Below are 42,139 nucleotides of genomic sequence, written 5' to 3'. Positions count from 1 at the left end.
CACGTGGGTTCGAATCCCACCCTCTCCGCCAAAACGAAAAGCGTTCACGCAAGTGAGCGCCTTTTTGTTTAATAAGATTCAATCGAAGTGGTCATAACGGGTGGCAGGCGCAGCCTGACGGGTAAAGCGCGCAAAGCGCGCGGTGCTGACAATCGAAATCAGTTTGGGGGCAACTCCACGTGGGTTCGAATCCCACCCTCTCCGCCAAAACGAAAAGCGTTCACGCAAGTGGACGCCTTTTTGTTTTGTATTCTTCTTTTTTCGCTCTTCTCTCTTCATTTTTCACTTAGCGCCTTTTTAAATTGAAAAGATAAGAATGAAAAGTGAAATTTTCCCTTAGCTACTTTTTCCGCACGGCATCGGTTATCGCAAGACCGGTGCTGTAATCCAGCTGGCGGGGTTCGTACTCCTCGTTTTCTCGCTGTCTCGTCATACCGGCAAAATCCCATGTGGCCGGATGGGCATCGGTCCGCCACGGCCTGCGCTCCCAATAGTAACCGCGGAAGGGGTCGCGGGTATCATTCATCCACGCCAGTAACCGGTCGTGCAACCGGTCTCGAATTACTTGATATGCGGGATCCTCGATCCGGTTTTTCATCTCGTAGGGGTCTTGTTCTAAATCGTAAAGTTCGTCGGTAGTGAGTAAATTCACGACAAATTTATAATGCCCGTCGCAGACGGCACGGATCAATTGGAATCCGCCGAAACCGTCATGGTCAATCTCATAGCGTCCGAACTCCATAAACGCGTCCCGCGCTTTTTCCGCTTCCGGATGGCTCAACAGTTCCAAAATGCTCTCGCCCTCCAACAGATTCGGTTCCGGCAGCCCCATGACTTCCAGAATGGTCGGCGTCAAGTCAATGTGGGAAACCGTGTTAGTGCAAACCGAACCGCATGGAATAACACCGGGATACCGAACCAAGAGCGGGATGTTTGTGATCTCCTGATACATGACGGGGCCTTTATTGCTGATGGAGTGAGAACAGAGCATGTCGCCGTGGTCGGAGGTGTAGATCACCAGCGCGTCCGGGGCGTATTCGTCCACTGCGTCCAACACCCGTCCGATCTCGTAATCCGCAAAAGAATTGCATCCGAAATAATATGGGTTTTTAATTTTCAGCGCGTCTTTATCTTCTTTAACGGAATCGCCCGCCCACACGCGATGGTGCTCCGGCTTGTCCTCCAGCGTGTCCCAGACGTTGGGGCGTTTGGGTAACTCATAATCCTTGTACATCGAGGCATAGGGTTCCGGGCAGAGGAACGGGTGGTGCGGTTCGTCGTAGGAAACGACCAGGAAAAAATCTTCGCCGCTGCTCTTCGAGAGGAAATCAAGCGCCCGGTCGGAACATCGGTGGGCATAGGTGAATTCTTCCGTGATATTCTGTTTGGCCATCGTCTCAGGCTGCCGGGACGCATAGCGCTCCTCCGGCGTAAGCTCCTCCAGATAACAGCGCATATCGTACCAATACCGCTCATCCCAACCATCGGGACAGCGGCCCAGACCGAAATAGTCGCCGCCGTCCAAGTGCCACTTGCCGATATAAGCGGTGTGAACGCCGTTGTCCCGCAGGCGTTGTCCGACGGTCTTCACGTTATCGCCCAAAGGCATGCTGTTGCCCCACATCCCGTTGGAGTGGGGGTATGTTCCGGTAAAAATCGCTGACCGTGCCGGACCGCACACAGGCTGACAGGTATAAGCCCTGTCGAAGCGGACGCCTCCGGCGGCGAGCCGATCAAGATTCGGCGTTTTCATATCGGGGTTTCCGTAGCACCCGAGCATATCTTTTCTCTGTGTGTCGGTCATGATAAACACGACCCGTCTTTTTTCTGCCAAAACCAACAACTCCTTTGCCTCATTCCTTTTCAGTATATCACCGTAAAGTTCAATTTGGCAAGGAGGAGAGATCGGATTGACCTTTATTATCTTCTCAAGCAAAAAAGTTGTATAATGTTTTAAAATCACTTATCTTTTCACTTTTTGATTTTACTATATTGACGTAAGCGCTTACAAAACGAGCGAGGAGGAAACGCAATGACAAGGGAAGAGCAACTACGAAAAATCACAGAGCAATACCTTTCTGCGTTTCTCGGATTCGCCGTCAACAAGATCGGTAATATTTCCGAAGCCGAGGAACTGGCTCAAGAGATCACGTTTCAAGCCGTTGCCGCTGTCAATCGCGGTAATATCAATGAAAACTTTGACTCGTATATTTGGAGTATTGCGCACAATACGTTCAAGAGATGGTGTAAAAGAAAAACGCCGCTTCCGCTTGATGATGATATGGATACTTTCACAAATATCATGAGCGATACTGTTCCCGCCGTTGAACAAATAATCAGCGATGAAGAAACAAATGAAATACGCCTTGCGCTGTCCCGGCTGACAAAGGATTACCGTCAAACGCTTGTATGCTTTTATTACGACGAACTGTCCATCCGCGAAACCGCAAAGCGGCTTTTGCTTAGCGAAGAGATGGTCAAGTTCTATCTGCGTGCGGGCAAGCAAAAATTGAAGGAGGCATTTGACATGAACCAAATAGGTGAAAAGAGTTATAATCCGTTGGAATTTTCGGTATACAAATCCGGGCTTGACCTTTCGAAAGTAAACATATGGGAAGTTTTTAAACGCAAACTGCCGTGTCAGATCGCAATCATCTGCCATGATAGCGCTAAAACCGTGGGCGAAATTTCAATTGGAACAGGTACGCCGTCCGTCTACATTGAAGATGAGATCGGATTACTTCTGGACGCCGGTGTTATGACCAATCCCGTTAAAGGTAAATATCGTACAAACTTTCATATCCTGAAAGAAAATGCGGTGTATCAAATCAGAAAACAATTCGAACGTTTGTACGAATCGTATGTTTCGCTCGTGCTCAAAGCATATGAGAAATACAAGTCGGAACTTTTGAAATGCGGTGTTTTTAAATTTGACGCAACACCGAATCAATGGGCATGGTATTTTATCAGAAATATCCCTGCGTTCGCCTATGAAGGGTATGAACTCACGGCAGATGATTATCCTCGGATACTGTCCTGCGGCTCGAAAAGCATCATCTTCGCCGAAGCTGCAAAAGGATCCGTCTGGGCAATGGGAGAAACACCGACATTCCTCGAAAAATGTGACGTTCATCCATGCGACGTGCTTGCGTTCGGCAAATTTCATCGCCAAAACGAACTGCGGGATAAGCGTAAGGCGCAGGCTCTTTACGATGTTTTCTGCGGAGATGTCAAAGAAACGGATAAAGAAATTTACGCGGAACTGATCGAACAGGGTTATGTCATTAAACGCGGCGAAAAGCTGTTTTGCAATGTAGCCGTCACAACGAAAGCAAGCCGCGAATTGTTTCATCGGATTAACGTGGAACTTTCAAGCGAATTAAAAAAATTGTGCGGTGACATCCGTGCAAACATTTCGAGAATCGTTTCCGCAACGCTTCCGGAACAGCTCAAAGCATATGAAAACGGCTACACCGAAACATGGATCGCGTTTTACGCCGGGATATATTTCAACGAAACATTATATCAAAGAGGTTTCATTCAAATACCCGAGAGGAACGATCTGACGCCGATTGCCTGCTTGATTTATGAGAAGTGATTATTTATAATATTAGACAGAATAGACCACGCACAGTCTTTGAAATTATTCTGCTTCTCAAAGCGTTCCGTTTGCGGAACGCTTTTTTGTTCTCTTTGGTTTCCCATTGGTTGATTTTATCAACCAAAATCAACTACAAATCCCTTGCATTCCCCTTTCGAATGGTTGATAATGTTTCTCGTGAGGTGATTCTTCTTGAAAGAGATTAACATTTCCACGGTGATCGCCGCAAAGCGGCGCGAAAAAGGTGTGACCCAGGATGAGCTCGCCGACTACATGGGTGTCTCGAAGGCCTCGGTCTCCAAATGGGAAACAGGCCAAAGTTATCCCGACATCACATTTCTGCCGCGTCTTGCGGCCTACTTCAATATCAGCATCGACGAGTTGGTCGGCTATCTCCCCCAAATGACCGCGGAGGACATTAAAAAAAACTATAACCGGCTGGCGCATGAGTTCAGCCGCAGGCCCTTTTGGGAGGTCTACGCCGAATGCGAAGAGCTCGTCAAAAAATATTACTCCTGCTTTCCGCTGATCTTCGAAATCGCGGCGCTGCTGTTTAACCACTATCCGCTGGCCAAGGAACCCGAAAAGCAGCAGGAAGTTTTGAACAAGATCATCGCCCTGTGCGAACACATTAAGAGCGACGGCGAGGACATCTGGCTTTCCAAGCAGGCCAACTCGATGCAGGCGCTTTGTTACCTCGGTCTGCAAAAACCGCTGGAGGTGCTGGAACTTTTGGACGGCTCCTTCAAACCCGTGATGAGCACCGAGGTCGTGCTCTCCAGCGCCTATCAGATGAAGGGCGATTTTAAAAAGGCGACCATGGTCATGCAGGTTGGAGTCTATCAGTATCTCGGGATTATCTTGGGCATCGCCCCGTCCTATCTCTCGCTGTACATGAACGACGAACGGTTTGAACCTCTGCTGAACCGGTTCTTGAAACTCGCCGAGGCGTTCGGTTTCGACGCACTCCGGCCCGATCTTTTAGCGCCGATTTACTACATCGCCGCGCTGACTTATTCGGGAAAGCAGGACACGGAGAAGACCTTGGAAATGCTGTGCGGTTACGAAAAGGTGTGCACATCAGACAGTTTTGCGGTGACGCTGCACGGTGACAAGTTCTTCGATCAGCTCGACGACTGGCTGGAGGAATTCGTGCTCAACAAAAGCGTCCCCCGCGACATCAAAGTAATCCGCGAAGACGTTGTGAACCTGATTAAAAAAAACCCCGCGTTCGCCTTCTTAGCCGAAAACCCAACCTATCAAAAAATCCTGTCAACGCTTGAAGCCAATTTGGGGTAAATCCCCGCAAATAAAGAAAGGATGCTGTCAACATGGAAAAACTGATCGAGTATCTCCCGTTTTTAATCCCGATTCTCATTGTGGAACTGACGCTCACTGTCGTGGCCCTCGTACATGTCCTCAGACACCCCCACTACCGTTTCGGGAACAAGGTCTTCTGGATCATCATGTGCTTTATCCAGATCATCGGCCCGGTCATCTACTTTATTTTCGGAAAAGGCGAAGAAGAATAAGATTTAAATCTCTTAATTTACAAAAGGATGGCATGATAATGAACATTCTGACGATTGAACATGTCTCAAAGAGCTTCGGCGACCACAAAGTCATCGACGACATTTCGTTTGAAGTACCCGAAAAATCCATCTTCGGCTTTATCGGCCAAAACGGAGCGGGCAAAACCACGACCATGAAGATGATTCTGGGCCTGCTGAAAGCGGACACCGGCACCATCCGGGTCAACGGCGAGCCCGTCCGGTACGGCCAGACCAAGACAAACCGCTTTATCGGCTATCTGCCCGACGTACCCGAGTTCTACGGCTATATGAAGCCGCGGGAATATCTGACGCTGTGCGGAGAAATCACAGGACTTGATAAGAAAACCTTGAAAAGCCGCTGTGATGAGCTGATTCATCTGGTGGGGCTTGAAAAAGCGAATAAAAAGATCGGCGGATTTTCGAGGGGCATGAAGCAGCGGCTCGGCATTGCGCAGGCATTGATCAACGAACCGAAACTGCTGATCTGTGACGAGCCGACATCCGCGCTCGACCCCATCGGCCGCAAAGAACTGCTTGACATTCTCGAGCGGGTCACCGGTAAAACCACCGTGCTGTTTTCCACCCACATTCTCTCGGACGTGGAGCGTATCTGCGACCGCATCGCCCTGCTCAACAACGGCAAGCTGGCACTCTGCGGCACCATCGCCGACATCAAAAAGCAACACCGCGAGGACGGTCTGCTGATCGAATTCAGCTCACCCGACGACATAAAGGTCTTTCTCTCGGCAATCGATACGCCGGACTACTTAAATAAAACCGAGGTAAACGGCCTATCGGTGGTTTTGAGGGCCGCGGACGCTGCCCGCGCGCAAAAAGATACGATTGATATCCTGTCGCAAAAGCAGCTGCGCCCCGTCAAATTTGAGCTGCTTGAACCGAGTATCGAGACCTTGTTTATGGAGGCGGTGAAATAATGTATACTGCATTTTTGAAAAAAGAACTCACGGAGAGTTCCAGAACACACAAGCTGTTAATCTTGGTCATCGTATTTCTGCTGTTCGGCATCATGAGCCCCGTCACGGCCAAAATCCTGCCGGATATCATGAGTTCGGTGATGCCCGAAGATATGATTCTCACGCTGCCGACACCCACAGCGCTCGATTCCTGGGGTCAATTTTTCAAAAACGTCTCCCAAATGGGGCTGATCGTCGTTGTGCTCGTCTTCGGCGGCATCATGGCCGGTGAATTCAGCAAGGGCACTCTGGTCAATATGCTGACGAAAGGGCTCTCCCGACCCGTTGTGATTCTGTCCAAATTCACCTCCGCGGTATTGATCTGGACGGCAATTTATGCCCTTTGCTTCGGGGTTGCCTATGCCTATACGGCCTATTTTTGGAGTATGGATAATGTCTCGAACCTGTTCCTGTCGACAGCCGGTCTCTGGGTTTACGGCGTGCTGCTGATCACAGAATTGATTTTAGGCGGCATATTGTTCAAAGGAAATTACGGCGGCCTGCTGTTCACCTTCGGCCTCGTTGCAGTCACTCTGCTCGTAAGCATCGCGCCGACTTGGAATAAATATAATCCCATCAGCTGCGGCAATTTAAACACAGGTCTGCTCTCCGGACAGGTCGCACCGGCGGACTTTTATCCCGCGATGATCGTCTGTGGCGGTTTGATCGCGTTGTTCCTGACAGCCGCAATTCTTGTGTTCAATAAAAAGCAGGTGTAAATCCTTACACAAAAACGAAGCGGATGCCGCAAAGGCATCCGCTTCGTTTTTCGTGATTTAAATTAGTCGATTCAGATATTGATTAGCCGTTCACCACGCAGGAGTCGTCCTGAAGCTGTGTGCGCAGTCCGTTCTGACCGCCGTTTTGACCGCCGAATTGATTGCCCGTGCCGTCGCTGAGACCATCAGCCGTGCAATCACCGTCGCAGGTGCCGTTGCCTGTACCGTCACCGTTGCCGTTGCCGAAACCGTTACCATTGCCGAGGCCGCTGCCGGTTCCGTCGCCGTTACCGAAGCCGAAACCTACGCCGTAACTCTGTCCCAGCCCTGCGCCGCTGTTATCGCAGCTGCCGTCACAATCGGCCGCCGCAAGGGCCGCCATAATCTCGTCGGCTCTTTCCTGAGTCATTGTTCCCGCGGCAACCCGCGCATCCAGAACATCCTTTTTTATCTCCAGAACAGCCGCTTTGTATTCGTCCAGAACGCCAGCTTCTTCGGCGATGGTACAATAGCTGTCTCCGGTCTCCTGACGCTGGTCAACGACGCTTTCAACCGTCTGGCCGGTCAGCGCGGCAGCGGCTTCTGCAGGATTGTTATATGCGGATGCCGCAAAAGCGGTGATGGACAATGCGCTCAGTGCGAGGACCGCAACTCCTGCTGCAAAAAACTTTTTCATCTTGAAATTAGACATGGTATTTACCTCCTTGAATTTCCACCGTCTCCGGTGTTATGGCTCTATGATAAAATCCAACTGTGGCAGAAATATGCTCACAAAAAATATTTTAAAAAATTTTTTCAAAAAATTTAAGATCCGGCTAAATGGCCTATTTAATGCGGTTATTTTAGCTTTCAACATTCAGAGGTCCTTTACTTATAAATGAAAACTCGGCCTCTTAATAAGTTGAACAGCCCCGCTTCCGATCGGAAGCGGGGCTGTCTCATCCTATATAATGATTTATATCGGTAACGCAATCGTAAACGTGCTGCCCTCGCCCGGCTTTGACTGAACGCCGATTGTGCCGCCCATCTGCTCCAGATTTTCTTTCACGACATAAAGCCCCAGACCGTCTCCGCTGCTCTCGGCGGAGTTATGCCCTCTGTAATAGGCGTCGAACAGGTGCGGAAGATCTTCTTCGGCAATTCCGATTCCGGTATCTTTAATGTGAATCAAGATATTCGCATCTGCCGTCTCATAGGAAATCTCGACTTTGCCGTCCGGCGGCGTAAATTTATAGGCATTCGTAATTAGATTGTAGATGCACTGGCTCAGTTTATATTGATCGGTTTTTATTAAAATTTTCTGACTATTCAATATTCTAAGGTCAATTCGCTTTTTCTCGAATTGGATTTTTAAACCGTCGATGATTTGCCCGAGCAGCGCGTGCAGGTCGATCTCCTCGGAATGAAGCTCCTGCACCGGTCTGTCGGCGTCGATCAGCATGCTCATGTTCGAGACGATGGACGAGATATTGTCAATCTGTGCCCGGAACACTTTGATCTCGTCGTCCGACCAGGTTGTAATTCCGTCCTCAAGACCTTCCAAATGGGCCTGTAAAATCGTCAGCGGCGTTCTGGTTTGATGAACCAATTCGTCCACGGTTCTTTTCCGGCCGATCTGTTTGATTTTCAACCGGTCGTGCAGCGTGTCAAGTCCCGATTGAATCACCCGGATCTCCCGCACTTTTGACGGCTTTTGCGCTTCATAACCCTCCATGTCGATACTCAACGCCTGCGACGCCGTACTTGTTAGATCGCGGCTCAGTCTCCGGCTCACAAACAAACCGATGACAATCAGCACCGCAAACACGACTGCGAACGAGATTAAACTGTTTTGAAGCAGAGACGTTTTAAACATTACCGAGACCTGTGAATCTCTCAGGGAACTGTACCGCGCAACATTCAGGGTGCCTAAAACCGTATCGCCGTCTGTGATCTGATAGGTTTCGGTCTCTTCGGAGTTTTTGCGCATCGCGCTGCCCATCCCGTAACCGTTGCCGGGTTTATTCTCCGCCTCGGCAACCAGCGTTCCGTCAGCGTCATATAATTTGATGCTGACAATCGGGTCGTCCAAATGCGATTCAAGCTGAACCGAGAGCTGCTGCTGCGTAATGCCGCCGTCTTTTAAAGCGCTGGCCGCAAGCTGCTCGATCTGGCTGATATGATTGTTATAATTTTCGGTGCTGTATGTTAAAAAGTACTTATTGATCAACGAAGACAGAATCAGCGAATTGATCAAAACGGCCAACACCGCCGTCATGGTCAGCACCAGAAGCCACTGCCGCCTGATGGTCAAGTTCACACACCTCCCAACACATAGCCCGCGCCGTATTTGGTCAGCAAAATCTTCGGATTCTTGGGGTCGTGTTCGATTTTCTGACGAAGTCGTTTGATCGCACTGTCGATATTCCGGTCATAACCCTCGTATTCGAACCCGTAGGCCGAATTGATCAGCTGTTCGCGGGAAAGAACCTGTCCCCTGTTTTTGAACAACACATGCAGCAGTTCAAATTCCGCGGCCGTGATCGGGATTTCCTCTTCGTTTTTATAGAGTTTCATGCTTTTGACGTGTAAACTCAAATTGTCGAATTTAAACACGATCTCGTCGGTGTTGTGGTAGGTGCGTTTAATCAGCGCGTTGACTCGTTTTACGACCTCTTTGACGCTGAACGGCTTGACGACATAATCATCAGCACCTGTGTCAAAGCCCTTGAGCCGATCGATTTCCTCGGTTCTGGCGGTCAGCATAATCACTGGCGTATCCGACACCTTGCGAATCTCTTTGAGTACGTCAAATCCGTCGATACCGGGCATCATGACATCGAGTAAAGTGAGATGAATTTCATTTTTATTAAAAATCTTCAGCGCCTCAAACCCGTCTTTTGCGACAAAAGTCTTATACCCCTCATTATCAAGGTATTTTGCGACCACGCCGCTGATCTCGGGCTGATCCTCAACAATCAATATGTTGTAAACCATCAAATCACCTGCTTTCGTTAAGTTCACCAAAATATTATCGGTACGAATTATGGCAAAATTATGTCATGCGATTATTGATGAGGCCAAATGAAGATTTTTTTAAATTGTTCTGCCCATCTCCTGTGCCGCTTTCAGCTTGGGATTCCCCTTGATATCGCCTTTCTCCGAAACGCCGCAAACCGTGACTACGCCGCCGTCGGAAAGAGAAAAATAATTGAGTATCGAGCGATACATGGTGACCACCGAATCGAAAACCGATTCCCTGTCGTCCGCGCATACCGCGAGCAGGCCGAGTTTTTTCACTTTGAAGGAGTTGCGGATGGGGTTGTGGAGACGGTCGATCAGACATTTCAGCTGCGAACTGACGCCGTAGAAATAGATCGGAGTGGCGATCACGATGACATCGGCTTCCGATAGACGTTTATAACAGACTTCCATATCATCATGCAGCGCACACCGGTGCTGTGCATCCCGATAACACGCATTGCAGCCGAGACACCCGCCGATCTTTTTACCGATCACCGAAATGGTTTCGACGGTATTTCCGACGCTGCGCGCGCCCTTGATGAACGCGTCCGCCAAGAGTTCCGTGTTTCCGTTTTTTCGCGGGCTGCCGACGATAACGACGATGTGTTTCATCGTTTTATCCATCAGGTTGCCGTCAGGCCAATACTGCGGTACTCTTAATATAATCCAGAACGTTCTGATACAGCACGACCTGCTTCAGATAATTCATGCCGTATTCCGTTTCATATTCGGAATAATCGTCCGTTTCAAAATATTTGACAAAGAACGCGCTGATATCCTCGTCGCTGACCGTGATGCCGGCATCTTCCGCAATGGCCTGCATAATCAGACTGTAGTTTGCATAGTTGGTGTTGGCCTCAAGATTACTCTCTAACAATTCCTCTTTAGAAGCATATCCCACGTAGGTTGAGAGAAAGTCATCCAATTCCATTTGATAATAATCGGCATAATCCTGATAGCTTTTTACCGTTGCGTTTTCCTGGTATTCAAAAATCGAATCGGGAAGCGATTTCACTGTGGTATTATCGACAACATAGTTTTGAATGTACTCTGAAATTGCCGAATCCTGAAGATCGCTTAAGATATCCGCCTTCATTTCTTCCACGGTTGTCCATCCTTTCGAAGCAGACAGGTTTTCAGAAACAAACGCATCGGTCAGTTCGGGAACAGAGGTCTCGGTGATGTAATTGACGGTGATCGCAAAAACCGCATCTTTTCCGTTGAGGTCATCGACGCCGTAATCCTCGGGGAACGTCACTTCAATGTCAAACGATTCGCCGGGTTTATGCCCGATGAGCTGCTGCAGAAAATCATCGATATAGTTTGTCACTCCAATGACGACATCGGTTCCGGCGCCTTCGGTGCTGCCATTTTCGAATTCGACGCCGTCCACGCTTCCGACATAGTCAATGTTGACGGTATCACCGTCTACTATGGCACGATCCGTCACCTGGTCGCTGGTGGTATAATCCGCGAGAATATCATCGATTTCCGTCTGAATGGCATCCTCGGTTATCGTGTAGGTTTCACTTGGGATCGTGATGGCCGAATAGTCACAAAGTGTCACTTTTTTCAGTGCTTTAATTCCTTCCCAAAATCCGTTTTCATCAATGCCGTCGCTGTACGAAAAAGAGCTGATGTCGGTTTCTCCGGCTTTAGTACTGCATCCTGTAAAAAGGATCATTGACAGGGCCAATACGGCAGCGAACCATCTCAGTGTATTCATCTGTTTCATTGCAATCTCTCCTACTTCTTTAAATAATCAACGATTTGAACCCCGCACATTCACTGTTTCGCCGTCATCAAAGCGAGTGCGAGTTCGGCGGCTCTGCATATCTCCTGTTCGCTGGTGTACTCGGTACAGGAGTGGCAGTTGTTCATCGCTGTCGCCAGTACGATGCCCGAAATGCCATGTAAAGCAAGCAAATTATGATCGCTTCCCCCAAAAGTCGGCTGTAAATCCGCTCTTAAATTCATCTGTTTGCAGGCGTCTTGAAATCGCTTCACAACGGGATGCTCAAGATCCGTACGATACGCCGTAATGTGTGTGGTGCTTTCAAATTCGACCGATGCGCCGTTTATTTCGGCTGTTTTTCGGATGATATCAGAAATCTCATCCAACTTCCGATGCGCTTTTTCATCCGAATTGCTTCGAATTTCGCCGGTGACCGCACAGCGATCGGGCACAATATTGGTGGCGCCGCCGCCGGAAATCGCCCCTACGTTCACGGTAACGTCTCCGATCCTGCCGCATACGATCCGCGTGACCGCTTCCGCCGCCGCTTTGACCGCATGAATCCCTTTTTCGGGCGCAAACCCCGCATGGGCCGCGCGTCCGTTAAAAACCGCTTTAAAGGAAATAATGGTCGGAGCCTGATAGGCCGCGCTGCCGACCGGACCCGTGAGGTCGAACACATAGGCCTCCCGAGACTTTAGCTTGGCGATATCAAACTGTTTGAGACCGACGCTGTAAATCTCCTCCGCCGCTGTAAACAGCAGTTCTATCGGACGATGCGGCAGGTCCGATTCTTTGAGCGTGGTCAATGCTTCGAGAATGGCTGCGATACCGGCAAAATCGTCCGCGCCGAGAACAGTCGTCCCGTCCGAGGTAATAGTCCCGTTTTCGTCGATTTTCATCTTTTTGCCGCACGAGGGCTCGACCGTATCCATATGGGCAGAGAATAACAGGGGTGGCATTTTTACTGCGCCGTCGATATAGGCATAAATATTTCCGCAGTTTCCGCCTGTTTTTACGGCTGAATCGTCCTCTTGGGGTGAGATTCCCAAATCAATAAGCTTCGTTTTGATTAAATCGGCAACTTCCCGCTCTCCCAATGAAGGGCTGTCAATGGCAACAAGCCGCCCGAACAGGTCCAGCAAACGTTCTTTTTGAATCATCTTAATGTTCCTCGTATCTCCGGCAGGCAATTACTTGTGAAAAACCCCGCCCGAAACTGATTTTTCGAACCGTTTTCCATAAAAATCATTATAACGGATTTTGCAGATAATTGCAATTACCGTCAACCATCTCAATATGAAATAAAAGCAAAAGATCGCTTGGCTTTACATATAAATGTTCATAATATATAATGATTCATAAATAATACCCGCTGAATAAATCCGTTAAAATCACGGCTTTGGCATTCAGGGGCATTGATATAATGATCAAGGAGAAGAACATTATGTGTCGTATTCAACCGATCGCCCCTGTGCACACCGTGGTATACGAAGTCCCGTATCCGAATGATATGATGGCGGGCAGTCCGGGAATATGCGCGCTTAACAATGGGCGTCTGGTCGTCACCAACGACATAAGCGGAGAAGGCGTGAAACAGATACCGGGGATTAAAACCAATATCCGATATGGTGCACCTGTTTACGGCAAAGTACATGTATCGGATGACCGGAGCGACACTTGGCGATGGGTGACCGATTTCCCGTTTATGCACGCCCGACCTTTTACTGCGGGGAAAAGTTTGTATGTACTGGGTCAGGCAATGGACCTGATGATCATTCGCTCGGACGACGGAGGCGAGACCTGGACGGATGTCTGCCGGCTGACCGAGGGGGAAGATTGGCATCAGGCGCCCTGCAATTATCTGTACGCCAACGGCTGTATTTATATTGTAATGGAACACCGCCCGCCTCACGACTGCAAGGCCTGGGGCGTATCGGTTATTGCGCCGGTTCTAATGCGCGGCAGGCTGGATGCGGATTTGACAAAAAGAGAGAACTGGACGTTCGCAAGCGAAATGGTGTTCCGCGACACGGTGGATCTTTCGCAGACGGATTATTTCGGCATTCCGTTTTACACGGTGCCGCGCAGCGAGGATGCGGATATCGGCGGCGGAAGAAGATGCGCGCCTTTCGGATGGCTGGAAACCAATGTCGTGCAGATCACAGACCCCGCCCATATCTGGTATGATCCCGACGGGCACACGTTTCATATGCTTTCCCGCGCACACACGGGGCGAACCAATTACGGCTGTTTATCGAAAGCGGTTGAAAATCCCGACGGCTCCATCACCACGATGTTGGAGACCGCGCCTTCCGGCAGGCACTGGGTATACCTGCCCATCCCCGGCGGGCAGATGAAGTTTCATATTCTGCATGACGACGTCTCCGGTTATTATTGGCTGTTGAGCACGCAGAGCACCGACAGTATGGTTATTCCCGAAAAAATGCCGAAAGATCGCTACGGGCTTCCGGATAACGAACGCAGGCGGCTGCAGCTGCATTTTTCGAAAAATTGCGTCGACTGGTGCTTCGCCGGTCTGGTAGATATGGGTGATATCGAAAAAGCCAGCAGGCATTATGCCTCGATGTGCATCATGGATAAGGATTTATTCATCGTGAGCCGCTCCGGGGATGAACGCGCCCAGAGTCCCCATAACGGAAACCTGATCACGCTGCATGTTGTAAAGGATTTTCGCAATTTGATTTATTGAAAGTCGAAGAACCCGTAAAACCGATCAGCGTTTATTGCCACATGTCAATTTTCTCTTTCATTTCGCCAAATGGTGCAATTTCTGTGATAATATGATATAATCATTATGGAAATATCAAGGGCTATGCTCTTCGATATGCCGATATCATGAAGAATCCAAACTGTCTGTAAAGGATGGTCGTTGATATGTTTGATTTTATCCGTGCCGCAAGCGCCGTCCCGAACATCGGGGTGGGCGACGTCGATTACAATGTGGCACAAATCCTCTCGAAAGCACAGCAGGCAAAAACGCAAAAGGTCGATTTGCTCGTGTTTCCGGAACTCTGCATCACCGGATACACCTGCGCCGATCTGTTTTTTCAAACTACACTGCTTGAAGAAGCCAAACAGGGGCTTTTAAAAATTCTTCAGGCTTCACTTTCGTGGGATTTCACAGCGGTGGTCGGTATGCCGATCGCCGTTCAAAATCAACTTTATAACTGCGCCGTTGTTATCAATAGAGGCAAGGTCGGCGGTATCGTACCCAAGACCTTTATGCCCAACTACAACGAATTTTACGAGCGCAGATGGTTTTCGACCTCCTGCGACCTCAACGAAAAATCCTTATCCTCTGCCCTGCTGGGTATCGCCGAAAAATACGACATCCCCGCCGGCAGAGACCTTGTATTTAACCTGAACAATCAGCTCCGGTTCGGCGTCGAGATCTGCGAGGATCTCTGGGTACCGCTGCCGCCGAGTACGTTTTTGGCGCTGGGCGGTGCGGAATTGATCGTGAATATCTCGGGCAGCAACGAGACCATTGCCAAGCGGGAATACCGCCGCGACCTCGTCAAGCAACAATCGGGCCGCAACTTCTGCGGCTATATCTACTGCTCCGCAGGCGGCACCGAATCGACGACCGACCTGATTTACTCCGGCCATTCGATGATTGCAGAAAACGGCGCGCTTTTAAAAGAAAACGAACAGTTGATTGACACTGATTACCTGTTAATCTCCGATATCGACCTCGGCAGAATCCGCGCAGACCGCCTGAAAAACAAGAGTTTCAAAGACAGCGTTGCGCTTTATGGCGGCTATGAACCCGTCCGCACGATGGACTGCACTGCCGATCAAAAAGAGTTTTACGGCGACGGCACGCTGTATCCCATCCGCAAGCTGCCGTTTGTCCCGTCCTCGCAGAAAGACCGCCTCGAGCGCTGCATGAACATCTTCCGGATGCAGGTCGCCGGGCTGAAAAAGCGGCTTGACCACACCAAAGGCAAAGCCGTCGTCGGGGTGTCCGGCGGGCTTGATTCCACATTGGCCCTGCTGGTGAGCGCAGAGGCCATTCGGGAATTGAAACGGCCGCTGACCGATGTGATCGGCATCACGATGCCCTGCTTCGGCACCTCCGACCGCACCTATAACAATTCTCTCGCGCTGATGAAATCTCTCGGGGTCGCCAGTGAGGAAATCGACATCAAGCAGGCCTGCACCCTGCACTATCTGGACATCGGCCATGATATGAATACGCACGATCTCACCTTTGAAAACACCCAGGCCCGCGAGCGCACGCAGGTGCTGATGGACTACGCCGGCAAAAACGGCGGTATCGTGGTCGGCACGGGCGATCTCAGCGAACTCGCGCTCGGATGGTGCACCTACAACGCCGACCACATGAGCATGTACGGCGTCAACGCCAGCATCCCCAAGACGCTCGTGCGGTGGATGATCGACGGCATCATGCAATACCGCGTCTTCGAACCGAGCACCGAGGTGCTCAAGGACATCATCGACACCCCGATCAGCCCCGAACTGCTCCCGCCGGATGCGGACGGCAAGATCGCGCAGCAAACCGAAGACATCGTCGGGCCGTATGCCCTGCACGACTTCTTCCTCTATTATGTATTGCGGTTCGGTTTTGCGCCCGAAAAGGTCTTTTATCTGGCGACGCTGGCGTTCAAGGACGATTTCGACAAAAAGACGATTTTGAAATGGCTGCGGGTGTTTTATACGCGGTTCTTTGCGCAGCAGTATAAGCGCAGCTGCCTGCCCGACGGGGTCAAAGTGGGCAGCATCTGCCTGTCCCCGCGCGGCGACTGGAGAATGCCTTCCGACGCCTCCGCGGCCTCCTGGCTCAAGCGGATTGACGCGCTTGAAAAGCAGATTTAATTAATTTCACAATAACCTATTATTGCCCGCAAATTGCGGGCTTTTTTATTTTGTGGAAAACCGCTCTTGTTCTATTTGCCGTTGGAACTCATCACATCAAGGTGTTTATCTTAACATTTCTGCGGGCTATTCGCCCGCTCGGCCGGATGTGGTCATCCGACCCTACATTATCATTATAAAAGCCGGTTTCCGAACGGAAACCGGCTCTCCTTTTTATATTGAACCACATCCCCTTCACAGAGTGGAATTTTTTATTTCTCCCCCAACGAGTCCTCTCTGGCCTTGGTCGAGCGGGCGAAATAGTCATCGAGCAGTTCGATGCCGAATTCGACGACCATGTCGGCGGCGGAACACTCGTCGGTTTCGCTCGTGATCAAAATGCTCCCGAGATACCCCGGGTCGGTGATCTTGACTTTGGCACCGTATTTTTGCTTGAGCGCACGCACCTTGTCCATATTGAAATCCATGTGCGCCAGTTTGTAATCCAGATTGACCGTCGCGGTGACATACTTGGTGTAATTGGTCGAGGCGGCAACCGCAACGCCCTGCGGCGAGATGATTTGGCAGGGCGGGCCCGCGATGGCGCTGACCAGATACGACCGGCAGGAATACGCCCAGACGTTCTGCATCATGCCGCCGTGGTACATCGACGAAAATACCAGCAGATCGGGCGGCGTCTTTTGATAGCGCAGGCGCAGCTCGTCGAAATTCAAATCAAAGCAAATCAAACCGCCTACCGTGCCGAAATCGGTTTTGACGATGGAGGCATCCCGCCCGTATTCCAATTTGCCCTCGGTGTGTTCGGTGACCATCAGATAGTTCTTGTCGTAGATGCCGTCGACGCCGCCTTTGCGATTGATGAACTGGGTGGAATTGCGCATAGTGCCGTCGGGCAGCGTGCGTGCGGCGGAATAGGCGATGTTGCAGTGGTTTTCACGCGCCACCTGCATGAAGTGGTCGCGGACGCGGTCGCCCCGCACGGCATAATATTCTTTATGCTGTTCGCGGTCGTAGTTCGCGGGTCGGTCGCAGGCCTCGGGCAGCACGATCAGATCGGGCTTGTCGGGCAGGACGTTTGACAACTGCCTGTCCCAATAATCGATCATGTCTTTAACGCAGAGATCCAGATCCATATTCGGATCCATCTCGCGGCGGTCGGGTCCCAATGCGCTGATCTTGACGTAATTCGCCATACTGCACCACCTTTACTTTACTAATGTTTCGTAGTGTTCGCTGCGTAAAAAGATGCCGCCGCTGCGGTCGTAAAAATCTTTGTCCAATGTGAATGTGCCGCCTTTGACCTCGGTCCACGGCGCGCCGTAACACGGGTGGAAGGATTTCAACGTTTCCCAGCGGGTATAATTTTGGTGCCCGTTGGTCTCGATCACGCCGATGTTCATACCGGGCAGCGGAGCCAAACGGGAAGCGACGTTTTTGTTCCAGTCGACCATCACGGGACTGACGGTCAGATCGGCGCAGAAACACGGGATATTGCGCTCGTGCGCGATCTTTAAAATCTTAAAACTCATGCTCAGGGTCTTGGCAATCGGTTTCAGCGCGATGGCTTTGTACCCCAGATCAATGCGCTCTTTCGCGTCCACATCGGAATGGGCGCTCTCGTCTGCGGCCAGCCGTACCGGAATGTCGCTCACATCGTCTAAATAATCCTCCGGGAACGGTTCTTCGAGCAGCATAATCCGCTCCAGCGCGCCGATTTTGTCGGCATGGTCGAGCAGCCGCAGCAGCCGGTCTTTGTTGTCATACCGCCCGTTGGCGTCGAGGTAATACGGGATTTTGCCGTCGGCAGTATAGGGCGTCGTGCGGTTTTTAGCCGCTTCGTGGATGGCCGAAAGCCGCTTTTTGTCCCACTCGAGCATCTTGTTCAGGTCGCCGTCCTTCTCGGGGTCGGAGCCGATCTTGACTTTGAGGAAGAAATAGCCCTCGTCGAGCGTCTTGACCACGTCGGGCATCGCAATGCCGTAAGTAATCAGCGGGATGGCGGCGAGTTTTTCATGCCGAGTCGTGAGCGCGGGTTTCACGTCGTCCGGAATCAAGTCATCGAAACTTGAAATCCCCTTTTCGCGGGCATACAGCAGCCAGGCGGCGTTATCGACCGCGACCAGCGCGTTCAGCGCAAAAGTCGGGCGCAGGTTCGGGTTGCCCGTTATTTTCTTGCCGTATTCCAGCGTCAGCGGATAGAGTTTTTCAAGCAAATCCGTCGGGGTCTCGAACGGAATCTCCTTGGATTTTTGCAGTGCGAACGCGGTCATCAGGTACATCAGTGCGTTGCCCGCGGTCGGCAGATTGGCGGCGAACACCGCCGCATCCGACCACAGAATGCTCTGTATCGCAAGCCCGACCCCGCTTTGACCCGATTCGCTCTCGAGCCGTGCCGCCGCCTGCCAGATCTCATTGACATAACCGCCCTTGAATCCGAACGGGGCGACCAACGGTTCCCGTTCGAAATTGCAGTCGGCGCGCTTAATCCGAATCATACTTATAAATAAATCTTGCTCGCGGCCTTGGCATATCCGCGCGCAAATGCGGCGCCGTCAAAACCCGGATCATTGTCGGGAATGTCGGCGATTTTAATCTCTTTTCCGTCCTGTTCGCGGGAGATGCGCCCGGCCAGCATGATGCGGATGGACTCGGTGATTGTCGTGATCGGCGCGAGTGCGTTCTTTCCGGTCTCCATATAGTCGCAGATGCGGTCGAGCAGCTGCCCGTAGACCCTGCCGGTCTGGATGCGGAACTGATAGGTGGATTTGGTGGTCATAATGACGACCTCAAAGGGCTGCCAAACGCCCAAAAACGCGTTGTAAACGCCCGTCGCGCCGTTTGCATATTTGATTAAAAAGGTCTCGCAGGCCTGCCCGTTGACTTCGCCGCGCCCCGCATAACGGGTCGAGACCGCACCGGTGCCGATGAGTCCGCCGATGGCCTCGACGACATGGATGGCATAGTTGAACTCGTCCAGGCCGGAGGTGCCAAACACCGTGACGATCTTGCCGCGCTCTTCTTCGGGAATCTTTAAAAAGTCCTGAATCTCCTCGGCATAGCGCACCGACGAGCTGCCCAAAATCACCGCGCCGTCTTTGACCAGTTGTTCGATCTTGCGGCAGTCGGCGAGATTGCCGACGATGGGTTTATCGATAAAGACCGGCTTTTTACGCGCGATAAAGGGCATCGCGTATCCGAGGTGTTTGTCCCAGTCGCAGCCCTGTATAAACCCGATATCCACGGTATCGGCGAGTTCCTCAACCGATTGGCACCGCTTTTCGAGCCCGTAATTTTTGATAAATCCCTCGACCTCGTCGTCGCCCCGGAAGCCGTCGTTATACACCGCGACATAGCGCGCGCGGTCTCCGGTTTTCAGATATTCCGAAAACGCCTTCGGATGCGAGACGTCGATATTGACAACACCGATTCTGATCATGTTCTATCGATCCTTTCAAGCTGTTATTTCTAAATCTTTTTGAAAAACTTCACAATCCAATTTTCCGCTGCGGACAAACCGCTCGATTTCCTGTGTGATGTGCATTCCGATGCGCTGCCGCCCGTTGTTGACAAGCCCCGCCAGATGCGGCGTGAGAATGCAGTTGGGCAGCTTTCGCAGCGAGTTTTCTGCTTCCGGCGGTTCCGGGTCAAAGACGTCTAAGCAGGCATAACGCAGATTTCCCGCAGCCATATGGTCATACAGCGCTCTCTCGTCGATGATGGTTCCGCGTGCCGTATTGATCAGCACCGCGTCTTTTTTCATCAGTTTGAGCGTATCGGCGTTGAGCATATGGTGCGTCGCCTCAATAGAGGGCGCGTGAACGGAGATGACGTCGCTGTTTTTCAAAACCTCTTCCAAAGAAGCTTTTTCACAGCCCAATGCCGCCGCTTTTTCGTCGCTTAAGTAAGGGTCATAGCACAGCACGCGCACACTAAAGTTTTGCAGCAGTTTGATGTAATGGCCGCCCGCCCGGCCGGAACCCAAAACCCCGACCGTGAGGTTATACAGCTCCCGCACGTCTTCCCTGCCCTCATCCCATCCGCCGTTATGGATATTGGCGTTGAGTGTAAAGATGTTCTTAGCCGTGCAGATGGTAAGTCCGAGCGCGGTCTCGGCTACACCGATTCCCAGAGCCTTTGCCGCATTGGTGACGCGCACACCACGCTCCCACAATTCCTCGGTTACGACGGGTTTGACGCTGCCGGCGGCATGGGCCACGAGCCGTAAATTGGGACAGCGGTCCAAAATCTCTTTGCCGACTGCGGGGCTGCCCCATGAAGTGATGAGGATATCCGCATCCGCCACATCGGCGGAATCCGCGTGGTTTATCACCGTTCCGAGCGCCACAAGCCGAGTGACGGCATCGGGCGAGAAGAGCGTGGAAATCAGATTGGACGGAAAAAGCAGTACAATATTCATTGTCTGTTAAAACAAATAGTCTTTTTCCGACACCGCGACCGGCTTTCCGCTCGCGAGTGATTCGTTGACCATATAGCTCAGCACCGCCGCGCGCGCAGCTTTGACAAGCCCGTTGGGGCTGTCTTTTCCGAGCAAAATTGCATCGGCAAACTGGTCGATCTCGGAAGTATGCCCTTTGTCGACTTTATCAAATGCCAGCGTAGTCTTGGCGTGTCCTTCGAAGCCGTAATACTCCATTGCGGTGAAGTCGTTGACCCAGATGGCCTTGCCGTCGCAGTAAATCTCGGTCGACTCTTTGGGGAAAGCCGAGCAGCCCGCGCTGGCGATCAGGGTCGTACCGACCGAACCATCGGCAAAGGTGATTGTGACGATGGCGCTGTCGGGGATTTTGACCTTTTCGGGGTCGAGGAAGGTTCCGCCCGACGCATAGACGCTCACCGGCGGCTTGCCGACGATCTCACAGAGCAGATCGAAGATATGGCAGCCCTCGCCGATAAAACGCCCGCCGCCGACTTTGGGGTCGTGCGTCCAGACATCTGCGGGAAACGGCGCCTGAATGCGGTGATAGATCATCTTTTTATGGTCGTTGTCTTTGAGCAGATCCCTTGCCGTGACAATCATCGGCGCCATGCCGCGATTATAGCCGACCGTATATTTGACGCCTGCTTTTTTTACGGCCTCAACAACCGCTTGGCATTCCTCACGGCTCAATCCCATCGGCTTTTCGCACAGCACATGCTTGCCGGCGTTGGCCGCCTTGACCGACAGCGCCGCGTGGGTGTCATGACGCGTGCCGATAAAGACCGCGTCAATTTCGCTGTCGGATAAAATCTTATCGATGTCTGTTGTAAAATAGACCGCGCCGACCTCTTTCGCGGTGTCGGCGGCAGCGCTCTCGCTGATGTCCATGGTCGCACGAATCTCGTATTTGGGATTCGCTTTTAAAATCGGGATATGCATGGCGCGGATAAAGCTGCCGCAGCCCACCAAAGCAACTCTGACTTTATTCATGAAAGTAAAACTCCCTTCAACATGGTTAATGTTATTTTAACACTGCCTGAGGTGGTTTTCCATGCACTTTTTTGCGGATTTGTTACACAAAATCACATTATCAAATGTAGGGGCGATTCGCAATCACCCGTACGCCATGTACCATCTTGCGGGCGATTAGGAATCGCCCCTACTACAGGATCCCCTGTTTCGTCTTTGCGAGGAAAGCGCGGAGACAAGCTCCGCGCAGGACGAAGCAATCCAGAGAGCAAGTATATTGATTACGACGGAGGTCTGGATTGCCGCGGGGCTAACGCCCCTCGCAATGACGATTACTTTTCTTTTTCGTCGAGGTAAATATAAAACGAACCACGCGCCTTTTTCAGATATTCGTTGGGTGAGACGTTCTGCCGCTGTTTGAAGAACCGGCTGAAATAATGCACGTCGTTGAACCCGACGCTGTAGGCGATTTGGGTGACGTTCTTGTCCGAATAGCGCATCAGTTCCTTGGCCTTGGCAAACCGCAGATCGCCGAGGTATTGAATCGGCGTGACCCCGTAAGCGCTCTTGAACGCGCGGTTGAATTGGAATCGACCCATACCGCCCACTTTTGCCAGCATATCCAGATTGATCGCTTGGTCTAAATTTTTCTCCATATAGGAGAGCGTCAACCCGATACCGGATTTATCCGAACCATGTATTTCATGTACATATTCGTGTATCAAATCATGGGCGTCGCATACCGAGTTGTTTTGTTCGGCAATACGCAGCAGGTGCATCAAAATCTCGGAAAAACGCAGGTTAACGATGTCGTTCCAGTAGGCGGCCTTATTCACGCCCTCGCTGATCAGGTTTTCCGCCAAGTGGCGCACCTTCCTATCGGGCAGGCGCATTTTCTGTTTTAAATCGGTCAAATGATTTTCCATTTCCCCTGCCGCCGTGAACTTAATCTCGATCATCTTGAGCCCCTTGATTTTATCGGCGGTAAATCCATGCCCAACGCCCGGCGGAATCAGATAAAATTCATCCTCCGATGCCGAAAAAGCATTTTCACCAACCGTCATCTGCGCCGACCCGTCGACGATATAGAGGTAATGGAAAAACGGGTGGCTGTGGACATCGACGCCGTTCGCGGGCAGATAGGTGCACTTGGAGAGCCACAGCACTTTTACATCTGAATTCAGCATCTGATCCGTCCTTTAATTAAAAAACGATTTTAAAAATTCATCCATCGGTCCGTCGTATTCGGCTTCGGCCAAAAACTCCTTGCCCAACTGATTACCCCAACTGTATAGGATCACGGTTTTTCCGTTAAAATCGCACAAATCGATATCGCTGTTGTTGCTGTTTACCGCGTTTTCGATATACGCCAATTGGTCTGCGGAAAACTTCTCCGGGCGCTGAACGATTTTGTCTTCATCGTTAAAAAACATCACCGGGTTTTTGATGCCCATTTCGAAGTTCACGAAATCTTGGGTGCGGACGATATAGGGCACCCATCGATAGCCGGGAATGCCCTCCAGATAAATGATATAATACCAATCTTCGACAAACCGAATCACCGGGCAGGCCGAATACCGCTCTTTGGTATAGATATGGTCTTCGACCGGCATCATGACCCAGTCGATCAAGTTTTTCGACTCGGCAAAAACGATGGTAAAAGGCGCACCGCAGATCTCTTTCGGGCTGCCGATTTCCAGTGCCATCACATAGCCGTCTTTGCCTTTGCAGACGGAAGAGTTGAACAAAGACCAGCTCTCGGGAAATTCAAATACCTTTTTGGTCTCCCAGTTTTTTAAATCCTCCGACCAAAAAACATCGAGCCGGTTTCCGCCGCCTTTTCCCCTGATGCCGTATACATAGGCGGTTTCACCCTCCGGAGTGCGTTCAATAAACGCGCTTCCGAATGAATAATCCACGCCGAAAGTTGGCGTGACTTCCTCGGTTTCCATATCGGTAAAACGGAAGTAGCCGTGATTGGTTTTGTTGTTCCAATAACCGCCGCCCCATTCGTTGTTGCGAATCCACTCAAAGCGGTACAGCCGGTCTTTCCAAACCACCGGAGTGGTCTCGACCACGCCGATGTCCAATGTCCCTTTTTTAATGATCCCCTTACCGGGTTTCTGGTTTCCGTTTCTCAATCCGTCCATCAGATTTTGCATGATTTTCAGACCATCCTTACAGCAAATTTCACATCGCTCGAATCGCCACTATTATATCATATTCATTCCCGATTGTCGACAAAAACCGGCGGCAGGAAAGCCTGCCGCCGGTTTTTGTCATTCTGAGCGAAGTGCACAAACGTCGCACCTGACGTTTTGCGCGCGAAGTCGATGAATCTCGGACAGAATGATTTTAAATAAACAGCTTTATAGATTTGACGGTAAAGAGATCCTTCGGCTTCGCACCGTGAGCGGTGCTCCGCTCAGGATGACATACGTTGAAGAATTTTAGAATGATGTGTGAAAAACTATCATTCCCACTCGATTGATTCAATGTATTCGGAAAACCCTTTTGCCGCTTCGCAGACCTTTTGTTCCATTGGCATATTCGCGCCGCCGAGCGCCACAATCCGGTTGGGGTGCGCCGCTTCTCCCGCATACGGGCTGACGGAGACCTTTTCGCCCACGCAGTCGACCAGTGACAGCTTGCCGTCCAACAGCACAAAACCCTTGACCCGGAAGGTGAATCCGACGAACTGCACCAAAAATGCCTCGAGCTGCGGATAATTCATCGTGTCTTTGATTTTGATCGTCAGCTTTTGCAATCCCACATCTTTCAAGTGGTATGCGGGGCCGCCTGCTTCCTGTTTTTGATGGAGATTCTCCAGCCACTCCGGCTCAATCCGCCCGAACGTCGTTCTGCGAATCTGCACATCTGGCCGCAGTTCGCGAATCATTGCCTCTGTCTCGGCCATGACTTGCTCCGAAACCGTATCGGCTTTGTTGATCAATATCAGATCGGCGGCTTCGAGCTGCTTCTTGCCGACCCGAACGCCCGCCAGCACCTTTTGAATGGTCTTCGGGTCCACCAGACACACGCACCCGAGATAGTCAATTCCGACAAAGCGGTCGGATTTCAAAATCGCCTGCATCGAGGTCGGATCGGAAAGGCCGGAGGCCTCTACCAAAATCAATTCGGGTTGATCGGAAATCGCTTCGCTGAGCGCATCTTCAAACTGATCGATGCGGCAGGAACAGAAGATTGAGCCGTTGCTGATCTCCTCGACCTTCGCGCCGGTCTCGCGGATTAACGCGCCGTCGATACCCTCCCGCCCGAACTCATTGACAATGATTTTGAGGCGGATATCGGGATTGCGCCGGATAAATCCCTTTAAGAATACGGTCTTGCCCGCGCCGAGAAAGCCGGTGATCAGATATAGTCCGATCATATCCCGCACCTCCTTTTTACGCGTAGCGTTTACATCACCGCTTCGATGGCGCCGAAGAGCTCCTCGCGGCTCGGGATGATGGACGAGAACTTAAGCTGCCCGTTGATATAGATCGACGGCAGGTTTTTGACCCCCATCTTGATGCAGCGGGCGATGTTCTCTTTGATCGTGTACTTATATTCAACCATGTCAATTTTATCGTCGAAATGGTCTTTGGCTTTCTGGGCTGCATCGAGCATATAGGTGCAGGCCGCGCAGGTCGCCGAGTCGAGCGTGAACACCTCGACCAGCGGTCTGGGAAGGTTGGCGTAATCGGGCAGAATGATCTCGATGTCGTCCTTGACCGCGACATAGTTCTCGATCATCTTGCGGGTCTCCTCGGTCTGCAAAACGGCCTGCGCCGCGCCGATGGCGTTTTCGACCGGGACATTATAAGGCATATCGCAGCCCGGGGCAATGATCAGGTTCTTTTTATTTTCGATGCTGTCGAGGATATCGACGACGCATTTCATATTGTCCTGCTGAGTGCCGTGCAGCATCACAGTGGTCAGCGGGATATTGCCGCCGATGGTGATGTTATATTTGTCGGTGATCTGCTTGGCCGCCACGATGTTGACGTTTTCGTCGATCGAGATCGAATCGGGGCCGGTTTTGCACATGACCTCGATGTTCTTGGTGGCGTCGCCGCAGACAAAGAATGAAGAAAACACCTTTTTGGCGCGGATATAATCGAACAATTCTTTGAACGGCGCGTCCAAAAATTCCTCGAAATGGGCCGGTGAGACCTGCGAAACCAGCGGGTCGACAACGGCGATCACGTTCATGCCCGCCGCGACATACATATCGATCATCCGTTTGGCGGCGTCGGCGCAGTAGCCGAGCAGGTTTTTGACATATTCCTCGTCGTCGAACATGTCCATGAAGATGTCGTTGCCGCGCAGATGCGAAGCCAATGTGAACGGACCGCAGATCAGACCGTAGAGCGCGGTGGTGTCGCCGACTTCTTTCTTCATGCGGCGCATCACGTCGAGCACCATCGGAATGCGTCCGTCGGTCTCGTCGGGCAATGTACAGCGGCAGGGGATTTGCGTGGTCTCGGAAAGCGGATGAGTCTTAACCGAAGGCGGGCCGTCCTTGGTCCAGACCAGTTCGCAGCCCAAAATCTCGGCTTCGATCTGCAGGTCGAACACCACGGGCTGGCCGTCCGGTTTATACAGGCGGTTGACCTCTGTCAGGGCTTTAAAGAGTTTGTCGCCGTCGGTGAGTACTTCTTCGGCGTCATAACCGACCAGTTTTCCGGCATGCGCGCCCGCAAACGGCACCCAAGGGGTCCGCGGGGTCTCTTTATGCTGCAAAACAGCGAATAATAATTCTTTAGGATTCATCGTCAGTTCCTCCTTATATTTGAATCAAAATCAAATCTAAAAATTCCGACACTTCTTCGGTGTCCGGTAACAGAATAGCACACCGAAAATAAAAACTATATGAAAATTTCAAGATTTTTTGAATTTTGTTAATCGATTTTCCCATAATCCCGATAAAAATTTAATAAAGGGGTAAAATTTTTAATTAATGTATTGACTGAAGCATCCTTTCTGGTCTATACTATATATGCAAATGATTTGCATTTGCAGGAGGAAACAACATGTCATCTCATCCCTTTAAACCTGCGCTTTTCATCGCACTTTTGTTCTCGAGTTTACTTTTATTTTCGGCTTGTTCCGGCACATCTTCGTCTGTGCCCGAACAAGCCGGAAAGCCCATCATCGCCGTCTCCATTGTCCCGGAGGCCACCTTCGTTCAAGCCGTCTGCGGTGAACTGGCCGACGTCGTCACACTCATTCCCCCGGGAGGCAGCCCCGAAAACTATGAACCCACACCGGATATCATGGCCCAGTTTGAAAAGGCGTCGCTGTACTTCTCGATCGGCGTTCCGACCGAATCGGCCAATATCCTTCCGAATGTCGCGGACACCGTCAAAGTGGTTTCACTGGCGGACGAAGTCGCGGCAGCCTATCCCGACCGGACATTTGAAAGCGGAGAACGCGACCCGCATATCTGGCTCTCACCCAAACGCGTCAGGGTGATGGTCTCCGCGATTACCCGTGAGATGAGCACACTGGATCCGGATAACGCGGCGATCTATGCACAAAACGCAAACGCTTACCTTGCACAGCTCGACGAGGTGGATACCCAGATTAAAACAGCACTTGACGGTGTTCAAGTGAAAAAATTCATCGTCTATCACCCCGCTTTCGGCTATCTGGCCGATGACTACGGTCTGACCATGTACGCGCTCGAGGAGGAGGGCAAAGAAGCCACCGCCCAGCACCTTCAGGCAGTGATCGACATGGCAAAGGCGGAGAACATCAAAGTGATTTTTTATCAGAGCGAAATCGACAGCAGCCAGTCCGAATCCTTTGCCGAGGAGATCGGCGGACGCACCATCCAACTCGAACCGCTCTCGGCAGACTATATCAACAATTTAAAGGCAATGGCAAATCTGATGGCGGAGGTTATGCAATAGTGCAACCCGTATCAAAAACCCCCGCGATACACATTAATAATCTTACGGTGTCTTACAACCGGACGCCCGCACTCACAGACGTCTGTTTCGATGTGGCTGACGGCGAATTTTTAGGTATTATCGGCCCGAACGGCGGCGGAAAATCGACGCTTCTCAAGGCGATTCTGGGTCTGATCCCCGTCGAAACGGGCACGGTTCAAATCTATGGAGAAGACGTCAAATCCCGTCAAACGACTATCGGTTATGTGCCGCAGTTTGCCGCGTTAGACCGGCGTTTTCCGATTACGGTACTTGAAGTCGTACTGACCGGGACATTGAAAAATGGGCTTACTCCGTTTCACCGTTATACGGTCGAAGACAGAGACCTCGCCCGAAAAACCCTCTCGGAAGTCGGTATCGAAGCGCTATCCGGGCGCCAAATCTCGGAGCTCTCGGGCGGCGAATTTCAGCGTATGCTGATCGCACGGGCGTTAGCCGTCCGACCGAAGCTGCTGCTGCTTGACGAACCGACCGCCAGCGTCGACGCCGCTTCCAGAGAACAGATTTACGCACTGCTCGCAAATTTAAATCAACATATGACAATTGTTTTAGTCACGCATGATCTGCTGGCCGTATCGTCGCAGATTCAGCGGTTGGCCTGCCTGAACGGGCGGCTCGTCTATCACGGAGAACCCGAACTCACGCAGGACGTCGTCAACCATCTGTACGGCTGCCCGGTCGACTTGATCGCTCACGGCGTACCGCACCGGGTATTAAAAGAGCATAATGGGGAGGAACACGAATGCTGACAGCGCTGTTACAATACGAATACTTACAAAAAGCGGTGCTGGCAAGTGTTTTCGCAAGCATCGTCTGCGGCGTGATCGGCGTGATCATCATCGAGAAAAAGCTCGTGATGATGAGCGGCGGCATCGCCCACACGGCCTACGGCGGTGTGGGACTCGGTTATCTGCTCGGGTTCGAACCGATTCTCGGCGCGTTTTTATTCGCGGTCGGTGCGGCGTTCGGCATCGGCGTGATCAAGCGTAAAGCCGGCGGCAATTCGGACGTCGTGATCGGGCTGTTTTGGTCGCTCGGTATGGCATTGGGCATCCTCTTTATTGCGCTCACCCCCGGTTATCCGCCGGATCTGAGTTCCTATCTGTTCGGCAGCATTTTATCCGTAACGAGAGCCGAACTCTGGCTGACCATCGGCCTCACCGTGATTGTGGTGCTGGTCATCGCTGCTTTCTTTGAGCACTGGAAAGCCTACCTGTTCGATGAGGAATTCGCCGCGATCATCGGTATCAAAACAACTTTTTTGGAATATCTGCTGCTGGTTTTAGTTGCGATGACGGTGGTCGTGCTGATCCGCTTGGTCGGCATTATCTTAGTGCTTGCGCTTCTGACCGCTCCGGCGGCCATGGCCATGATTCTGACCGCCAATTTCAAACGGCGTATGGTTTATTCGGTTTTGCTGGGGCTGGTCTTCTGCCTTGCGGGATTATGGCTGTCTTATACGTTCAATTTTTCATCGGGCGCTATGATCGTGATACTCTCGGTTGTCAGCTGTCTGGTCGCCTACGGGCTGCGGACACTGATTAAGCCGAAGAAAAAGGGCGCCGCTTAAAGGAGAAGCCATGGATGAACATCTGAAAGCGTTGCTTCAAAAAAGCGGATTGAAAAACACCAAACACCGAACGGCCATCCTTGAACTGCTGGAACAAAATGACCAGCCGGTGACCGCAGAACAGCTGTATGCCGAGATGCGTTCCAAAAACATCCCGGTCAACCTCTCAACGGTCTATCGGACATTGGACATCCTATGCGAAAAGGAGCTTATCACAAAGCTGACCATTGAAGGCGGCGCAAAGGCACTGTTTGAATTCAACAACAATCTGCATCGCCACCATCTGATTTGCCTGGGATGTAAAAAAATCCTGACCATCGAGAATTGCCCGCTCGGTGATTACGAACAAAAACTCGCCGGAAAAACCCATTTTTCCATCACCGGACACAAACTCGATCTCTACGGTTTTTGTCCCGACTGCCGACGAAAAAACGAGTTTTAACACCGCTATATAACCACCCGCTTTTGCATTGATTTCAAAAGCGGGTCTTTTTCCATACCGCGGAAAGCGTGATGAAAAAGATGAAAAATGCGGGAGATAATAGTTGACATTTTGAGCATTTGAAGTATTATATATGTATATTAGTGTTACTTTTTCGTATTTTGTTACCTTAAAAGTTTCCCTTTTCCAAAACACTTAAGGAGCCCAAAATGCCCAACAGAAAAAAAGTGAATATTTCCCGTGAGGTCTGCAATCAATGGATGAATGATTTAAACGAGATAACAGACTCTTGCATCGGCAATATCGGGAATAAATTCAAAAATTTTGATATTGATATTTTTAATAAAGAACCGAAAATTCTCTATAATATATATCCCCATATGACCCCCGAAACGCTTGAGATCTTTCACATTATGAGAATAAAACAAACCTGGCTGCTGCGACACTCCGTCAATGTAGCCATTCTCTCTTTTATCATCACCCGATGTCTCAGCTTAGAAGAACACAAAATACAAAATATCATCACCGGTGCACTTCTGCATGACGTCGGAAAAATGGTGATCCCCGGGCATATCCTGCAAAAGCCCGCAGCTTTAGATCAAGAAGAAATGGCTTTGATATACCGACACTCTCTGTCGGGCTATCATATGATTTTCGACAGCGACATTTCCCCCGAAAGCAAGTTCATCGTTCTGCAGCATCATGAGCGCCTTGACGGCAGCGGTTATCCCGAGGGATTAAAGGGAGATGACATTTCTGAAGGTGCAAAAATCGTCATGGTCGCCGATTCTCTGGATGCGATGACCTCTTACCGGCCTTACAAGACTGCGCAGAGCATGCCCAAAGCGCTCGAAAGCATCCGAAAAGACGGCGACAAATACGATCAAACCATCATCGCGGCTTTAAGGCAGCTGTTACCGTAATCCAAATTGTATAATTTGATCGATTTATGCGGAATTCCAATATAAAAGGCAGATTCATTAAATGAATCTGCCTTTTTATTCATGCAATTATTTTTACACCGTATAAGTCGAGGCCGCCGTATCGCCGCCGTGACCCGTCCAATTGGTGTGATAAAATTCCCCGCGCGGCTTGTCGACCCGCTCGTAGGTGTGTGCGCCGAAATAGTCGCGCTGCGCCTGTAAAAGGTTCGCCGGAAGCCGCTCGCAACGATAGCCGTCGTAATAGCTGAGCGCCGCTGCCATAGCCGGAATCGGAATACCCGCCGCAATCGCCGCGCCGCAGACCCTGCGCCAGCCCGCCTGTGCTTTCTCGACCGCCGCTTTAAAGTAATCGTCGAGCAGCAGATTGTCGAGATTGGGGTTCTTTTCGAACGCCTCTTTGATCTTTCCCAAAAACACGCTGCGGATGATACAGCCGCCGCGCCACATCAGCGCGATGCCGCCGTAGTTGAGGTTCCAGCCGTAAGTCGCCGCCGCCGCACGCATTAACGAATACCCCTGCGCATAAGAGACGATCTTGGAGGCAAACAGCGCTTCTTTTAAATCGGCGATAAACTGTTTGCGGTCGCTGTTGATCTTTTTATCCGGGCCGGTCAGCACTTTCGAAGCCGCGACACGTTCTTCTTTGACCGCTGACAAACAGCGCGCGAAGACCGCTTCGGAGATCAGCGTCAGCGCAATGCCCTCGTCGAGCGCCGCAATCGCTGTCCACTTTCCGGTGCCTTTTTGTCCGGCGGTATCGAGGATTTTATCCACAGTCACTTCGCCGTTATCGCGGTAGCCGAAGATGTCGCGGGTGATCTCAATCAGATAGCTGTCGAGTTCGCCTTTATTGTATTCGGAAAAGACTTCGTGCAGTTCGTCTGCCGTCAGTCCGAAGCCGTCTTTCAAGAGTTGGTAGGTCTCGCAGATCAACTGCATATCGCCGTATTCGATGCCGTTATGCACCATCTTGACAAAATGCCCCGCGCCGTTTTCTCCGACCCAGTCGCAGCAGGGTTCGCCGTCGGTGTGGGCGCAGATGCTCTGGAAAATCGGCTTAACCGACGACCACGCCGCTTTGGAGCCGCCGGGCATCATGCTCGGGCCTTTTAATGCGCCCTCTTCGCCGCCCGAGACGCCGGTGCCGATATACAGCAGCCCCTTGCTCTCGACATAGGCGGTTCTGCGGGAGGTGTCGGGAAAGTGGGAGTTGCCGCCGTCGATGATAATGTCGCCCGGCGACAGCAGCGGGATCAATTTCTCGATCATATCGTCGACCGCCTGCCCGGCCTTGATCATCATCATTACCTTGCGCGGAGCGGCGAGATTATCAATCAATTCCTGCAGAGAATAGGTGCCGATGATGTTTTTGCCCTTGGCTCTGCCCTCGACAAAATGGGTCACCTTTTCGGCGGTGCGGTTATAGACCGCCACCGTGAAACCCTTGCTCTCCATGTTCATCACGAGGTTTTCGCCCATGACCGCCAGTCCGATGAGTCCGATATCCGCTTTTTTCATAATTTTATTGTCCTTTCTCTTGCTTAGGAATGTTGATATGCGTTTAATATAACACGCAGAGTAATAAAAATCGCAGCGTTCCCCCCTGTAGGGCGGGACGACCCGGCCCGCCGAGCGGACCGCAGTCCGTGCGGGCTATTCGCCTGCGAAAAGAGTTCGCCACAATAGATATTGGATTTTATCTTTTTACTCTGGCATTGCCCTGCCAGATCGACCAAACCTGCTCTTCGTCCGCCGGCAACGCATAATCGGTCATCAAGGACACGGCCAAAGCGCCGCAAGCCCATCCGAAATGCAAAGCATCCGCCGGGGTTTTGCCCGTTAAAATGCCGTATAACAACCCGCCGACAAATCCGTCGCCGCCGCCGATGCGGTCGAGCACGCCGATTTCACGCGGGGCGACCGTCTCCCAGACGCCGTCGCACAGCATCGTCGCGCCCCACAGATGGGCATTGGCGCTGACGACCTCGCGCAATGTCGTAGCGAACACCGAGGCATTCGGGTAGACCTTGCGAATCTCGTCAATCATGCCTTTAAAGCTATCGAGTTTTCCGGCAAGTCCCTGTCCGCCGGCTTCCGGACCCTTAATATCTAAACAAAGCTGGAAGTCCTCTTCGTTGCCGACGAGGATGTCCGAAATCGAGGCGATCTCGGAAAACGCCTCATGCAGTTCCTTTTCGCGGCCCTTCCAAAACGATGCGCGGTGGTTGAGGTCAAATGAGATCAGGGTGCCGTATTTTTTTGCGGTACGCGCCAATTCGAGGCAGCAGCCGATGGTCTGTTCCGACAGCGCCGCAACCAGTCCCGACAGATGCAGAATCTGAACGCCCTCGTCCCCAAAAATGCGGTCGAGGTCAAAATCGTCGGCAGAAAGCGTCCGACCGACTTCTCCCGCACGGTCGTTGTGAACACGAGGCCCGCGCATGCCGTAACCGGTATCGGCGATGTTGAACTGATGGCGGTAGCCCCACGGCCCGCCCTGCGCAACCTCTCTGCCCTCGTAATCGACGCCGCGACGGCGCAGATCGCTCTTGATGAACGCGGCGATCGGGCTGTCCTTGACAAACGCGGTCAGCACCTTGGTCGGCAGGCCCAATCCCGCCGAAATGCTTAACACGTTGCTCTCTGCGCTGGTCGCCTGCATCTCGTACATGGTCGCGGTATGCACCGGTCCGTGATTGACCGGCGTGATGCGCACGCCCATGCTGGTCGCCGTCATCAGTGCGTATTTGCAGTTTTGTCTCAGTTTCATTTCTTTGACCTCGCTTTTTTGATATTTTCAAGTACGCTGTACGGAATATTCAAATTCCCAAGCCCGACACCGATCGAGATATGCGGTTTCATCGCCGCGTGAAAATCGGTGCCGCCGGAGATCAGCAGTCCCAACCGCTTTGCCATGGTTTGATATTTATCCTGCAGTTCGGGCGTGTATTCGGTGTAATACCCCTCAATCCCGGCCAGTCCGGCTTCTTTGAGTTCAATCACGAACTGTTCCAGCACGTCATCCGGCTTGCGGGTCAGGTGCAGATGTGCCAAAAACGCCATGCCGCCGATCTCATTGATCAATCCCACAGCCTGTGCTGCGGTCAGATATTGCGTATCGTCATAAGCGGGTTTCCCGTTTGCAAGCAGCGTATCGAACGCCAGCTTGACCGAGGGCATGTACCCTTTATCGACCAGCAACCGCGCAAAATGCGCCCTGCATACCAGTGCGCCTCCGGCGACCTGTTTGGCCTCCTCCATGCTCACGTCATAACCGAGCGCCCGCAGCTTTTCGCAGTTGCGCTGACTGCGGATCGAACGTGTCTCCTTGATTTTCACGAGCGCCTCTTTAAGCGCGGGATGATCGATATCAATAAAATAACCCAGAATGTGCGTCTCGGTATCGCTCTGCGCCGAGAGTTCAATTCCCGGCACAACTTCAATCCCGATTTCGGCGCCGCGTGTCATCGCCTCTTTGACGCCGTCGGCAGTATCGTGGTCGGTCAGTGATATTGCCTCCAGACCGCTCTTTTTCGCGTGGTCGATCAATTCAATCGGCGACATCGAGCCGTCGGAACGGGTGCTGTGCGTGTGTAAGTCAATCATTTTGCGAGATGTTCCCCTTACTTATTTCAAACCCCAAAGGCCGAGTGCCGGGTTGGAGACATAAAAAATCTCTTCGCCGTCTACCATGTTCCAGCCGTCCTTTAAAACAGCGGGGTTATATTTTTGAATGAGTTCGTCATAATCGCCGTACCGGAAATTGATTGATTCAACCAATTTCTTGCCGAGTTTCGGCGCGGCATAGGTGATATTGAACCTGCCGTCCGAAGAGCCGTGAATCAAGTGCGCCGCCACCGAGAGGTTTTCGCGCAGGTCGGCGTGTTCCTTGACCAGTTTCAACACATTTTCGCGCCCGACATAGCCGTATTTTTTGATCAGCAGGTCGTTTTCGGGGTCCTCGCCGCATTTGTCGACGCCAGGCGCCAATACGATCAATTCGCCGCCGTCCGCCATTGCCATGCGGGTACGGTAAATCGCCTTATTTCCGAGCCAGGTGCTTCTGAACTCCCGCCCGTCCAAAAAGACGACCGCTTTTTTGATCGGCTTATCGAGTTGGTTGATATTATAGGTCTGGCTTGCGCCGACCGCTTTTTCGAAGTTGGAGCGTTCCCGCCCGATATAAAGCCCGCGGATTTTGACCTCGTCTCCGGAATTGGTGGTGACAGTGAGGACATATAAAATCGGCAGATTCTTTAAAAAGTGTTCCTCGGCATAGTCGAAGACCTTGCGCACGGGTGAAAAATCTTTGCCCATCACCCGCTCCATTCCGTAAAATGCGCCGAGCATGTGGGAGGAGTTGATCATCGAAGCGCCGCCGCAGCCCACGAAAATATTCTTGGAGTAATTGGCCATGCCCACGACCTCGTGCGGCACAACCTGCCCGATTGAAATAATTAGATCATAGTCGCCGCTGACGATGCGTTTATTGACTTCGACGTCAATCTTATCAGTCACCAACCCGTCCGAGACCTCGGACACGAATTCGCCCGGTACTTCGCCGATTTTCACCACGTCTTTGCGCCAGTTGTGCACAAGCAGGTCTTCATGCCGGACACGGCCCTCGAAAAAAGTATCGCATTCCTCTTTGGTCATCGGGACATGGGTGCCGAGTGTCGGCATCACGTCGATTTTCGCCTTATCTTTCAGCAAATCATAATAGATCGCCGTCAGTTTTCCCGCACCGGAATACATACGGGTAAAATCGGGCGGCAGAATCAAGACACGCGAAAGCCGCCTGCCCTTCAGTGATTCGGCAAGCGCATTTTCGAGCTGCTGCTGCGACAGCCCCTCGGTTTGTTCGTAAATCATGACACACCTCCGCCGGGAAATTCCGACGGAAAAAATTATACCATCTTTACCCCGCCATTACAACAGGGTTTTCAGCACAACCATAAGTACTGTGCCCGGCAGACCCAGCAAAACGCCCGTTCCGATCGTCCATACATTCCACCCGAGCGACAGGCCGGTATACGGCGCGGTGAAGTTCAACAGCGCCAGTGCCCCGACACCCAAGACCGCCGAAAAGAAAAAGCTTTTCAATTTCGCCATTTGACTTCTCTCCCTATGTGAAAATTTTCTCCGGGGGTAATTGCCCCTGCTGTTGCCCCATTTTCAGCCGTTTTTGCCGCTTCGGACACGACCTTTCCGGTTCCTGCATTTTCGGTTTCAGCGTCTATGATGCGCGCCTCCCTGATCAGATGATTTCTTTTTGCCTCCAGACATTTAATCAAAAAAATCTCGGATTCCACAAGATCGGGTTCGCAAAGCTGCTCAAAACGGTTATAGGCGCTGCGCAGCGCCAATTCGACTTCCCGAAGCTGTTCGTATATTCTCCTGTTGTCCATCTGCCTCACACCCCTGCAATCATTTATATTGCAAGTATTGGCAATTCATTCATAAAGTAATCAAAGCGCGGTGTAAAACGCCGTGCCGACGGAACAATCAAATTGCGCGGCAATTCCGGAAACAAGGCGTTCGTATTGCCCGCCAGTCTGGATTGCTGCGGGGCTGAAGCCCCTCGCAATGACGGTTGAACACGATCACTTCCCCGCCGCATGGCGTCGCTTGCATCACTTTAGGGGGTTGCCCAATTTAAAGGCGGGATGGTCGTATAGGGGCGCACACACAGGTGCGCCCCTACGAAATATAATTTCCCGCCGCGGCGGTACCTTACCTCTTCACTCTTCACTTAAAACAGCTCCGCCCTCCGGTCGGATTCGAACCGGAGGGCGGAGTTTTAGCTTATTCGTTTTTAATTGTAACTGAACTCAAGCATATATTTCTCTGCGTTTTTGGCGATAACACCTTCAAGGGCCGCGCTGACGGCAAGCAGTACCGCCGACACGATCAGCAGATAGACACTCACCGCCATAATCTGCGCCAGCGCCAGTGCATAGACGAGTGCCAGCACCCCCAGCATCGCCATCCCGCCGAGTGTCACAATCATCACGGCGCCGCTCTGCTTGACGACAAGGGTTTCGTTAGTCCAATCGAAACGCGGCAGCTTAATATTGCAAAACAGGCCGAGAAAAGCGATGAAGGTCTGAGCTGCCAGCGGAAAGGCAAACACGGCGGCAATTTCGAGTCCCGTCATCGGCAGAAAAATCGCAGCCACAGCCGAACAGAGAAACGACGGGATCAGGCCAATCACAAGATTCGGGGTCAGCTTCGCGGCAAAGATATCTTTGGCCGCCATCGGCAGCGATTTTAGCAGATTGATGTTCTTGCCCTCAAGCGAAATCGCACTCGCGGCGGGTGCAATGGTCAAATTGCAGAAACCGATGACCAAGCAGACGATGGCGCAGACCGCGCCTTCCATTGGGATCTCGGCGGACATCATTGAGACATAATCCGCGCCTTTGACGGCAATAAACACCGCCGCCGCAATCAGCATGATCGCGCCGAACCCGGCGTTCAGAAAATAGATCGGCAATGTGAAAAACCGCTTGATCTCTTTCGCCGTCAGCGCCTTACGCGCAGACTGCGCTTTCAGTTCCTTTTTGACGTACTTGATTTTAGCCGCACTCTTTCTTGCGGTTGCAATCTTGAAAAAGTTCGCCGACAGCAAAAGATAGGCGATTACGAACGGTATGATGCAGAAAGCCGCCAGCAGCAGGAAGTTAACGACGTTTCCGTCGGCACAGGCGGTACCCAGCCAATAAATCGGCGGGAAGCCGTTTTGCCACGAGTTGGCCAAGCTGCTGCTGTTGGTGATCACGCCGGAAAGGTAGGCATTGAGATTCATGTAAACAGCCATGAATCCGAGGAAAAAGAGTAGCATGAATACCGTGCTGACGATGTTTTTACGGGCGACCTTGGAGTTGATCAATGCGATCACCCAGCCGCAGAAAGACGTCAGGGCGGTGATAAACGGCGCAAAAACAAGATAGGTCAGCGCATAAAAAATCCAGCCCGCAGTCGACGTGGAAGCATACATCGCATAGACCACACCTGCGGGAATGAAAATCATTGCGCTGTAGATGTATTCAAGGATGACCAGCGTCAGCAGCCGGGAGCCGAGGATATAGGACGGCGGAATCGGCATGGCCAGCAGCATATCGTTGTCAGTGGATTCAAACAGCAGTTTCTCGGTCATAAAAATACTCCCGATAAAACCGAAAGCAAATCCCATGAGCCCGACCATCGCGAAATAAAGCCATGCAAACCCGATCTGCGGCAAGGACTGCGCCATCGGAGCGAACATGGATCCAAACGAGAACAGCAGCATGCCCACGACATAGACCGCAAGCGCAACTATCAGAACTTTTCTCGTTTTTGTAGGTTGTTTTCCCCGGTTCAGCCGCCCGAACATGATCGAAAACAGCATGGACAGGCGGGTGGAGAGCAGTGTTTTAAACATCAATATTGCCTCCCTCTCGTAGCTTTAGGGACGTTTGATCCTTTTTACTCAAGTTAAAAGGATCAAACTCCGGAGTTTGAAAATTTATTTTTCAAACTTCTCCTCCGCCAGCTCCAGGAAGACATCTTCCAATGAGCTGTTGCCGCGTACTTCGGCGGTCTTTCCGGTCATAATCAGACGCCCGTTTTTGATGATCGAGATATTGTCACAGAGTTTTTCGGCGACTTCGAGGACATGGGTCGAAAAGAAAATCGCCCCGCCGTTGTCGCAAATATCGCGCATCAGCCCTTTGACCGTATGTGCAGCCACCGGATCAAGGCCGACAAACGGCTCATCCATCAGCATCAATTTGGGTTTGTGCAACAACGCGGCGATGATGGCGAGTTTCTGCTTCATGCCGTGGGAATAGGCGCTGATGGGCTGCGCCAGATCGGAAGTCAGTTCAAACAGATCGGCATACCGCGCAATCGACTCCTCGCGTTCCTTTTTGGAGACGCCGAACACGTCGGAGATGAAATTGAGGTACTTGATCGCCGGCATGAATTCATATAGATCGGGATTGTCGGGGATGTACGCAATCTTTTTTTTGCACTCGAGCGGTTTTTCGGCGACGGAGATGCCGTCGACAAAAATTTGACCGCCATCGAATCCCAAAATGCCGCAGCACGCCTTGATTGTCGTGGTTTTTCCGGCGCCGTTGTGGCCGATAAAACCATGGATTTCTCCGGGATAGATGTGCAGCGACAGGTTGTCGACCGCCTTTTTATCTCCATAGGTTTTCGTCAGGTTTCTGATGTCAAGCATTGCACAATTGTCCTTTCCCTTACTTTTTATCTGCCTCGTCTTCATAGGCATACGGCCTGTCGATATCGACGACGGCATTGAGATTTTGATCGACGGATTTCACCAGTGCTGTAATTTTTTCGCGTGCTTCTTTCATGCTGATGTTCAATTCAAACGGGATCACCGCGTCGAAAATCACATTGGTGTGCGTCGGCCCGCGCACAATTCTGAAGTCGTGCGTCGTGATGCCGTCGCCGAGGGTTTTCAGCTTTTCTTCGATCTGTTCCTTAAGCCGGTTGACATTCTCGTTGTCGCAGCTGATCGGATCCATGTGAATCACCGCCAGACAGCCGAGTTCGTTTCGAAGGTCGTGTTCAATGTTGTCGACGACGTCGTGCAAGGTCACCATATCGCCGTTCTCAGGAACTTCGGCATGCAGCGAGACCATGCATCTGCCGGGACCGTAGTCATGTACAATCAAATCGTGAACACCGGTGACCTGCTCGTGTGACAATACCAAATCGATGATATGTTTGACCAATTCCCGGGTAGGCGGCTCACCGAGCAGCGGGCTGATCGTCTCTTTTCCTGCGCGCACACCGGAATACAGGATGAATCCGGAGACCAGCAAACCGCCGATGGCGTCGAGGTTTACACCCGCAAATTTAGTAATCAGGGTCGCAATCAGCACCACCGCAGTGGCCACGCAGTCCGACAGCGAATCGATCATCGCGGCGAACAGAGCCGGTGAATGGATCATTTTGGAGTAGCGGCGGTTATAAAAGGCCATATACAACTTGATGAGAATCGAAGCAGCCAGAATTCCGATGGCAAGCAGGGAAAACTCCGGCGTCTCGGGCGTAATCAGCTTTTTGACCGAACTGACCAGCAGTTCGAAACCCATGACCACGATGACCATCGAGACGATCAATCCGGAGATATACTCGAACCGCCCGTGCCCGAATGGGTGCTGCAGATCGGGTTTTTGCCCCGCCAGCCGGAATCCCAGCAGCGTCACACCCGAAGAACCCGCGTCGGAGAGATTGTTGAACGCGTCGGACGTAATTGCGATTGAACCTGACATAGTGCCTGCGATAAATTTCCCGGCGAACAGCAGAATGTTGAAAAAGATGCCCGCCGCACCGCAAAGTACCCCGTAGGTGCGGCGTACCCGCTCCGACGAGGCGTCTTCGCTGTCTTTGATAAAAATTTTCGCAAGCAGTTTGATCATTTGATTACAAAATTCACAAGTTTGCCGGGTACGCAGATCTCCTTGATAATTTGTTTGCCTTCAAGCAGTGCGGCCACCTTTTCATTGGCCTTGGCGGCAGCCAGCATTGCGGCGTTGTCGCTGTCGGCCGGAATCTGTAAATCAGCCCGCAGTTTGCCGTTGATCTGAACGACCACGGTGATCGTATCTGCGACACACTTAGCCGGATCGAATACCGGCCACGGCGCGTTGACTGCCATGCCCTCAAATCCGAACATCTCCCACATCTCGCAGCAGATGTGCGGTGCAAACGGACACAGCATCGAAAGGAAGAATTTTAATTCTTCTTTTGTAATTGAGCCCTTTTCGTAAATCGTATTGGACAGTGTCATCATCGCGGCAATCGCGGTGTTGAACTTCAAATTCTCCGTGTCTTCGGTGACTTTTTTCAGGCAGTTATGGAAGTCAAATTCCATTTCCGGACGCATACTGCCGTCAATCAAAATGTCTTGGAAACCCCAGACCCGATCAATGAAGCGCTTGCAGCCGCGCACGCCCTGATTGGACCAGACGGCATCCTTCTCGAAGTCACCGATGAACATGATATACAGCCGCAGCACATCGGTGCCGTAGTCTTTGATATAGTCGTCGGGATTGACGACGTTGCCGCGCGACTTGGACATCTTTTCGCCGTTCTCGGCCAAAATCATTGCATGCGCCGTACGTTTGAGATACGGTTCTTTGCAGGGCGAGACGCCGATGTCGTATAAGAATTTTGCCCAGAAACGTGAATACAGCAGGTGCAGTGTGACATGCTCCATGCCGCCGTTATACCAGTTGACCGGCATCCAGTATTTGAGCGCTTCATACGAGGCCGGTGCGGTGTCGCAATGCGGGTCGCAGTAGCGCATAAAGTACCACGAGGACCCTGCCCAGTTGGGCATGACATCGGTCTCACGCTTACCGGGACCGCCGCAGTTCGGACAGGTCGTATTGACCCAATCGTCCACTTTGGACAGCGGCGACTCGCCATTGTCGGTCGGCTCATAGGCCTCGACGTCGGGCAGCGTCACGGGCAGCTGATCCTCGGGAACCGGCACCCAGCCGCATTTTTCGCAGTAGACCATCGGCACGGGTTCGCCCCAGTACCGCTGGCGCGAAAACACCCAGTCGCGCAGTTTATAATTGATTGTCTTTTTGCCGATCCCCTTTTGCTCGAGCCATTCGGTGATTTTTTTCTTGGCGTCGGCCACTTTGAGGCCGTTGATCAAACCGGAATTGATTAATATCCCGTCATCAACGTCGGTATAAGCGGCATTCTGAACGTCGCCGCCCGCCACGACCTCGACGATCGGCAGATTGAACTTCTTGGCGAAATCCCAGTCGCGCTCATCGTGCGCCGGAACCGCCATGATCGCACCGGTCCCGTAGCCCGCAAGCACATAGTCCGAGATGAAAATCGGGATCTTTTCGCCGTTGACCGGATTGATGGCTTCGACGCCGTCCAGCCGCACACCGGTCTTGTCCTTGACCAGTTCGGTGCGTTCGAAATCGGACTTTTTGCCCGCTTCTTCCTGATAAGCGGTCACATCGGCAGTGTTTTTTAAGATGTTCTTCCACTTGTCGATTAATGTGTGTTCGGGCGACATCACCATGTATGTAGCCCCGAACAGCGTATCCGGACGCGTGGTAAAGACCGTGACGGTATCGCCCTCGGTGGTCTCGAAATTCACCTCCGCACCCTCGGAACGCCCGATCCAGTTGATCTCCTGGGTCTTGACCCGCTCGACAAAATCGAGGTCGGCCAAATCGTCGATCAAACGCTGAGCGTAAGCGGTAATTTTGAGCATCCACTGGCTCTTGACCTTGCGCACGACGTCGCCGCCGCAGCGTTCGCAGACGCCGCCGACGACTTCTTCGTTGGCCAACACGATTTTGCACTTGGTGCACCAGTT

Annotated in this window: 38 protein-coding genes (1 of these 38 only partly in view); 12 read left to right on the top strand and 26 right to left on the bottom strand. The window is 51.7% G+C overall.

Annotated elements, in window-relative coordinates:
• Window positions 1-340 precede the first annotated feature (340 nt).
• Window positions 341-1,804 carry a sulfatase-like hydrolase/transferase gene (locus PK629_01750; protein ID HOP10194.1) on the bottom strand — a complete coding sequence of 488 codons (1,464 nt, stop codon included), beginning with the start codon at window positions 1,802-1,804 and terminating at the stop codon, window positions 341-343.
• Between the two features lie 228 nt (window positions 1,805-2,032).
• Between PK629_01750 and PK629_01745 the strand changes: the two genes are divergently transcribed.
• The 5 genes from PK629_01745 (at window position 2,033) to PK629_01725 (ending at window position 6,847) form a co-directional block, all read left to right on the top strand.
• Window positions 2,033-3,598 (top strand): sigma-70 family RNA polymerase sigma factor, encoded by a 1,566-nt coding sequence (locus PK629_01745; GenBank protein HOP10193.1) that lies wholly within the window; start codon window positions 2,033-2,035, stop codon window positions 3,596-3,598.
• A 195-nt stretch (window positions 3,599-3,793) separates the two neighbouring features.
• Window positions 3,794-4,900 carry a helix-turn-helix transcriptional regulator gene (locus PK629_01740; protein ID HOP10192.1) on the top strand — a complete coding sequence of 369 codons (1,107 nt, stop codon included), beginning with the start codon at window positions 3,794-3,796 and terminating at the stop codon, window positions 4,898-4,900.
• A 32-nt stretch (window positions 4,901-4,932) separates the two neighbouring features.
• Complete coding sequence (locus PK629_01735; protein HOP10191.1) at window positions 4,933-5,133, top strand: PLDc N-terminal domain-containing protein; 201 nt, start codon at window positions 4,933-4,935, stop codon at window positions 5,131-5,133.
• A gap of 38 nt (window positions 5,134-5,171) precedes the next feature.
• Entirely contained in the window at window positions 5,172-6,089 is a 918-nt protein-coding gene (locus PK629_01730) for an ABC transporter ATP-binding protein (protein ID HOP10190.1), read from the top strand.
• A complete protein-coding gene (locus PK629_01725) occupies window positions 6,089-6,847 on the top strand; it encodes an ABC transporter permease (GenBank protein ID HOP10189.1) in 759 nt (252 codons plus the stop codon). Before PK629_01730 ends, PK629_01725 begins: the two co-directional genes overlap by 1 nt.
• Before the next feature lie 82 nt (window positions 6,848-6,929).
• Here the strand turns inward: PK629_01725 and PK629_01720 are convergent, their stop codons facing one another.
• From PK629_01720 to PK629_01695, 6 genes are all read right to left on the bottom strand, one after another.
• A complete protein-coding gene (locus tag PK629_01720; protein ID HOP10188.1) occupies window positions 6,930-7,538 on the bottom strand; it encodes a DUF2680 domain-containing protein in 609 nt (202 codons plus the stop codon).
• A gap of 264 nt (window positions 7,539-7,802) precedes the next feature.
• The gene (locus PK629_01715; GenBank protein HOP10187.1) at window positions 7,803-9,140 is read right to left on the bottom strand and encodes a HAMP domain-containing sensor histidine kinase; all 1,338 of its coding nucleotides are present in this window, start codon (window positions 9,138-9,140) and stop codon (window positions 7,803-7,805) included.
• Window positions 9,141-9,142: 2 nt separating this feature from the next.
• On the bottom strand, window positions 9,143-9,823 hold the full coding sequence (locus tag PK629_01710; protein HOP10186.1) for a response regulator transcription factor: 681 nt from the start codon (window positions 9,821-9,823) through the stop codon (window positions 9,143-9,145).
• A 99-nt stretch (window positions 9,824-9,922) separates the two neighbouring features.
• Window positions 9,923-10,474 carry a flavodoxin family protein gene (locus PK629_01705; GenBank protein ID HOP10185.1) on the bottom strand — a complete coding sequence of 184 codons (552 nt, stop codon included), beginning with the start codon at window positions 10,472-10,474 and terminating at the stop codon, window positions 9,923-9,925.
• Window positions 10,475-10,484: 10 nt separating this feature from the next.
• On the bottom strand, window positions 10,485-11,585 hold the full coding sequence (locus PK629_01700) for an FKBP-type peptidyl-prolyl cis-trans isomerase (GenBank protein ID HOP10184.1): 1,101 nt from the start codon (window positions 11,583-11,585) through the stop codon (window positions 10,485-10,487).
• 50 nt (window positions 11,586-11,635) lie between these two features.
• Window positions 11,636-12,748: a M20/M25/M40 family metallo-hydrolase gene (locus tag PK629_01695; protein ID HOP10183.1), complete on the bottom strand. Its 1,113-nt coding sequence runs from the start codon at window positions 12,746-12,748 to the stop codon at window positions 11,636-11,638.
• Between the two features lie 284 nt (window positions 12,749-13,032).
• On the opposite strand from PK629_01695, the gene PK629_01690 reads away from it, so the two are divergent.
• Together PK629_01690 and PK629_01685 are read left to right on the top strand one after the other, a co-directional pair.
• The gene (locus PK629_01690; GenBank protein ID HOP10182.1) at window positions 13,033-14,298 is read left to right on the top strand and encodes a hypothetical protein; all 1,266 of its coding nucleotides are present in this window, start codon (window positions 13,033-13,035) and stop codon (window positions 14,296-14,298) included.
• A 185-nt stretch (window positions 14,299-14,483) separates the two neighbouring features.
• Window positions 14,484-16,448 (top strand): NAD(+) synthase, encoded by a 1,965-nt coding sequence (locus PK629_01685; protein ID HOP10181.1) that lies wholly within the window; start codon window positions 14,484-14,486, stop codon window positions 16,446-16,448.
• Between the two features lie 251 nt (window positions 16,449-16,699).
• Here PK629_01685 and PK629_01680 read toward each other — a convergent pair whose 3' ends face one another.
• The 9 genes from PK629_01680 to PK629_01640 all read right to left on the bottom strand — a co-directional run bounded on the left by PK629_01680 (window position 16,700) and on the right by PK629_01640 (window position 26,631).
• Window positions 16,700-17,641 carry a carbon-nitrogen hydrolase family protein gene (locus PK629_01680; protein HOP10180.1) on the bottom strand — a complete coding sequence of 314 codons (942 nt, stop codon included), beginning with the start codon at window positions 17,639-17,641 and terminating at the stop codon, window positions 16,700-16,702.
• Between the two features lie 12 nt (window positions 17,642-17,653).
• Window positions 17,654-18,943 (bottom strand): hypothetical protein, encoded by a 1,290-nt coding sequence (locus PK629_01675; GenBank protein ID HOP10179.1) that lies wholly within the window; start codon window positions 18,941-18,943, stop codon window positions 17,654-17,656.
• A gap of 2 nt (window positions 18,944-18,945) precedes the next feature.
• Window positions 18,946-19,884, bottom strand: coding sequence for a hypothetical protein (locus PK629_01670; protein HOP10178.1), 939 nt, complete (start codon window positions 19,882-19,884; stop codon window positions 18,946-18,948).
• A gap of 15 nt (window positions 19,885-19,899) precedes the next feature.
• Window positions 19,900-20,865: a hydroxyacid dehydrogenase gene (locus PK629_01665; GenBank protein HOP10177.1), complete on the bottom strand. Its 966-nt coding sequence runs from the start codon at window positions 20,863-20,865 to the stop codon at window positions 19,900-19,902.
• A 6-nt stretch (window positions 20,866-20,871) separates the two neighbouring features.
• Entirely contained in the window at window positions 20,872-21,876 is a 1,005-nt protein-coding gene (locus PK629_01660; protein HOP10176.1) for a Gfo/Idh/MocA family oxidoreductase, read from the bottom strand.
• A gap of 311 nt (window positions 21,877-22,187) precedes the next feature.
• Window positions 22,188-23,042, bottom strand: coding sequence for a helix-turn-helix domain-containing protein (locus tag PK629_01655; protein HOP10175.1), 855 nt, complete (start codon window positions 23,040-23,042; stop codon window positions 22,188-22,190).
• Window positions 23,043-23,054: 12 nt separating this feature from the next.
• Window positions 23,055-24,017, bottom strand: coding sequence for a hypothetical protein (locus PK629_01650; protein HOP10174.1), 963 nt, complete (start codon window positions 24,015-24,017; stop codon window positions 23,055-23,057).
• Window positions 24,018-24,328: 311 nt separating this feature from the next.
• Complete coding sequence (locus PK629_01645; GenBank protein HOP10173.1) at window positions 24,329-25,246, bottom strand: GTP-binding protein; 918 nt, start codon at window positions 25,244-25,246, stop codon at window positions 24,329-24,331.
• A gap of 29 nt (window positions 25,247-25,275) precedes the next feature.
• Window positions 25,276-26,631, bottom strand: coding sequence for a uroporphyrinogen decarboxylase family protein (locus tag PK629_01640; protein HOP10172.1), 1,356 nt, complete (start codon window positions 26,629-26,631; stop codon window positions 25,276-25,278).
• A 260-nt stretch (window positions 26,632-26,891) separates the two neighbouring features.
• On the opposite strand from PK629_01640, the gene PK629_01635 reads away from it, so the two are divergent.
• The 5 genes from PK629_01635 (at window position 26,892) to PK629_01615 (ending at window position 30,747) form a co-directional block, all read left to right on the top strand.
• Complete coding sequence (locus tag PK629_01635) at window positions 26,892-27,773, top strand: zinc ABC transporter substrate-binding protein (protein ID HOP10171.1); 882 nt, start codon at window positions 26,892-26,894, stop codon at window positions 27,771-27,773.
• Window positions 27,773-28,561, top strand: coding sequence for a metal ABC transporter ATP-binding protein (locus PK629_01630; GenBank protein ID HOP10170.1), 789 nt, complete (start codon window positions 27,773-27,775; stop codon window positions 28,559-28,561). Before PK629_01635 ends, PK629_01630 begins: the two co-directional genes overlap by 1 nt.
• Window positions 28,555-29,382 carry a metal ABC transporter permease gene (locus PK629_01625; GenBank protein HOP10169.1) on the top strand — a complete coding sequence of 276 codons (828 nt, stop codon included), beginning with the start codon at window positions 28,555-28,557 and terminating at the stop codon, window positions 29,380-29,382. The genes PK629_01630 and PK629_01625 overlap by 7 nt, the downstream gene beginning before the upstream one ends.
• A 10-nt stretch (window positions 29,383-29,392) precedes the next feature.
• Window positions 29,393-29,824, top strand: coding sequence for a Fur family transcriptional regulator (locus tag PK629_01620; protein ID HOP10168.1), 432 nt, complete (start codon window positions 29,393-29,395; stop codon window positions 29,822-29,824).
• A gap of 209 nt (window positions 29,825-30,033) precedes the next feature.
• A complete protein-coding gene (locus tag PK629_01615; GenBank protein HOP10167.1) occupies window positions 30,034-30,747 on the top strand; it encodes an HD domain-containing protein in 714 nt (237 codons plus the stop codon).
• A gap of 93 nt (window positions 30,748-30,840) precedes the next feature.
• Here the strand turns inward: PK629_01615 and gnd are convergent, their stop codons facing one another.
• The 10 genes from gnd to leuS form a co-directional block, all read right to left on the bottom strand.
• A complete protein-coding gene (gene gnd, locus PK629_01610; GenBank protein ID HOP10166.1) occupies window positions 30,841-32,286 on the bottom strand; it encodes a decarboxylating NADP(+)-dependent phosphogluconate dehydrogenase in 1,446 nt (481 codons plus the stop codon).
• Window positions 32,287-32,464: 178 nt separating this feature from the next.
• Window positions 32,465-33,538 carry a sugar kinase gene (locus PK629_01605; protein ID HOP10165.1) on the bottom strand — a complete coding sequence of 358 codons (1,074 nt, stop codon included), beginning with the start codon at window positions 33,536-33,538 and terminating at the stop codon, window positions 32,465-32,467.
• Complete coding sequence (locus PK629_01600) at window positions 33,535-34,374, bottom strand: PHP domain-containing protein (protein ID HOP10164.1); 840 nt, start codon at window positions 34,372-34,374, stop codon at window positions 33,535-33,537. The genes PK629_01605 and PK629_01600 overlap by 4 nt, the downstream gene beginning before the upstream one ends.
• Before the next feature lie 21 nt (window positions 34,375-34,395).
• Window positions 34,396-35,640, bottom strand: coding sequence for a lactate racemase domain-containing protein (locus PK629_01595; protein HOP10163.1), 1,245 nt, complete (start codon window positions 35,638-35,640; stop codon window positions 34,396-34,398).
• A gap of 57 nt (window positions 35,641-35,697) precedes the next feature.
• Window positions 35,698-35,880 (bottom strand): pro-sigmaK processing inhibitor BofA family protein, encoded by a 183-nt coding sequence (locus PK629_01590; GenBank protein ID HOP10162.1) that lies wholly within the window; start codon window positions 35,878-35,880, stop codon window positions 35,698-35,700.
• A complete protein-coding gene (locus PK629_01585; protein HOP10161.1) occupies window positions 35,868-36,176 on the bottom strand; it encodes a hypothetical protein in 309 nt (102 codons plus the stop codon). The genes PK629_01590 and PK629_01585 overlap by 13 nt, the downstream gene beginning before the upstream one ends.
• 407 nt (window positions 36,177-36,583) lie before the next feature.
• The gene (locus tag PK629_01580) at window positions 36,584-38,191 is read right to left on the bottom strand and encodes a hypothetical protein (protein HOP10160.1); all 1,608 of its coding nucleotides are present in this window, start codon (window positions 38,189-38,191) and stop codon (window positions 36,584-36,586) included.
• A gap of 84 nt (window positions 38,192-38,275) precedes the next feature.
• Entirely contained in the window at window positions 38,276-38,995 is a 720-nt protein-coding gene (locus PK629_01575; protein HOP10159.1) for an ABC transporter ATP-binding protein, read from the bottom strand.
• A gap of 19 nt (window positions 38,996-39,014) precedes the next feature.
• Window positions 39,015-40,205 (bottom strand): cation diffusion facilitator family transporter, encoded by a 1,191-nt coding sequence (locus PK629_01570; protein HOP10158.1) that lies wholly within the window; start codon window positions 40,203-40,205, stop codon window positions 39,015-39,017.
• On the bottom strand, window positions 40,202-42,139 hold the 3' portion of the coding sequence (gene leuS, locus PK629_01565) for a leucine--tRNA ligase (GenBank protein HOP10157.1). The gene runs 471 nt beyond the window's last position; the window shows 1,938 of its 2,409 coding nt (coding positions 472-2,409); its start codon lies beyond the right edge, outside the window — the gene reads right to left on this strand; the stop codon is at window positions 40,202-40,204. The genes PK629_01570 and leuS overlap by 4 nt, the downstream gene beginning before the upstream one ends.

It is taken from the genome of Oscillospiraceae bacterium (assembly GCA_035380125.1).
Classification (GTDB): Bacteria; Bacillota; Clostridia; order Oscillospirales; family JAKOTC01; genus DAOPZJ01.
This window is presented reverse-complemented; position numbering and strand designations above follow the sequence as displayed.

Bases quoted from the DNA above. Each gene is read 5' to 3' on its own strand.
- PK629_01735 (HOP10191.1), top strand. From the start codon at position 4,933: ATGGAAAAACTGATCGAGTATCTCCCGTTTTTAATCCCGATTCTCATT.
- PK629_01650 (HOP10174.1), bottom strand. From the start codon at position 24,017: ATGCAAAATCTGATGGACGGATTGAGAAACGGAAACCAGAAACCCGGT.
- PK629_01585 (HOP10161.1), bottom strand. From the start codon at position 36,176: ATGGACAACAGGAGAATATACGAACAGCTTCGGGAAGTCGAATTGGCG.
- PK629_01575 (HOP10159.1), bottom strand. From the start codon at position 38,995: ATGCTTGACATCAGAAACCTGACGAAAACCTATGGAGATAAAAAGGCG.
- PK629_01730 (HOP10190.1), top strand. From the start codon at position 5,172: ATGAACATTCTGACGATTGAACATGTCTCAAAGAGCTTCGGCGACCAC.
- PK629_01675 (HOP10179.1), bottom strand. From the start codon at position 18,943: ATGATTCGGATTAAGCGCGCCGACTGCAATTTCGAACGGGAACCGTTG.
- PK629_01640 (HOP10172.1), bottom strand. From the start codon at position 26,631: ATGAATCCTAAAGAATTATTATTCGCTGTTTTGCAGCATAAAGAGACC.
- PK629_01625 (HOP10169.1), top strand. From the start codon at position 28,555: ATGCTGACAGCGCTGTTACAATACGAATACTTACAAAAAGCGGTGCTG.
- PK629_01620 (HOP10168.1), top strand. From the start codon at position 29,393: ATGGATGAACATCTGAAAGCGTTGCTTCAAAAAAGCGGATTGAAAAAC.
- PK629_01570 (HOP10158.1), bottom strand. From the start codon at position 40,205: ATGATCAAACTGCTTGCGAAAATTTTTATCAAAGACAGCGAAGACGCC.
- PK629_01690 (HOP10182.1), top strand. From the start codon at position 13,033: ATGTGTCGTATTCAACCGATCGCCCCTGTGCACACCGTGGTATACGAA.
- PK629_01705 (HOP10185.1), bottom strand. From the start codon at position 10,474: ATGGATAAAACGATGAAACACATCGTCGTTATCGTCGGCAGCCCGCGA.
- PK629_01745 (HOP10193.1), top strand. From the start codon at position 2,033: ATGACAAGGGAAGAGCAACTACGAAAAATCACAGAGCAATACCTTTCT.
- PK629_01725 (HOP10189.1), top strand. From the start codon at position 6,089: ATGTATACTGCATTTTTGAAAAAAGAACTCACGGAGAGTTCCAGAACA.
- PK629_01665 (HOP10177.1), bottom strand. From the start codon at position 20,865: ATGAATATTGTACTGCTTTTTCCGTCCAATCTGATTTCCACGCTCTTC.
- PK629_01660 (HOP10176.1), bottom strand. From the start codon at position 21,876: ATGAATAAAGTCAGAGTTGCTTTGGTGGGCTGCGGCAGCTTTATCCGC.
- PK629_01685 (HOP10181.1), top strand. From the start codon at position 14,484: ATGTTTGATTTTATCCGTGCCGCAAGCGCCGTCCCGAACATCGGGGTG.
- PK629_01590 (HOP10162.1), bottom strand. From the start codon at position 35,880: ATGGCGAAATTGAAAAGCTTTTTCTTTTCGGCGGTCTTGGGTGTCGGG.
- PK629_01750 (HOP10194.1), bottom strand. From the start codon at position 1,804: ATGACCGACACACAGAGAAAAGATATGCTCGGGTGCTACGGAAACCCC.
- gnd (HOP10166.1), bottom strand. From the start codon at position 32,286: ATGAAAAAAGCGGATATCGGACTCATCGGACTGGCGGTCATGGGCGAA.
- PK629_01710 (HOP10186.1), bottom strand. From the start codon at position 9,823: ATGGTTTACAACATATTGATTGTTGAGGATCAGCCCGAGATCAGCGGC.
- PK629_01580 (HOP10160.1), bottom strand. From the start codon at position 38,191: ATGTTTAAAACACTGCTCTCCACCCGCCTGTCCATGCTGTTTTCGATC.
- PK629_01595 (HOP10163.1), bottom strand. From the start codon at position 35,640: ATGATTTACGAACAAACCGAGGGGCTGTCGCAGCAGCAGCTCGAAAAT.
- PK629_01600 (HOP10164.1), bottom strand. From the start codon at position 34,374: ATGATTGACTTACACACGCACAGCACCCGTTCCGACGGCTCGATGTCG.
- PK629_01695 (HOP10183.1), bottom strand. From the start codon at position 12,748: ATGATTCAAAAAGAACGTTTGCTGGACCTGTTCGGGCGGCTTGTTGCC.
- PK629_01605 (HOP10165.1), bottom strand. From the start codon at position 33,538: ATGAAACTGAGACAAAACTGCAAATACGCACTGATGACGGCGACCAGC.
- PK629_01635 (HOP10171.1), top strand. From the start codon at position 26,892: ATGTCATCTCATCCCTTTAAACCTGCGCTTTTCATCGCACTTTTGTTC.
- PK629_01615 (HOP10167.1), top strand. From the start codon at position 30,034: ATGCCCAACAGAAAAAAAGTGAATATTTCCCGTGAGGTCTGCAATCAA.
- PK629_01655 (HOP10175.1), bottom strand. From the start codon at position 23,042: ATGCTGAATTCAGATGTAAAAGTGCTGTGGCTCTCCAAGTGCACCTAT.
- PK629_01700 (HOP10184.1), bottom strand. From the start codon at position 11,585: ATGAAACAGATGAATACACTGAGATGGTTCGCTGCCGTATTGGCCCTG.
- PK629_01680 (HOP10180.1), bottom strand. From the start codon at position 17,641: ATGGCGAATTACGTCAAGATCAGCGCATTGGGACCCGACCGCCGCGAG.
- PK629_01670 (HOP10178.1), bottom strand. From the start codon at position 19,884: ATGATCAGAATCGGTGTTGTCAATATCGACGTCTCGCATCCGAAGGCG.
- PK629_01645 (HOP10173.1), bottom strand. From the start codon at position 25,246: ATGATCGGACTATATCTGATCACCGGCTTTCTCGGCGCGGGCAAGACC.
- PK629_01720 (HOP10188.1), bottom strand. From the start codon at position 7,538: ATGTCTAATTTCAAGATGAAAAAGTTTTTTGCAGCAGGAGTTGCGGTC.